This window comes from Cloacibacillus evryensis DSM 19522, assembly GCF_000585335.1.
In the GTDB taxonomy this organism is placed as follows: domain Bacteria; phylum Synergistota; class Synergistia; order Synergistales; family Synergistaceae; genus Cloacibacillus; species Cloacibacillus evryensis.
The window spans coordinates 1,184,009-1,240,241 of sequence record NZ_KK073872.1; the positions used below are offsets into that span (position 1 = coordinate 1,184,009).

Here is a 56,233-nt window from a genome sequence, read left to right on the forward strand (position 1 = left end):
GCGGCGAGAACGGAAAGAGCCGGAAAGAGGTCCGGCGTCTGCGAGACGTCGATCTCAGCGCCGCGCAGCTTTGAGCGCGCGACACAGAGCTTTTCTCCGCGCCATTCCACGGCGGCTCCCATACGGCGCGCCAGCTCTACTATCATCGCATCGCCCTGCAGACTGTCTTTTTTCAGCCCAGTCAGCTCCGCGCCGCCGCCGACGGCTCCCGCCGCGAGCCAGAAGGCGGCGTGGCTGAAATCGCCCTCGACGGTGACGGCGGCGGGAGCAAAACGCTGCCTTCCGGGAACATTCAGCGCGCGGCCGCCGTCATCCCAGGCCGCCTTTATGCCGAACCCGGCGAGCGCCGACAACGTCAGCTCTATATAACCTCTGCTCTCCGGCGGCGTCGTCACCACGATCCTGGAATCCCCGTCAAGCGCCGGCAGGGCAAAGAGCAGCCCCGAGGTGAACTGGCTTGATACGTCGCCGCGCACCTCGAAAACGCCCGGCCTCAGGCGGCCGCAGACCTCGATATAATCGTCGCTCCTGATGAAGTCGATGCCCCTCTCCGTGAAGATGCGTTCATACTCCGCCTGCGGGCGGCTCATCAGACGCCCCTGTCCCGTGAAACGCCGCCTTTTGCCGTCCAGCGCCAGCGGGATGATAAAGCGCAAGGTGCTCCCAGACTCTCCGCAGTCGAGCGGCTCGGCCTCCCGCGGCGGTTCTTTTTTAGGACCGGTCGTGAGCGTGTCTCCCGTCAGTTCCATTTCGCAGCCCAGCCCCCGCAGGACGCGGCAGGTCGCTGTAATATCCTCGCTGAGGCCGAGGGAGCGGACCTGCGAACCGCCTGCGAGCGCTGCGCAGATCGCCATTCGGTGCGACATGCTCTTGCTGGGCATTATCTTTATCGTCCCCGCCAGGGGCTTCGGCGTTATCGTTATGCCCTTCTTCACCTGACATCATCCTTTCCCGCTGACGAACAGGGCGCGTTCAGGTACTCCGCCTTGCGGCGCGTCGCGGCCGCGAGCGCCGCTTTGAGGCGTTCCCCGTCCCCCGACTCGATGATCTTCCTCAGCGCGGCGATATTCGCCTCAAGCTCTGTGAGAACGCCGCCGAGGGGCGCTCCGTTCATGATGAAAAGCTCGCTCCACATTTCGGGATTCAGAGTACCGACGCGCGTAAGATCGCGGAACGAGCCGCCCTCGAATCCTTTGCTTTCAAAGAGCAGTCCGCTGTTTAAGATGGCGGCCGCAAGCACATGCGCCATCTGGCTCGTATAGGCTATCATCCGGTCGTGCCTCTCCGGCGCAGTCTCGACGACGCGCGCCGCCCCCGCATAGGCGGCCATCTCTTTGATAAGCGATACCGCCGCCCGCGTATTTTCCTCGCCGGGAGTGATGATGAAATTGCATCCCGCGAAGAGCCCGCCGTCCGAAGAGGCGTAACCGGAGCTCTCGCGCCCCGCCATCGGGTGCGCTCCGAGGAACTCGGCGCCCGCCGGCATAGACCGCCGCGCTTCGGCGGCGACGGCGCCCTTGATGCCTGTAAGGTCGCTCCATACGGCGCCCTCTTTGGCGCAGCGGGCGAAATCTTGCAGAAATTTCAGCGCGGCGCGCGGATAGAGGGCAATCACGACAAGGTCGGCGTCGAGCGCATCACGCGCGTTGTCCTCATTCAGAATATAACCCTTGTCTATCACGCCGCTGTCCAGCGCCTTCGCAAGCACTTCGGCGTCAGTCTCGACGCCGCCGATCTCGGCCTCCCGCCAGCCGCGGAGGGCTTTCGCGAGTGAGGCTCCCATGAGCCCCAGTCCGGCGATGGTGATTTTGAACCCCATAAATACCGCCTCTTTTCGATTCTCGTCTTCCGTACAAAATAAAATCACCCGGGGCTTTCGCTCCGGGTGAGATATCGTCTAAGACGAATTTTATATATCACACAAAAGAGCTCAAACCATAGCAAACTGACTGAGGCTAAAATAATAGTCCCAGTTCCAGCATGTAAAGTAAAAAGACGAGCTCTTAAAGTTTATTGCCACAGACATTCTCCGTTCCCGCAAAAATCATTTCCCGTATATTTAACACCCGAAAATATATCTCTGTCAATCCCGTTGAGGGCTTTCCGCTGTGCGGCAGACAAAGTAAGGGCGGACACCCGAAAGCGCCCGCCCTTTGAAAACGCCGGAGCGTTCCAGGCGAAGTTTAGCCCCCGCTGATGTTGTGTATCACCTGCACATTGGCCCCGTCGCGGATCTTCGCCTCCGAATAGCGGCTCTTGTCGACAACGCTGTCGTCGACCCATACGGCGAGCATCTTGAAGGTAAAATTCTTCTCATCGAGAAGCTGCTGTACCGTGAGACCTTCTCTCCACGGCGACTGTTCTCCGTTGACGGTTATCATGCGCATTACTCTCCTTTAATATTAATCTTCAAATTCGTCCTCTGGCTTCAGGTGCTTTTCAAGCAGCGCCACTACGTCGGGATAGTCTATGCCAAGACGCCTTACCGTCGCAAGTGTCGGGATGCCGTTCTTATTCCAGCCGCGGCGCTTGTAGACGGCCATCTTGAGCATCTGCCACTGCTCGCGGCGGTGCTTCTGGAGCAGGTCGATCTTCTCTCTGACGGATAGCCCCTCGATATCGACGCTGAACTCCTTGAGCCTACCGTCGAAATATTCGGGGCGCGCGTTCCACTCGTCTTCCCACACGGGGCCGAGGCCGCGGTCGGGCGCTTCATGGTATTTCGACGTTCCCTTGCCCATGCGCAGGTTGAAGATGCGCTCGAAGTTATATACCTTCTCGGACTGCTCGATGAGGCCGTCGCGGGTCAGGTGCTTGCCGGTGATGGCCTCGAAAATGTCGAGATAGTTCTGCAGATGTTCGGGGACGCGCGCCGCCTCGATCCCCTTATACTTCATGCCGTTGTCGGCCGGTTCGATGTCGTTCCACGGTAGCTTGCAGAGCCCCTGCAGCGAGAACCAGAGACGGAAATTCGGGAAGAAGAAGAGGGCTTCGGCCTTATCTTCGTATGTCGGCAGCTGCTTGTTGACCATGTCCATGAAGATGAGCCACGCCTCGTCATGCTGCGGCCCCTTGAGCGTAAGGAAGTAGCCGCCCCACTGCGCGATCGATTCCTGGCAGCGGTATTCGGAAGCCTCCAGCCCCTGACAGACCATGCCGATCTTCATCATCTTTTTCATATCCGCGCCGTAATGCTCGGCAAAGTATTCGCGCGCGACCTCGATGCCCTTGCCGCAGGCGACGGCGAACTCGTCGCTGCCGTGCGCGATGCGGTGCAGCAGCTCCATGATGTCATGCTTGCTGCCGAAGTTGAGGTCGAGCCCGTGAGTGTTCTCCTTGTTGATCAGCCCCAGTTCGAAGCACTCGCAGACGAAGGCCATGCCGGTGCCGAGCGAGATAGTGTCAAGTCCGTAGTGGTCGGCGTAAAAGTTGGCCTCGATCGTCCACAGCGGATCGAAGATGCCGAGGTTTGAGCCGAGTCCCGCCGCCGTTTCGTATTCCGGCCCGTCGACGATGACCTCCTTGCCCTTCCACGGTCCGGTCTGCAGCGGGAAGTGGTCGACAGCCTTCGCGCAGGCGAGCGAACAGCCGTACCAGCAGCCGTCGGCCATGCCCTGAGTGAAGAGCTTGATGTAAGAGTTCGAGCTGATGTTGTCGATATCCTTGTGGCGGCCGAACTTATAATTGTTGACCGGCAGCAGCGTGTAGTCGTCCATTACCTCGGTAAGGTGCGCGGTGCCGGCCGAACGCATCTTGCACTGCTTGTCGTCGAGGTCGTGGATACGCTTGTGCAGGCTCGCGCCCGCGCGCTGGATCGTCTTGATGTCGACGGGATCGTTCTCAAGCCCCGTGAAATGAGTGCGCTTCACGACCAGCGCCACCACATTCTTGTCGCAGAGCACCGTGCCGCCGCCGCCGCGTCCGGCCTGCTTGAGGCGCACGGCCTTGCGGCGCACGTCGTAGAAGCTGAAATTCATGCCGGCCCAGTAGCTCGTGCGCGCGCCGATGCCGCTTGAAACTACCGAGATCGTATTCTTGTCCTTCTCGTCCTTCGCGAAATATTCGTGGAGATCCTCGGATACCGCGTAGGCGTTGATATCCTCGAGCGTAGATTCAAAAATCTGCACCTTATTATTGTCGCCGTCGATGAATACGACTACCGGACGGTCGGCCTTGCCCTGGAGCTCCATCGCGTCGAATCCCGAGAATTTGAGGAATGGCGCGAAATAGCCGCCGGCGTTGCTGTTATAGGTCTGCCTGGTGGCGGGGGAGAGGAACACCGAATAACATTTTCCCGCGCCGGGATACTGCGTGATGCCGCAGAAGGGGCCGCCGGCGATGACGATCTCGTTCTCGGGATCGTCCCACTTCGTCTTTTCATTTACCGCGTCCCACAGCAGCTTAAGCCCAAAGCCGCGGCCGCCGGTGAATTTTTCGATCATATCCTCGGAGACGGGGCGCTGTTCAAATTTATAATTGCCGTCCTTGTTGCCGAGGCCGATGTAAAGAGTCTCTTTTGAATAGCCGTGGTGTATCTTCGCCGGTTCAAAAGACCATTCCGCCAGAAGCTTCATTGGTGCGTTTGCCATGTCAATATCCTCCTCCTATTAAGCCTTTGCCGGTACGTTTACGAGCTCAAGCGCTCCCGTCGGGCACTTTCTCGCGCAGATGCCGCAGGCGATGCACTTGAAGGGCTCCGTCTGCTTGTCGCCGTCGAAGAACATCGAAGCCGACGGGCAGAACCCGACGCACATCAGGCAGGAAGTGCACTTGTCCTTGCGCACCTGCACCACGCCGTTGGCGTCGCGCTCAAGCGCCTGCGTCGGGCAGACGCCGATGCACGCGCCGCACTGCGTGCAGATATTGATATTGGCAAAGCCGGCCATATTGGCGACCTTGACCCTTGACAATTCCGGTGAATTTTCCTTGAAATATGCTTTCGAGCACGCCTCAATACATGCGCCGCACTGGACACATTTCTCAGCGTTGACTTGCATGATTTTCACACAAAATCCCTCCACTATATTCAATTTTTTTAAGACCGCCAAAAACCGAAGAGGCCTTTGACAATCTTCCCCAATATGAAAATTTTATCACAAACATCTCTTCTTTTGGGTGTTATTGCTCACTTTTGTTCACGAAGCGCCCCGCGGCTTTGCGGCGGAAAACCCTCTCCTCGGCGCCGCAAAATGATAAAATCGCCGTATCCTCGCGCTTTGAGTCGTTTTCACCCGGCCGCGGCAGCCAAATTTTATGAATCTTTGCCGGAAAACGCGATAAAGCCTTGCCAAATTCGTGGATTGTTGATAGAATTTCCTACGTTGTACCGAACGTGTCAGGGTGGCGGAACTGGTAGACGCGCTAGATTCAGGATCTAGTGGGCATTAGCTCATAGGGGTTCAATTCCCCTCCTTGACACCAACCTTATACAAACTAACGGCGTCTTATGACGCCGTTTTTTTTTTGTAATTAATTACGCGTCGATTGTAAAACTAAGCCCAAGTTTGCAAATGTAAACGCGATGAGCAGAGTCTTGCAAGATTAAGCGCGATTACGTTATCTTACAAGAAGTAATATATGAGCTGAGAACAAGTGCTGGGAGTAAGGATATGAGAAGCATCGCTTGCTTCTCATGCTCCTGAAGTAAAAAACGCGCCTAATTTGACACAAACCTATCTTACAAGGCGTATTTGAACAAAATTTGCATTGGTAAACGCGACCTGTTTTTACGGTTATAGGTATTGTTTTTCCGTCCGACCTGTACTATAGTTTACTTAGGTTGCTTACGGCTTATGAGACTTGGCGTAAGCAGCACGCTCTTTGCTTTAACAGCTTTGAGGCCGAGCTCTCGCAACAGCCCGGCGCTCTCAGCGCCATGGAGAAAGCTGAACATGTCGTAAGGCGTATGGCCGTTCAGCTTTTTCCTTGCATAAGAATTGATGTTGTTCATCATATCCGTGATGTCTTTTTGGGCAAGTCCTTCGAAGCTTATGCCCTTCGGCAGTATCCTGCGAATAAGTTCATGATTGTTTTCTATAGCGCCTTTCTGATATGAGGAGTACGGCTCGCAAAAGAAAATTTTCGTGCGTGATTCGCCTGAAGAGGTTTTTTCAAGCATCTCCGGATTTGAGAATTCGCTTCCATTATCGGTGAGGATGACGGGAAACAATTCGCGAAATTTCTCAAGGCCCAAAGACTCCGTCAGCGTGTCGAATATATTGACAACGCTCTGCGAGTCCTTGCCGTTCCTTAAATATGCCAGCATCATGCTTATTTCCACAAAGTGCATTGTAAGTATCGCGTGCTTTCCTCCTGCATCGACAACCGAGTCTATTTCGACAAGAGGAGTGTCCGGGTTTTCTTCCATGTACTTAAGAAACTCTTCGTGACCCCGCCCCTTGCGGTAAGCGGTATTGGTTTTAGTCCGCTTAACATACCTCTTCTTGTACTTTACCTGGCGGGGCAGATCCAGGCTGCATACACCGGATAGAACCCCCCTTTTCGACGTATGAATACAAAGTCCTCTGCGACGGTAAATTCGCAGTGTCAGAGGTCGTATGCAGGATATGATACAGTGACTGACCGCGCTTTATTAAAGGCACGATTGTCTTCGTCCAGCATTCCATATCTTCCTCATCTGCATTGATGCCCATGCGTGATTCGGAGAGTACGTTCAAAGAGGTCTGGTTTGCAATCCCTGCGTCATAAAAAGCTTTTTCAAGAGTGCAATGCTGTTTCTGCCGACATCCATAACAGACATACGGCGGCTTGGCAAGCTTGGCACACCTTTCCAGCTCATACTCGCCGCAGTGATCACGGCATCTGGCGCAGAACCGGCAATTCTTTCGTCTGCACTGTGGTGAGTCGCAAAGATTTGTTTTCCTGCAGTCGAACCTGTGGGCACAGTCGTTAAAGACGTTTCCCTGTGCGCCGCACTTCTTAAACTCACGATATTTTCTGACTTCATTTGCCACAGATGAAGGATGTTTGCCGATTGCTTCAGCTATTGTTTTAAAAGAGTCGCCTCTTTCCAGTCCCAATTGAATAGCTACCCTGTCGTTTCCGTTAATGTGTTTATACTGTTTCATCATAGTCGTCTCCATTCAGAGCCAGGTCGAACGAAACGGCTGTATAATACCGCCTATTGCGGAACTAAGCGTAAGATTGCTCCATTACGGACTGAAGAGATTTATTGCTGAACTAAGCCCGAGGTTGATTTTTCTCGACTCGCTCTTAGGTATGCAATTAACAGTAATTAATTACGTCGGCGGAAATTTTGCCGAAGTATTGACGGAAGGAAAAAAGATGGTATAATACCTTCTGTTGGCCGGGGTGGCGGAAAGGTAGACGCACGGGACTTAAAATCCTGCGAACGCAAGTTCGTGCGGGTTCAAATCCCGCTCTCGGCACCAACGACTTTAGCGTCGCGGGGTGGAGCAGTACGGAAGCTCGTCGGGCTCATAACCCGAAGGTCACAGGTTCAAATCCTGTCCCCGCAACCATTTTTTTGGCGCTGTAGCTCAGTTGGCTAGAGCATTCGGTTCATACCCGACAGGTCACTGGTTCAAGTCCAGTTAGCGCCACCAGAAATTATCGGCCTCTCAGCGATGAGAGGCTTTTATATCAAAAGTTTTCGGGGCGTAGCGCAGTCTGGTTAGCGTGCTTGGTTCGGGACCAAGAGGTCGGAAGTTCAAATCTTCTCGCCCCGACCAGTAATTTCAACGGTTCAGCTCATTTGAGTTGAGCCGTTTTTTGTGCCGTTACTCCATATTTACTCCGTAAGCGTCAAATGTCCCGTGCCTATACCGCCCCCACCCAGAGCATTAAACTCTTCCCTGTAATCCATTAACCAGGGAGGAGTTTTGTCATGTTGGAGTGTTCCGGCAAGGAGATATATCTGGTCTGCGGCGCCACTGATATGCGTAAGGGGTTGGACGGCCTCGCTGCTATCGCAAATCTGAGATTTGCCTGTGTTTCTTTTGGATCCGCCATGTTTATTTTCTGCAATAAGAACCGCAATCGCGTGAAGATAATCGAATGGGATGGGGACGGTTTTTGGCTTTATCAAAAGCGTCTTGAGCGTGGTACGTTCCCGTGGCCCCCGGATGGGCATGGAAAGAGGATAAGTGTCACCGGCGAGGAGTTTTCCTGTCTGTTTGCCGGAACGAAGCTGAGGCGTAAGCTCAGCATGAGTGAAGTGTTTCCCGCAGCGTCGGTCCAGGATAATAGTCGGAATTGCAAGTCCTTGATATGACTGGATTTATGCTGTGTCATCATTTATAATTGCAGGTATGGAAAATCTTGTTCGGTCCCTTGAAGCGTTACGCAATAAGTATCACGATTTGGAGGAAGAACACCGCGATCTTCAGAAGAAGAACGAGGAGCTTGCGTCATTGGTCAAGTGGTATGAGGAGCGTTTTCGTCTGAGCCAGCACCGGCAGTATGGTCAGTCCAGCGAGAAGTCAGAGGGTCAAGGGCTCCAGCTTCTTTTGTTTGACGAAGCGGAGAATACGTCTGAGCCCAAGCGTGCGGAGCCGGAAGTTGAAGAGATAACGTACAGGAGACGCAAAAGGGAGAGTTCGTCAGTATCCCGTGATAATTTTGACGAGCTTCCGGTTGAGCGTGTTGAATGTACTCTTCCGGAAGAGGAACGTATCTGCCCCGAATGCGGCGGTCCGATGCATGTGATGAACTGCAATACAAGGAGGGAGCTTGTAGTAGTCCCCGCCAAAGTATTTATCCGCGAGTACGCCCGCGACATCTATTCCTGCCGTCGCTGCGAGAGGGAAAACACCAAAGTCGGGATCGTCAAGGCCCCGATCCCGGAGCCCGTGATAAAAGGAAGCGCGGCCTCCGCCTCAGCCATTGCAAACATTATGATACAGAAATACGCGATGGGAGTCCCCCTCTACCGACAGGAATCCTCATGGCTCAACGAAGGGCTCTGTCTGAGCCGTCAGACCATGTCAAACTGGCTCATAAAAAGCGCCTCCGACTGGCTGCTTCCGTTATACGAAGAAATGCGAACAAAGATGCTGAAAGAGGACATCCTCCACGCGGACGAAACGACAGTGCAAGTCCTGAAAGAACCCGGCAGAGCCTCAAGGACAAACTCCTACATGTGGCTCTACCGTACAGGTAAAGAGGCGAGCGTCCAGATCGTACTCTTTGAATATCAGGAGACCAGGTCAAGCGTCCATCCTAAAAAATTCCTCAGCGGCTTTAAAGGCTGCCTCCACACGGACGGCTACTCCGGCTATGGCAAACTCGACAGCGCCATACGCCGATGCGGCTGCTGGGCACACGCCAGAAGAAAGTTCCACGAAGGAACTATCTCCATACCTGCCGTAGAAAGAAAAAACTCTCTCTCGCAGACCGGACTTGAATACTGCGACAAACTCTTTGCACTTGAAAGAGAATACGAAAAACTCACCCCCGAAGAACGACATGCGAAACGCCTTACAAAAAAGCAAACCGATAACGGACGCCTTCTTCGCGTGGGCCGCATCCGCCCGCGCACTGCCGCAATCCACCCTGGGAAAAGCGCTGCACTACGCACTTGAACAGAGGATATTCCTTGAGACCTTCTACATGGACGGCAGAATAGAAATCTCCAACAACCGTGCTGAACGCAGCATAAAACCATTCGTCATAGGAAGAAAAAACTGGCTCTTCTGCTGTTCCTCTAAAGGGGCAAAAAGCAGCTCGGTGATCTACTCGATAATAGAGACCGCCAAAGAAAACAACTTAAAACTCTTTGAATACCTGAACCATATACTTGAGACCATGCCCAACATAAAGCCGGAATAATACCATACGCTGCTGCCATGGAGCGACACACTGCCGGAAGCCTGCCGTCTGAAAAAGAGTACTGACAGATCGTAAAACAACAAACAGGTACGGCAGAATTTACATGAGCTCCCCCCTATCTGACACATACCCTGTCGCAGGTTACATATCGCAGCTTTCCCATACCTCCATACCTCCACTACAAAAGATGATAACAGGCTTCCTGCTTTGAGGGGAGGTACTGACTGTTTGACGCTTACATAATTTTGACGTTTACCTTATTCTGAACCATTGCCCTAAATTTATTTTGGCTATCGACGAAAGACGTTATCTTTCACGCTTTTTGGGTCTGACAGTAGCACGCAATATGCTTGCGATACCGGCATAAACCCCGCTGTCTTAGGGGAGACGAGGCGATTACGAACGAAGCTCTTTTGGCAAAAACTCATAAGGAATTATGGGGCGTGGTTTGTTTGGAGTGGGTTGTCAGGACAGTGGGGACGGTTCGCTTTTAAATTGGGTTGATGGTTACTATATATGCAATTGTCAGGAAAACAACTAGGACGATAATTATGCTACACGAAAAAGGTACCTCCTATTTCCATTATTTTCTATTTTTGACACGTAGCTATATTTAAATGAATATCCATAGTGTGGGCAGAAATTACGATTTTGCCTCGTTCTTCTCCTACAAGCCTTACATTGGCGCATTGGTAAACCTTGTCCGCAAAGCTCACATTTCGATTTCTCCGCGCAAGTTTTTATATCGGCGGTCACGGCATTTTGCCATTTTAGACATTTCTATCATCCCTCACAATTCATGAAGGCAATTCTCCTCTTTCTTTTTTGTCAATTTTGTCCATCAAATCTATTTCAGTATGGGACGAAATATTTAATATGACGGCCTCATCAGTCTTGCTAAGTAACAACAAAGATTTATCATTTAACCATTTTAATTCTTCCAAATTAGAATTTCCCGCTTCGGCCTCTCCTAATCCATGCGTTAGCAACTGAGAAATGTTTTCGTAATTCACTAGGCCACTTTGTATTTCAACGGCCATTAGCCTGTCGAGGCAAAAAATGTAAAATATTTTTAGTAACGCGATATCTCCTAATTGTAAATTTTCTTTTGTTTTCTCGTAAATTTTGATGTAAGGACGTTCGTTATCATATTCTTTGCGTTCTTCCAAGTCTGAAGATGGGCACCCCCATCTATAGTTCCGAAATCCATATCGAGCATTGATGCAATTTACAGTGCCGTTAATGTCGTCTCCGGCGAAAGGTTTTATTGGCTTAAATATATATGAGGAACTCATATTCCGTCTAATATCAAAATATTCCAGCCTGTCAATGGGGTCGTCATACATCCATGATCGAGAAGAGTCAAATAATGATGTCCATTGATCGCGTGTGATAATCGCGCTATATAAATATTCATCTATGGTCATAGCCGTTTGTTTTGATTTACGCTGAGAAAATGCGGATAAAACGATCGTATTGACGTGAAGCAATGTACTAAAAACCGTAGCTGCAACAACCACGCCAATTCCATGGATGTGACGTGCATATTCTTCATATAGTTTTACCTTAGTTTTTGCCTTTGTGTCTATCTCTTTATCTCGCCCTTGCCCCCTAACAACATACACACTGTCTGGTAGTTCTTCGATCTCTGGAAGATCAATATCGACAAGAGCAACATCATTGTCAACTTGATATGATATGTGTGTATCGTAAGGCCACCGGATATTTTCAAAAGCCACGGATAAAGCTTCTTCGGGCTCCTCTTTTCCGCAATCGATAATAGCAACAAAATCTTCTTCAAGATTCTTTTGCTCAGCATCCCACTTATCGTATTCACTTTGCCATTTAGTAGAATTTTGATAATCAATCTGTGCTTTTTGTTTAAACGAGAAAAACATGCCAACACAAGCTGGAATAGCAGAAGCGACGACGGCCCATTCTGTGCTGTTAGTGTATAAATTGGCGAGTACAAAGATAATAATGGTAATGACAACTCCGACAAAAATTGGAAGCATCGGAACAGGTATTGGGCGTGGTTTTTCAAGATAAAAAGGTGCTATCTGGAAGACAGGATATTGCATTGGGTGAGGGAGGTGTTCCCAAATAACAAGGTCTTTTGCTACTTTTTCGTTTAGCCTATCTGCTTCTTCGTGCATGGTTTCTGTTATGTCTGCAACAGAAGGTATGGTTCGTGTTTTGCCGGTACGAGTCTCGGATATCCGTTCGCGCATAAATATTCCCGTGCCAGGGATTCCAGCGTTGACAAAAGTGCCGTTTTTACTTATGTTGACGCTCGCACCTTTATGGCCAATAGTAGCGCTTACTCCGCTCTTGCTGAGGTTGATCTTGACACCTGGGATTATCGTAATGTATTTCCTGAAGCGAATGCCCATACTGCACCTCCAATGTAATCATACGCACATCTTGGCTTTGATACTTGAATTATTCTTGGCACGTCCCCATATGCAATAAATTAAAGGATCTTCGTTTATCTGAATATAGGCGTAGCCCCTGTTGGAGGAGCGTAATATTGGCAGTTTTCACTATCCTATGCTGATCACCTCCTTGTCCATATGATACGTGATCTTTTCGAATCATATCTTGCATTTCTAATATGTGAATATAAAAGCAACGCGAGACCACCCCTTTTTTCTCTCAAAGGAAGTAATTATACGGTTTCATCTGTACAAGAGCGTGTAACTTCATGGAGTATAATAGCAAAAAAAAGCAGTCCTGCCAATGATGCCGTGCAAGACTGATTAATAGTGTTTCATATAAATGGCGGAGAAGGTGGGATTTGAACCCACGTAGCGGCTCAGCACCGCTAAGACGATTTCGAGTCGCCCGCCTTCGACCACTCGGCCACCCCTCCCCGCGTCTGAAGGACACAGAGCATTATACCCGATTTTTGTAACTTTTCAAGCACTATCTCGATATAATATATTTTTTGCCGTATAATACCTGACATATGTTGTTGATATTCCGTAATTGTACTATACTTATGCGCCATAAACTTATGAGGTTATTTAAATGGAGGGCAGAGACGTGGCGTCAAAAAAATTTTTGCAGGCAACGAGGCGGGAGACCTTTATAATCCTCGGTCTTTATCTGCTTTTTTTCGTTTGGTGGTATGTGACCGCCTATGGCTTTGGCGACGACCCATCGCGGTATCGTTACATATTGGGTTTTCCCGAATGGTTTTTCTATAGCTGCATCGCGGGCTATGCCGGGATATCCTTTCTCCTGTGGGCCGTGATCAAGATTTTTTTCAAGGAATTGCCGCTCAGTGATGAAAAAGAAGAGGTAGAAAAAGATGGTTGACCATACAGGCATGATAATTCCGCTGGTCCTTTATTTTATCCTGATAATGGGGATCGCGCTCTGGGGCAGCCGTACCGCCGGCAAGCGGAGCGATACGAAGGGCTTTATGGAGGAGTATTTTATCGGCAGCCGGTCGATGGGCGGTTTTGTGCTCGCGATGGCGATCATTACGACGTATACGAGCGCCAGCAGCTTTGTCGGCGGCCCCGGCGTCGCCTACAACGTCGGCCTCGGCTGGATACTTCTCTCGATGATACAGGTGCCTACGGCATTTCTGACGCTCGGCGTGCTGGGCAAGCGTTTCGCGCTCATAGCGCGGCGCACCGACGCCGTCACCATCACGGACTTTATCCGCGCCCGCTATGGCAGCGACGCCGTGGTCATACTGGCCTCTTTGGCGCTGCTGGTATTTTTCATGGCCTCGATGCTCGCGCAGTTCATAGGAGGCGCGCGCCTCTTTGAGTCTATCACCGGATATTCGTACCAGACGGGGCTGCTGATATTCGGCTTCACCGTGGTCGTATACACTACGGTGGGCGGTTTTCGCGCGGTCGTATTGACCGACACGATCCAGGGCGTGATGATGCTCTTCGCTTCGCTCGCGATACTCTACGCCGTCATCACGGCGGGCGGCGGCGTGGAAAATATAATGCAGACGCTTTATTCGATAGATCCGCGGCTGCTGACGCCCACCGGCGGCGGCAACGCGATACCGAAGCCGTTTATCCTCTCTTTCTGGGTGCTCGTCGGCATCGGCATCCTCGGACTGCCGCAGACGACTCAGAAGTGCCTCGGCTACAAGGATTCGCGCTCGATGCATAACGCGATGATCATCGGGACGTTCGTCGTCGGCTTCACGATGCTCGCGATGCATCTTGTCGGCGCGATGGGCCGCGCCGTCATTCCCGATATCACGGTCGGCGATCTCGCGGTGCCGACGCTTACGGTGCGCCTGATGTCCCCCTTCTGGGCGGGGATATTCATCGCGGGACCACTCGCGGCGATCATGTCTACGGTCGATTCGATGCTGATAATGTGTTCGGCGGCGATCGTAAAAGATCTTTATTTCCATTATGTCGTGAAAAACGACGAGGCGCGTCTCTCTCCGAAGAAGGTGCGGGGCATGAGCGTAATAGTGACGGCGGTCGTCGGCGTGCTGGTGTTTTTCGCGGCGATGAAGCCCCCGTCGCTGCTCGTCTGGATAAACCTTTTCGCCTTCGGCGGCCTCGAGGCGGTATTTTTCTGCCCCACGCTCTTCGGCCTCTACTGGAAGCGGGCCAACTCGACGGGGGCGGTCCTCTCGATGATCTGCGGGGCGTCGGCCTTCTTCTGGTTCAATATCACGAAGACGAGCGTCGGCGGTACCACCGCCATCGTGCCGACTCTGGCGATCGCCGTCGCGGCTTTTGTGGCCGGAAGCCTTTTGGGCCGTCCCGAGAGCGCCGAAAAGCTCAAAATGTTTGAAATTTAACGCCGCGGACTCTGACGGAGCGGTTTTTGGGGACCTCGCGCGGCCTGGGGGAGCCGGGCTGCGCGAGGTCTTTAAAAATATAAGCCGCTATCTGCCATTTTCATGACCTTTGCCGATACGTCCTCCCTGTGGATTCAATAAAAAAATTTGCTTTTTTAAAGAGCACTATGGTATACTAAGGAGCGGTGTATAGCACACACAGGCGTTGACGCAAAAGATGTTCCCGGAGACCGGGTCCTGGCGCGGGTGATACGTCTGGAGGAAAAAAACAGGAGGGATTCACATGGGAGTAGTAAGCATGAAACAGCTTCTTGAATGCGGCGTCCATTTCGGACACCAGACGAGACGCTGGAACCCGAAGATGAAGCCGTTCATCTTCACGGAGCGCAATGGGATCTATATCATCGACCTTCAGAAGACTGTCAAGGGGCTTGAAAAGGCCTATGATTTTGTCCGCGAAGTCTCGAAGTCGGGCGGGAGCATTCTCTTTGTGGGAACCAAACGCCAGGCGCAGGACCCGATCCGCGACGAGGCGCTCAAGGCCGGTCAGTTCTATATCAACCAGCGCTGGCTCGGAGGCCTCCTCACCAATTTTGCGACGATCCGCCGCCGAGTCATGCGTATGACGGAGCTCCAGCAGATGGAAGAGGACGGCAGCATCAACAAGTACCCGAAAAAAGAGATCATTCAGCTCCGCAAAGAGCGCGATAAGCTTGAGAAGTACCTCTCCGGCATCAAAGACATGAAGGACGTTCCCGACGCCATCTTCATCATCGACCCGCGCCGTGAGACGATAGCCGTGCTCGAGGCTCATAAGCTCGACATTCCCGTCATCGCGATCGTAGATACGAACTGCGATCCCGACGTCGTCGACTATCCCATTCCCGGAAACGACGACGCCATCCGCGCGATAGAGCTCGTTGTCGGACTGATGGCCAACGCCTTCATCGAGGGACGTCAGGGACAGGACTCGCGCGTCGCGGAAAAGGAAGAGGCCGCCGCTGCGGAGGAAACGCCCGCCGAGCCTCCGGTCGAGGATATTTCGGAAGATGAGATGAAGCTCCGCGCGAAAGAGCTTGCGGATCAGAAGGGCTGGAAGGAGACTAACTAAGATGGCAGAAATCACAGCAGCAATGGTGTCAGAGCTTCGCGCCCGCACGTCAGTCGGCATGATGGACTGCAAAAAGGCGCTCGTAGAGTGCGCCGGGGATATGGAGAAAGCCTGCGACTATCTTCGCGAGAAGGGGCTTGCCAAGGCCGCCAAGAAGGCCGAGCGTACCGCGGCCCAGGGCAGGATGTTCACCTATGTCCATAATAACGCGAAACTCGCGGTCCTCCTCGAACTTGACTGCGAGACAGACTTCGTAGCCCGCACGGAAGAGTTCAACACGCTCGGACATGAGATCGCGATGCATATAGCGGCAGCCAACCCCACATATATCAAGCCGGAGGATGTTCCCGCCGACGTTATCGAACACGAGAAGACGGTCATCATGGCCCAGGCCCGCGAAGAGGGCAAGCCGGAAAAGATGCTTGAAAAGATCGCCGAGGGGCGCATCAATAAATTCTACGAGGAAAACTGCCTCCTGGAGCAGAAATACATACGTAATCCCGACGTCAAGATAAAGGACCTCGTCGTCGAGAACATAGCGAAGATCGGTGAAAACATCGTCGTTCGCCGTTACGCCCGCTTCATGATAGAGGGCTAACTCCTAAACGAACCTTTAAGGCGGGGGATTTAACGATCCCTCGCCTTTTTTATAAGGAAAAATAAAGCTGTTCGGAAGGTGGTCAATATATGGAACGCAAATACAACAGGGTGCTTCTTAAACTCTCTGGCGAGATACTGGCCGGCGACGCTCATTTCGGCCTCGACTATGAGGCCATACGCGGGATATGCGAACAGATAGTCGAGGTTGCCGGCGAGGGTATCGGCATTTCGATGGTCGTCGGCGGCGGGAACATCATCCGCGGCGCGCAGACGACGAGCATCGAGCGCGCCCAGGCCGACTACATGGGGATGCTCGGCACGGTGATCAACGCTCTCGCTCTGCAGGACGCGCTCGAGCGTCTCGGGCAGCCGACGCGCGTACAGTCTGCGATCGAGATGCGCCAGATCGCCGAAACGGTCATTCGCCGCCGCGCGATACGCCATCTCGAAAAGGGACGCATCGTCATCTTCGCCGCCGGCACAGGTTCCCCCTATTTTTCCACCGACACGACCGCCGCGCTGCGCGCCTCCGAGATCGGCGCGGATTGTCTGCTGAAGGCGACGAAGGTGGACGGGATATATGATAAAGACCCCGCGAAATTCACCGGCGCCGTAAAGATGCCGCATGTTTCATACATGGACGCGCTCCAGATGCAGCTCAAAGTGATGGACGCCGCTGCTTTCTCGCTCTGCCAGGAAAATAAGATCCCGATAGTGGTGTTTGACGTGCTGAAAAAGGGCAACCTGCGCAGGCTGCTGATCGACGGAGAAAATATCGGCTCGATGGTCTCTTAGGAAACCGGCCGGGAGGGCGTGCCGTTGATCGGCTTTTCTCACCGATTTACCGGTGAGGAGGCGTTTTCCCCCTTCCTTTAACAGGGACTAGAGAGTATTATAATCATAAAAAACAGATAAGGAGTGACCTGCATGCCTCAGAACGTACTCAAAGAACTGACTTCACGCTGCGAAAAGAGCATCGAACACCTGAAGGGCTCCATGCTCGGCGTCCGCACAGGAAGAGCGCATCCCGCACTTGTTGAAGAGATAAAGGTGGATTATTTCGGGACGCCTACTCCCATCAAGAACATGGGGAGCGTCAATGTGCCGGAGGCACGTCAGATCGTCATCACCCCGTGGGACAAGACCGCGATGAAGGCCATTGAAAAGGCGATCCAGTCCTCAAGCCTCGGCATCACGCCGCAGAACGACGGCGAATCGATCCGCCTGAACCTGCCGGAGCTTACGCAGCAGCGCCGCGTGGAGCTTAAAAAGATGGTCAACAAGATGGCGGAGGAGGGCCGCGTGGCGGTGCGCAACATCCGCCGCGACGCGATCGAAATTCTTAAAAAAATGGAAAAAGAGAGCAAGATAACCGAGGACGACCTCAAAAAATTCCAAAAAGAGGCTCAGGACAAGACGGACGCCTTCATCAAGAAGATCGATTCGGTCCTCGCGGATAAAGAAAACGAGATAATGGACAAATAACAAAAACGCCAGGCCGCCGGGGACGGCGGCCTTTTTTGTCGCCGCCATGACCGAGAGAGAATTTTTCAAAAAGGTACAAGAGGCCGGGGGGGCCGCCTACCTTGTGGGCGGCGCCGTCCGTGACAGGCTGATGGGGCGCGCGGTCCATGACCGCGACTACGTCGTCTGCGGCCTTTTGCCGGAGACATTCCGCTCTCTCTTCCCGGAGGCGCGCCGGGTCGGACGTTCCTTTCCCGTCTTTCTCCTGGAGATAGACGGGCTTCTCTGCGAGACCGCCTTCGCGCGCCGGGAGAGAAAAAGCGGCTTCGGCTACAAGGGCTTCGACGTCTTTTGCGCGCCGGGGATAACGATAGAGGAAGATCTTTACCGGCGCGATACGACGGTGAACAGCATGGCGGTCGGCGCGGACGGCCGCCTGGTAGACCCATACGGCGGAGCGCGCGACATCGGCCTCCGGCTGATACGCGCCACGTCCTGGCACTTTTGCGAGGACCCCGTGCGCGCCCTTCGCGCGGCGCGGCAGGCGGCGCAGTTCGGCTTTTCGATAGCTCCGCCCACCCTTGCGATGATGGAACGTTGCGCGGAGGAGCTGCGTTCGGAGCCCAAAGAGCGTAAATTCGCCGAATTTGAAAAGGCGCTAGGCGCCGAACGTCCGTCGATTTACTTTCGCGCCCTGCGTGCCGCGGGGCTCCTTGAGGGAGAGTTTCCCTGGATATACAGATTGATAGGCAAAGGTCAGCCGCCGGAATATCACCCCGAAGGAGACGCCTTTGAACATACGATGACAGCGCTGGATCGCGCCGCCTCGATGACGGACCGGGCCGAGGTGCGCTTCGCCGCGCTGATGCATGATATCGGAAAGGGCGAAACCCCCGAAGAGATGCTGCCGCACCATTACGGCCATGAGGAGCGAGGGGCGGCCGTCATGCGGGAGATAACGGCTGTCCTTGGGTTGCCGCGCCTCTGGAGCCGCTGCGCGGAATTTGCGGCGAGGGAGCACATGCGCCCCTCGCGGATGAAAGATCCCGCGAAGATAAGAGACCTGATCCGCGCGCTTGAAAGGGAGCCTCTCGGTCCCGACGGTTTCGGGACCGTCGTCGCCGCCGACGGCGGCGAGCTGCCGGGATTTCTCCGTAATTATGAATATTTATTGGCGATAATCAGGACCGCCGCGAAGTGTAAAGTGCCGGAGAGGCTGACGGGGCCGCAGATAGGCGAATACATCCGGTCGAAAGAGATAGAGGCATTGCGGACGGCGCTGAAGGACTTCCCGTAGAGGCGGATATCGTTCGCGGCTACATGGACGATAACTTTTCGATCTTCACAAAACACTCCGCATAGGGCGCGCCCCTGCCGGGAGCCTCCTGCGCGGCGGTCAGGGCGTTTAGGCACGGAAGCCCCTGCATCGCCCACGCCGTATCCGCGGCGAGAGAGCGGTCGAGCGCCGCGCGCATGATGATCTCCGCGCCGTTCACGGAGGCGACGTTCAGCCGGTCGCCCTCCGCGATCCCTCTTGCCAGGCAAAAATTTTCCGGCAGATTTATGACCGCCTCCAGGCATTTGGCGGGAGCGTCGACATTCTGCCCGTTGATATAGAGGTCGGAGTGGACGGTGACGAGGCGCAGACAGCCGGCGGGGATCTTGAGGGGCCGCGGCGCAGCCTCCGGCAGCAGCGCGCGGGAGGCGGGCAGCCGCCAATAACAGGGTTCGTCCCAGAGATAAAGGTTTTTTGAGACCTCCCGCAGACGCTTATCGGCCGCGACCGCCATATTCATCCGCGAAAAAAGGGCCTCCATATCCAAGTCAAGACCGAGCCGCCGGGCCAGAGCGCCATATGCCTCCCAGTCGCTGCGGCACTCCCCGCGCGGCGCGGCGACGCGCTCGTTGTGGCTTACGTAGCTATGTCCGTAGCCCCCGATCCAGTCCTCCTCTTCGAGAAAGATCGACGCCGGCAGCACCAGATCGCAAAGCTCGGCGGTACGCGTCATAAAGACCTCGCTGCAAACCTTGAAATCCACCGACCCGATCGCCGCTTCGACCAGCCGCGTATCGGGCGACTGCTGCGCCGGGTTGGCGCAATAGATGTTCAGCACCCGCACGGGCGGCTCCGCCCTCATCAGCTCGGCGGGCCAGGTGGTGACGCCGAAGCGGCGCACATTAGAGCTTGCTTCAAAGAGCCCCTCGGGAAAGACCGCCCCCTCGTCCTTGCTGAACGAAAGGCCGGCGCGCGCGTTTGAGAATCCGCCGCAGAGCACCGCGAGCGCGAAGATCCAGCGGAACTGCATGTCTCCGTGCAGATAGCGCTGCGCGCCGTAAGCGGGAATATGAGTCGCCGGGGAGTGCGCAAGGAGCCAGCGGTATATCTCCTCCGCCGCATCCTCTGAAAGCCCGGCCTGTATCAGCAGCCTCTCCTTATCCATGCCGGCGAGAGTGTTTAAAAAAGCCCCGGGGTTTACCGCCCGCGCGCGCCAGCCGGAAGAATCTTTTTCCTCTTCGACAAGCCTGCGGCAGAGCCAGGCGGCGAGAGCCCAGTCTCCGCCGGGCGCTATCCGCCAAAACCTGTCGCAGCGCGCCGCCGTCGCCGAGAGGCGCACCTCGACGCACGCCGTTTCGCCGCCGCCGCGGCGCAGCGCTTCCAGGCACGGCGTGAGCTGCGGCTGCGTGTGGCTGCTGTTGCGCCCCCACAGCAGCGCGCCGCCGGCCGTGGAAATATCCTCCGGCGGCACATAAGGGACGCCAAAGCCGCAGGCCGATTCTTTCAGCCCCGCCGAACCGATGGAGGAGCAAAGGCTGCCCTTTGTGGCGGTAAAGCCGCCGAGGGCGCCGTAGAAGGCGGGGATAAGCTGTTTGGAAAACGTCATGGAGCCGGCGCTGGCGAATGACATTACGGAGAGCGGCCCATATCGCTTCACCGCCCCGGATATCTTTTCAGCCCATAGATACAGCGCCTCGTCCCAGGAAATATCCACCCAGTCCGAACCGCGCCGCCGCCGCGGGTGAAGAAGCCGCCGCGGGTCTTCGATCCGCTTGGCGAAACGCAGCCCCTTGGCGCAGAGAAACCGGCTCCGCCTGTTGGCGGGATTGGCGCGCAGCTCGACCTTCCCGTCCCTTACCCTTGCGAGCATGGAACAGGTGCCGGGACAGTCATAGGGGCAGGCGGTCGTCTTCCATCCGTCGGTTATCGAGTCTCTCTCCATGGCCACTATTATATGCCATAATTAAATTTTGCAACCGCTTGCATAATTTAAAAATATACTGTATAATACCGTCAGTTCAAATCAAAGGGGAGGCATGACGGATGAAAGAGCTGATTTCACGAGATATACGGCGTGATATTCACGGATTTGCCGTGATGCCGGTTATTTTTTAGAAGAGGCTGTTCCGTGAGGGGCGGTCTTATTTTTTGCAAAAAGTTAAATTTAAAAACAAAAGCTTAGGAGGGATTTTGATGGCGGAACTTAGAGAAAAGGCGAAGCTGATGAACGCGCAGGACCTTAACCGCGTCATTCGCCGTATCGCCCACGAGATGGTGGAGCACAACAAGGGCACCGACAACATGATACTGGTAGGTATCCACAGGCGCGGCGTCTATATCGCGCGCCGGCTTCAGAAGCTCATCGAAGAGGCCGAGGGAGCGAAGGTGCCCTGCGGAGAGCTGGATATCACGCTCTACCGCGACGACCTGACGACGCTCTCCGAGCAGCCGATAGTCCACAGCACGAGGATGCCCGGAGACATCGCGGGAAAGCATATCTTTCTTGTGGACGACGTGCTCTTCACCGGGCGTACGGTCCGCGCGGCGCTTGAGGCCCTTGTCGACCTCGGACGCCCGCAGATAGTTCAGTTGGCCGTCATCATCGACCGCGGCCACCGCGAGCTGCCGATACACGCGGATATCTGCGGCAAGAACGTGCCGACATCGAAGAACGAAGTCATCGAAGTAAAAGTGGAAGAACTCGACGGAAAGGACGAGGTGGTGATCTGTGAGCGCGATGCTTAATGAGATCGGACAGATGACCTGGCGTCATCGCAGCGTGATAGACCTTGACTGCTGGACGAGAGAGGAACTCTATTTCTTCCTCGACCAGTCCCGCCATATGGAGAACGTGATGGACCGTCCGGTCAAAAAGGTCCCCGCGCTTCGCGGCAAGATGTGCGTCAACCTCTTCTTTGAGAATTCGACGCGCACGCGGGTCTCCTTTGAACTTGCGGAAAAGATGCTCTCCGCCGACGTCGTCAACTGGTCGGTCTCCGGCTCGAGCGCCGCGAAGGGCGAGACGATGCGCGATACCGCCTGGACCCTTGAGGCGATGGGCGCGGATATCGTCGTAATGCGCCACGGCGCGGTCGGCGCGGCCCAGTACCTTGCCTCAAAGCTCAAGCGCGGCATCGTCCTCAACGCGGGCGACGGTACCCACGCGCACCCGACGCAGGCCCTGCTCGATGTCTACACCGCCTGGAAGCACTTCGGAGACCTCGAGGGGCGGAAGATCGCCCTCGTCGGCGACGTCCTTCACAGCCGCGTCGCGCGCAGCGACGTCATAGCCTTCAAAACGATGGGCTGCGATGTGGTGCTCTCCGGGCCGCCGACGCTGATGCCCCGGGAGATCGAACAGCTCGGCGTCAAATACGACCGCGACCCGCGCAAGGCGGTCGAGAAGGCCGATATGGTATATCTTCTGAGGATACAGCGCGAGAGGCAGCAGGACGGCCTCTTCCCCTCGGTCGACGAGTACCACCGCTGGTGGGGCGCCGACGAAGAGCTTATGAAGTACGCCAACCCCGGCGCGCTCGCGATGCATCCGGGCCCGATCAACAGAGGCGTCGAGATCGCCTCCGAAGTTGCGGACGGTCATCAGAGCGTGATACTCGAACAGGTGCGTTCAGGAGTCGCTACCAGGATGGCGCTTCTCTATCTCTGCGGCGGAGGTGCAAGATAATGGAAAAATTTCTCTTCAAAGATTTTAAAATATTCAACGGCAAAGAATTCATAAAAGAGGACTGCCTCCTTGTGGAGGACGGCAAAGTCGCCGGGCTGGGCCGCGATCTCGCCTGCGAGGGCGCGGAGGTGGTCGAGGGCGGCGGACGCCTGCTGACCCCCGGGTTCATCGACCTGCACGCCCACTTCCGCGATCCCGGCGGCGAGTGGAACGAGGACCTCAACAGCGGGGCGCACGCCGGAGCGGCCGGCGGATTCACGACGCTCGTCGCGATGCCGAACACCAAACCTGCGGTCTCCGAGCCGGCGCTAATCGAATATGTCGTCAGCCACGGAGCGGCGGCGAAGGCCTCGCGCATACTGCCGGCGGGCTGCGTCAGCAAGAACCGCGAGGGCAAAGAGATCTGCGAGATGGAAAAGATGACCGAGGCGGGCGCGGTGTTCTTCACGGACGACGGCGCGCCGGTCGCGACGAGCCAACTGCTGCGGCTCGCGCTGCTTTACACGGGCAAAAAACTTCCCCGCGTCATGGAGCACCCCGAAGAGATCAGCCTCTTTAAGGGCGGACAGGTCCATGAGGGCCGCGTCAGCGCGATGTCCGGACTCAAGGGCATCCCCGGCGCTTCGGAAGAGATCGACGTGGCGCGCGGCATCGCGCTCGTGCGCGACACGGGCGGACGCATCCACTTTACCCACCTTTCAAGCGCGGGCGCGGTGGAGCTTATCCGCAACGCGAAGCGCGCCGGACTCGACGTCACCTGCGACACGACATTCCACCACCTCACTCTCAATGAGAACGCGGTCATCAACAGCGGATATAACTCGCGCTTCAAGGTGAACCCGCCGCTGCGCTCGGCCGACGACCAGAGGGCTCTCTGGGAGGGCATAAAGGACGGCACGATCGACGCGATAGTTACGGACCACGCTCCGTGGCACATGGACGAGAAGGACGAACCCTTCCAGGAGGCCCCCTTCGGGATCGCCTCTCTCGAGTGCGCCGTCGCCGTGCTCCTCGACTATCGCAGCCGCAACTATCCCGACGTTCCCCTCGAGCTGCTCTTCGCCAAGATGACGTCCGCCCCCGCGTCGCTGCTCCCCGAAAAGTGGCAGGGACTCGGACGTATCGAGGCGGGCGCTCCGGCCGACCTCACCGTCATCGACGAGGACCGGACGCGCATCGTCGACTGCCGGACCTGGAAGAGCAAAGCCCGCTGCTGTCCCTGGGAGGGCGTCGCGCTGACGGGCTGGCCGGTAATGACCTTCGTCGAGGGACGCAGGATCTGGCAGGACGAGGAAGAACTCTAGCAGCCGATACCACAACGGAAGCTATTGAAGTTATAATATAGAAACTCGAACGATAGCACAACTGTGACGAGGTTGTGCTATCGTCGTACGGAGGGACTAATATATGGAGAACAACAACTGCGGCCTTATAGTGGCGCTGGACCTGCCGGCGCTTGACGATGCGAGAAGATTCCTTGACAGGCTGGATAAAGCGACAAAATATGTAAAGGTCGGGCCGCGCCTTTACGCGCTCGGCGGCGCCTCCTTCGCGAAGGAGATAATCGGCCGCGGTTATGAGCTTTTTCTCGACCTTAAACTGCATGACATCCCCAACACCGTAGCCTCGGCGGTCGAGCCGCTTTCCGAGCTTGGTCTCTGGGCGCTCACTATACACACCTCCGGCGGCTATGAGATGATGGCCCGCAGCGCCGCGATGCGCGACAAGACCGGCAGCCGCATGAAGCTGCTTGGCATCACCGTGCTCACCAGCCTGGGCGGAGAGCTATGGAGCGACGTCCATCCCGGCTGCGACATGCGGCAGGCGCTGATCGGGCGCGCGGAGACGGCGCAGCGCGCGGGACTCGACGGCATCGTCTGTTCGCCGCTTGACCTTGAACTTCTCAGGGGCCGCGCGGAAAATTTGCTGCGCGTCGTCCCGGGGATCCGCGCGAAAAAGGTGAGCACCGAGGACCAGACGCGCGTCGCCACCGCAAAGGACGCGGCGGAGGCCGGAGCCTCGTACATAGTCGTCGGACGCCCGATACTCGAGGCGGCCGATCCCATCGCCGCGGCGAAAGATATACTTAAAACATTAGGGGAGGCTTCACACAGATGAGCTGTTCTTGCGAAAAAAACGAAATTTCAAAGAAGATACTTGAAATGATGAAGGAGAGCGGCGCGCACCTTCAGGGCCATTTCAAACTTACCTCCGGGCTGCACAGCGACAACTATATGCAGTGCGCCTTGATGCTGCGCTATCCGAAGTTTGCCGCCTGCGCCGGCGAGGAGCTCGCGAAACTGCTCGCGCCCGCGAAGCCCGATTTTATCCTTTCACCCGCGCTCGGCGGCCTGATAATCGGCCATGAAGTCGCGCGCGCGCTGGGCGTGCCCTTTATCTTCACCGAGAGGGTGGACGGCGAGATGCGCCTTAAAAGATTCCCTCATCCTGGCAAACTTCGCTTCGCTCTCGTGGAGGACGTCTGCACGACCGGCAAATCATCGCGCGAAGCGGCGCGGATACTTGCGGCGGAAGGCGCGGAATGGGTCGCCTCTGGCTGTATCATAGACCGGCGCTCTCCGGACTGCCTGCCGGACTGGGACCTCAAATCGCTCGTAAAGGTCTGCTTCGCCACCTACAGCGCGGAGGAATGCCCGCTCTGCAAAGAGGGACTGCCCCTTGTAAAGCCGGGAAGCCGTCCCGACGAAAAATAAATGAAGAAAATAGAGCCGCGGCGCGGCGCGTTCTTGGCGCTGCGCGTCCTGGCCGTTGTTTTTATATTTCTCCTTGGCTGCCGCGGCGCGGAGGCCTCGGCAGCCGCCGTTATGAAGATCGCGGTCACCTCGCCGTGGCTCTATGAAGTGGCCTCCTTCGTCGGCGGCAGGCAGGTGCAGGTGCGCGCCCTTTCGTCATGGAACGAGGCCGGGAATACCGTCGTCACGGGGCGGCCCCGCGGCGGCGAGCTGGTGATCGCCTTTGATCCCGCCGACGCCACCCGCTTCAGGATCGGCCCGCAAAATAAAAACCTCAAGCTGCTGTATCAGAAGACGCCGATGGACGAGGACAAACTGCGCGCGGCTTTCTTCGATCCCGCGATGCTGCCGTTCATCGCGCAGGAGATAATGAAGATAATCGCCGCCGCCGACCAGAAAAACTATTCCTACTACCAGCGGAGGCTTGCGGAATTTCAATCGCGCATCGACAGCACGATGGGAGTCGGGCGTCATCTGCTCTCGGGGGCAAACATTCTTGACCTCACCGGCGCGGAGGGGACCTGGGTGCGTTCCTCGATATCGGGCGTCGTGCGCCCGCCGGAATCCGTCTGGACCGGCTGGCTTGCCGGGGACGCCGCCGCGCTCCGCGCCGCGCTGGACGAGGCTTCGCGCCGCGGCTGGCTGCTGCTGCTCGACCCCTGGACGCCGGATGTCATCCGCGCCGCCGCCTCCGCCTATCCCTACCGCCTCACGCTGCCGGTGCCGCCGAAGGATACGGAGTTCTTCGTCTTTCTGCACGAAATATTCACGATCATCGCCGGGCGGGTAAAATCCGCCGCGCCAAAAGTTAAAAATTAGTATATCGTCGCTTCTATAAAGTTGATGAAAATAATCAATACATATCATAATAAATAATGTAAAATAAACGCGTGCGGCAAACATCTCCGGGCGCTTGTCCTCTGTTGTTTCGTTGTGTTTTGAGCCGGGAGGGGCTGCGCGCGGGATTCATCTGGACGCGCGTTCTTTCGCGGCCGCCCGCTGAGAAGAGCTTTGCCGCCGGACGCTGATGCCGTGCGGTATTACTTTAAGGGAAAAGAGGAATACTCTGTGATAATAGAAAAAAGACTGAGAAGATTCTGCGCCGTGACGGCGTTCTGCCTGATATGCGCCGCTTTGCCGGCCGCGGCGGCTCCAGCGGAGACCGTCAAGCGGCAGAACACGCTTTCGGCCGATGATATCCAGTATAACGTAAACACCGGAGACGCCCGCGCGAAGGGACGCGTCGTGATAACGAGGGACGGCTCCGTCCTCAAAGGCGACGAAGCCGAAGGCAATACCGAAAAAGAGGTCATGACGATCCGCGGGAATGTGGACGGCAGCTTCCCCGGGCAGCAGGCGACGCTGAAATCGGAGAGCGCGACCTGGACGGGGGACAAAACGAAAAAAACGGACGGCGTCGTTGAGGCCTTTGGAAAGGTACTGCTGACGCGCGCGCCCAAAGACAGGCTCAACGCAGACTATGTCCTCTGGGAGATCGGCACCGAAAACTACAAGGCCCGGGGGAATGTCGACGGGATATTGGATAACAGGATACTGAAAGCCGCCGAGGCGACGAGGACCGGAGACAAATTCTGGGCGCGCGACGTGCGCCGCTACGAGGACCTTGTGCAGAAGTTCGTCCTTTCCTCTAAGACGATGGAGGGACGCCTCGCAAAAGACGCGAAAAGCGGGCAGGATACCCTTCAGGAGATGGTGGCGGATCAAAACGTGGTTTTTGACTATGTGGACAAGGATGGGCTCAAAACGAGAGTCACCGGCGATAAAGCCGTCTATTCCAAGGCGCGCGGTACGATCGTCGTCTCCGGCAATACGAAAGCGGTGCGCAGCGACGGGAAGACGGTGACCGCGGACACCATGGTCGTACACGAGGATACGCGCAACATCGAAGCCAAAGGGAACTCTAAGATAGTCTTTGTCGTTGAGGAAAAGGCCAAGAAGGAAGAGGACGCAAAAAACACTGGCACGGCGAAGGCCGGCGCGCCCGCAAAGAAGGGATCGCCGTCCGCGGCTGAAACCAAGCCTGCCTCGGAAGATAAAAAGCCGGCGGCTGAAACGAAAAATTCGCAGTTGACCGACGAAGAGAAAAATTGGGTGGAAAAATAATGTCACAGCCGATAGAAGAAAAAGCGGCGACGCTGCTGCGCGCCGAAAAACTGGTCAAAGCCTTCGGGGGACGCCGTGTCGTCAACGAGGTCAGCGTGGAGATAAAAAAGGGCGAGATCATCGGGCTGCTCGGCCCCAACGGAGCGGGGAAGAGCACGACATTCTATATGATAGTCGGCCGCATCCTTCCCGACTCCGGCTGCGTATGGCTGGGGGACACCCAGCTCTCCGACCAGCCGATGTACCAGCGCGCGCGCGCCGGGATAGGCTACCTGCCGCAGGAGGCCTCTGTATTCAGAAGCCTCACCGTGCGCCAGAACCTGGACCTCGTCCTTGAGGAATCAGGCGTCCCGCGCGACGTGCGGGGAGATAAGATCTCCCGTCTGCTCAAAGAATATGGCCTCAGCCATCTTGAAGATACCAAAGCGGTCTCCCTTTCGGGCGGCGAGCGCCGCCGGGTCGAGATAGCGCGCTGCCTCGCGCTGGAGCCGCTCTTTATACTTCTCGACGAACCGTTCAGCGGAATAGACCCGATAGCGGTCGCCGACCTGCAGTCGATAATCCGCGAACTCAAAGAGCGCGGCTACGGGATATTGCTCACAGACCACAACGTCCGCGAGACCCTTTCGATAACGGACAGGGCCTATCTCATTTACGAGGGCAAGGTCTTCCTGGAGGGCAAGCCCGATTACATAACCGAAAATAAAGACGCCCGCAAGTTCTACCTCGGAGAAGACTTCAGCTGGTGATGCCGGAAGCCGCGAAAAACGGCGCCGTTTCGCCGGAGACGGCGGAAAAGCCCGCTGAAACGCAAGATCCCGAAAACACCATAGGGAGCAAGCGTCCCGATGCGCTTACGGGCTGCGCCGCTCCCTCTTCGTGCGAAGCACGAAGTTCCGAAAATACCATAGGGAGCAAGCGTCCCGATGCGCTTACGGGCTGCGCAGACCTCCCCTTGCGCGAAGCGCAAGGATTTGAAAATACCACAGAGGTCAAGCGTCCGGATGCGTTAACCGGCTGCGCCGCTCCCTCTTCGTGCGAAGCACGAAGTTCCGAAAATACCACAGGGAGCAAGCGTCCGGATGCGTTAACCGGCATGGTCTTCCACGCGATGCGCATGATGGCGGGTACGCTCGTCAGCCGCGTGCTCGGCCTCATCCGTGAGATGCTCACCGCGGCGCTCTTCGGGGCGACGCGCCAGCTTGACGCCTTTTTCGTAGCCTACACGCTCGCGAACCTTTCGCGGCAGCTGCTCGCGGAGGGCGCGCTCTCCGCGTCGTTCGTCCCCGTATTCTCGCGGACCCTCTCCGCCGACGGGAGGGACAGCGCGAGAAAGCTTGCGAACGAGGCTTTGACGGTGCTTATCTTCGGATGCAGCTTCGTCGTCGCCGTAGGACTGATATTCGCGCCCGTATTTGTCGATATAATGGCCCCCGGCTTCGCCTCGCACGAACGCGCGCTGGCGATCTCGCTTACGCGCATAATGTTCCCCTTCCTCATGCTGGTCTCCATCGGCGCGCTGGCCATGGGCGTGCTTAACAGTATGGGAAGTTTCTTTGTCCCGGCCATCGCGCCCGCCGTCAGCAACCTTGTCTACATACTCTTCCTGCTTGCCATGAGAAGCAGGCTCTCCATATGGAACCTGGCGGTCGCCGTCCTGCTCGGCGGAGCCTTTCACATGCTGCTGCAAGTCTACTGGTGCGGCAGGCTGAAGATGACGCTGCGCCCGGCGCTGCCCAATCGCCGCGATCCGCAGCTGCGGAGCATGATGGTGCTCTTCCTGCCCTACGCGGCGGGGCTGTCTCTGAACCAGCTCAACCCGGTGATCAGCAGGATGCTCGGCTCCTACCTCGCCGCCGGTTCGATCTCGGTGCTCACCTACGCCGACCGCGTCCTTCAGCTGCCGCTGGGACTCTTCGTCATCGCCATCTCCCAGGCGGTCCTGCCGATGCTGTCGCGCCAGGACCCCAACAAGACGGGGGAATTCCGTGACTTTATCCGCGACGCTATGCGTTTCAACCTCTTCGTCGTACTGCCGGTGGCGGCCGGGCTCTGCATCGTCTCGAGCGAAGTCGTCCACATACTCTTCTATCGGGGGGCTTTTTCGGTATGGGCGTGGCACGCCACGGCGACGGCCCTTTCTCTCTATGCGCTGGGCCTGCCGGGAATGGCGAGCAGTACGGTGATAATGCGCGCCATATATGCGCGCCGCATGCCGCGCGCGGCCGTGATGATCACAGGAGTTACCGTCGCCGTGAACCTCTGCGCCAGCGTCATACTCATGCGTTTTTTCGCCTACGCCGGGCTTGCCGCCGCTTCGGCCTCCGCGTTCACCGCCGCGAGCTTCTTCGCGGCCTGGATGCTTTCGCGCAATATCGGTGAAAAACTCGGCATATTCGATATGAAGTGGCTCTGGAAAGTAATGTTCCCGCTCCTGCTGATGGGGGCCGCGCTGCTGGCCTTTAAGCATATTCTGCCCTATCCCGCGGAGGCGAAACTCCTCTTGCGGGTGCTGTGGCTTGCCGTATCGATAGCGGGCGCGGCTCTGATCTATGCCGTCGCCACGATGGCGCTGCGCTGTCCCGAATGGCGGTGGATAAAGGACGCGGCCAGGGGAAGAGCCAAAGCGTGATAAACCGGCCGGCAAGGTCGTACATCCCCGCTTGACGCCGCCCTTTTGCGGAGACATAGAGTTTATGGAGGGGGCTATATTGTGCTATGATATCCGGCTGTAGGGGGACGAAAGATATACACGCCGCCTGCGGCTGAAATCTTTTTTGAAGGAAGGATAATAAAATGAAAAAATCATTTTTTGCGATTGCCGCCCTCGTCGCGCTGACGATCTTAACGGCAGAGAGGGCTTTTGCCGCCCCCTCCGACAACGCCCCTGACGTCTCGGAGCTTCTTGACGCGCGCCAGGCCGACGTGTGGGTAGAGGGCGAGCGCCTCGGCGACCTGGTGATCGGCGCGCGCGGCGCGATACAGATGATCTACGTCGACGAACAGCTGTCGCGCGCGATCACCGCCGACAGCCGCCTTCAGGACTGGGTCTACGATATGGCGCAGTATTACGGGACGGACGCGACCAGAAAAAAGAGACTGTTTATCGCTCACATCGACGTATACAAGCCGTGGGATTTTGACTATACACAAATATTCGTCGGCGATTATCACTTACAGAAGGGCGACGTGCTCTCCCCGAGCATGACGAATCCGTTCGGCCCGCAGCCGTCGAAGAGCGACGGTTTCTTTGCCTTTGTCGTCCCCGCCTCGGCGGCCAAAGCCGGCGCGGAGATAAAGATCGGTTATGGAGATGATTCGGAGACATGGAAAGTACCGAAATAAAGGCCTCGCACACATATAAGTGCGCCGAATGCGGCCTCGTTTTTGAGACGGAAAACTTTGCCGAAAGGTGTCCCCGTTGCCGCTGCCGCGTGCTCATCCACAAAAGCGGCGAAATGCGCCGCGCGAAGAGCTGTAACTGCGGCGGAAACTGTGCCGGCTGCGGAGGCTGTTCGCACTGATGGCGGAGGAGAGAGATAGGTTCCTGACCCTCGGCATCGAAACCAGCTGCGACGACACCGCTCTCGCCGTCCTTGAGGGCGGACATAATGTCCTTGCTGAAGCCATATCGAGCCAGATAGATTCCCACAGCGCTTATGGAGGGGTGGTGCCGGAGCTCGCCTCGCGTATGCACCAGGAGGCGATACTGCCGCTGCTTGAACGCGTGCTCGCCGGGGCTGGGATCGCGGAGCCGGCGCGGGAGCTGGACCTTATCGCCGTCACCTCCGGCCCCGGGCTGATGGGTTCCCTGCTCGTCGGCGTGATGACGGCAAAGGCGCTCTCGCAGGGCTGGGGCGTGCCGCTGATCGGGGTCAACCATCTGGAGGGGCATATCTTCGCGAACGCCGCCGTATCCGAAGCGCTGAAGCCGCCCTTCATCTCGCTGATAGTTTCCGGCGGCCATACCGAAGTGGTGCTCGTCCGCGCCTTCGGAGACTACGAGCTGCTCGGCTCCACGCGTGACGACGCCGCCGGGGAGGCCTACGACAAAGTCTCCAAAGTGCTTGGGCTCGGGTATCCGGGCGGCCCGGTCATCGACCGGCTCGCCGCCGGAGGAGATCCCCGCGCCTTCGCGCTGCCGCTGCCGCTTGCCTCCACAAAAGAGATAGAATTCAGCTTCAGCGGCCTCAAAACCGCCGCGATGACGCTCATCGGTGACAAGACCGCGCTCGGCGAGGAATTTCCGCTGGCGGACATCTGCGCCTCGTTTCAAAAGGCTGTGGTCGACAGCCTGCTCGTGAAAATAAAACTGGCGGTCAACCGCACCGGGGTGAAACGTCTCACCGTATCCGGCGGGGTCGCCGCGAATTCCGGGCTGCGCGCCGCCCTGGCGGAATATTCGCGCGCAAAAGGCGTGGAGCTCTTTCTGCCGCCGCGCGGGATGTGCACCGACAACGCGGTGATGATCGCCGCCGCCGGCTATAACTCCTACATGCGCGGGAACCGCTCCGGCCTGCGTCTCTCGCCGAATCCCTCGTGGAGCATCTGGTAAAAAATATTATACCCGATAGGTTATAAAAACAGTTTAAACGAGTGTTTTATACCCTGTCGGGTAGAATTTTTAACCTTGCCGCGCGGGCGGCGATCAGCTCCCGATATTGACAGCGTTTCTCCTCCGGCAGGAAGCTCCGCTCTATGAGGTCGAGCATCGCGGGGAGCCGTTTTGCGAATCGGGCCGCCGCCCTTTTGTAATGCTTTTCGTTCAGCCCCGCCGACTCGGTAAACTTAAGGAAATCGGCCTCTTTAAAATTGCTCTTTTTGCCGTTCATCGGCATGGCAAACTCCTCGGGGTCGTCCTTTGCGGGAATGACCAGCCGTGTTGAGAGCAAATCGTAGGCGGGAGCGAGCCTCCTTTCTCCTCCGTCGTAAATAAGCGAAAAATTTTTCAGGTGCATATCGCTGTTGCCGGTGAGGAAGATAAAGACCGCCGTGTCAAGCAGAATGGAGAGGTCGTAGCCCGGTGCCGCGGAATAACGGCGCAGATTCTTCGCGACAAGCTCCATTGATCCCCGGTATTTATTTTCCGTCATATGCTCCGTGATCTGGCAGAAATCTTCCATGTGCCTCAGCCTCTTTTTGGCTTCATACCTTTTTATGCCGGCTCTGTCCATCATAAAATCATAAAATAGGGGTTGCAAAATCTCACTATCGATATATAATTATCGATAATGAAATAAAGCAGAACTTTGGAGGGCAAGCCGGTGCCAAATACAAAACCTTTAAGCATATCACGACAATCATTGCAGCGCATGCCGCTCTACCTTGAGCATCTCAAGAAGCTGCGCGCCGACGGCAGCAGCCATGTGTCGGCGGCCTTTCTCGCGGCGGAGCTGGGGCTCCACCCGGTACAGGTGAGGAAGGATCTCGCCGCGGTCTCAAAGGTCGACGGCAACCCGCGCGTTGGCTTCGCGCTCGAAGGGCTGATCGAGGATATGGCGGAGTTTCTCGGCTGCAAAAATGCCCACGAGGCGGTCGTCGCCGGCGTGGGGAACCTTGGACGCGCCCTTCTTTCATACAAAAACTTCGACCGTTACGGCCTTTCGATCATCGCCGGCTTTGACAGCGACCCCGCAATTATCGGGACGACGGTCCACGACAAAGAGATCTTCAACGTGTCGCGGCTTTCCGAACTCTGCGGCCGCTTCGCGGTCCATATCGGCATCATCACGGCCCCCGCGCAGTTCGCCCAGGATATCTGCGACGCGATGGTGCTCGGCGGCATCAAGGCGATCTGGAACTTCGCCCCCGTACACCTCAATATTCCCGACGATGTGATAATAACGAACGAAAACCTCGCAGCCTCGTTCGCGGCGCTGTCAAGCAGGCTGCGCCAGCGCGGGGAAGGTCTTGGCGTATGAGTCTGTATTCATAGCCGCTTAGTCAGTGTTTTCTGGTAAGCTCCATTGCCCGGCGCCGGTAAAAGTTTTCCCGGCGCCGGGCTTTTCTCTATCCCGAGATGTCCGGCCCTGATCGATACGTCTTTCTCACGATGCCGCGGAATGTTTCCTGATAAACCGCGGTCCTTGTGGGCCTTTTGACCTTTGAACAGGGAAGTCCGTGCTTTTTACGGACCTATCAATTTATATAACACTGTATGCAATAATCCCCACTACGCAAAAAAGAATTACTTGTTACAATTTTAACAAAGAGGATTTGTGGCGTAATTATACCGAACATGTTAGTCTGCGCTCCGCTTTTTAGCACGGCCGCAGACATGAAAAAACGGAGGGGCAGCCATGAAAATTGTGTGCTTGGGATGCAGTCTTACCGCCGGCTACGGCGTCAGCCGGGAGGATAGCTGGGTAGGTATTCTCTCCAGGACGACGTGTGATACGTGGATCAACGCCGGCATCTGCGGCGACACTACCGGCGGCATGTTGGCACGGCTTGGGGAAAGCGTTTTTTCCCATTCGCCCGACAGCGCGCTGCTGATGGGCGGGATCAACGATATTCTCGCCTCCGGCTCCTGGGATTGCGCCAGAGCGAACATGATGGCTATGGTACATCAGTGCGTCGCCCGGGGTATCCGTCCCATCGTCGGCATCCACATCCCCCTTTACCCTCAGACGCCGCACCCGTACGGATCATTTTTGAATTTTACGCTCGTGGCGGAGCAGGCGCAGGCTTATGCCGGCTGGCTTCGCCTTTTCGCCGGAGGACTCCGGCTGCGGACGATAGATTTCGGCAGAGCTTATGAAGCCTACATCGGTGAATCAGGCTGGAGCAGGGCGTATCTGCCGGACGGGCTTCACCCGTCCGTGGAAGGGAATCGCGTCATGGCCGATACGGCGGCGCGGCAGCGGTTTTTGCATCAAAATCCCGGAAATACATAAGGTGAATATATCCGTTAAACGGATGATATTTAATATCTCTATTGAGTTGCAACAGATAAAAATATTTAAGGAGGAAAAAAGTTATGGAACACAAGACCGCTTTGTACGATCGTCATGTAGAGCTGGGGGGAAAGATGGTTCCTTTCGCCGGATATATGCTGCCGGTCCAGTTCAAAAAAGGTATTCTTGAGGAACATATGATCGTCCGCGAGCACGTCGGCATGTTTGACTGCAGCCACATGGGCGAGGCGCGCCTGGACGGGCCCGACGCCCTTAAGAACGTCAACAATCTCTTCAGCAACAGCTTTGACAGCATGAAGGACGGCAGCTGCCGGTATTCTATCATGCTTTACGAGGACGGCGGCTGCATCGACGACCTGATCGTCTACCGCCGCAGTCAGGACAGCTACTACGTGATCATCAACGCCTCCAACGCGGCGAAGGACGTAGGCTGGATACGCGATCATCTCATCGGCGACGTCAAACTGACCGACATGTGCGACGGCTACTCGCAGATCGCGGTGCAGGGCCCCGAGGCGCTGAAGATGAACAGCATTATCAGCGGCTCCCCGCTTCCGGAAAAGTATTACACGTTTACGGAGCATGTGATCATCGCCGGAGTGGACTGCTTTATCTCCCGCACGGGTTACACCGGATCGTTCGGCTACGAGCTCTTCATGCCCAACGAGGGCGCCGTCGCGGTATGGAACGCACTGCTTGAGATCGGCGTCGAACCCTGCGGATTGGGTTCGCGCGACACGCTGCGCACAGAGGCGGCGCTCCCGCTCTACGGACACGAGATCACCGAAGTTATCGACCCGCTGACGGCCGGCCTCAATTTCGCCGTCAAGATGGACAAGCCGGACTTCATCGGCAAGTCGGGGCTCGTCAAGCGCGGAACGCCTACGAAGAAACGCGTCGGCATTAAGGTGGTCGGCCGCGGCGTCATACGCGACCATCAGGACGTGTACGATGGCGACAAGCTGGTCGGCTTCGTCTCTTCCGGCACGTTCATGGCATGGATAAACGCAAGCGCCGGCATGGCCTTTGTGGAGCCGGACGTAGCGGTCGAAGGCAAGCGCCTCGAAGTCGACGTCCGCGGCAGGAGAGTCCCCGTCGAGGTCGTCCCGCTGCCCTTCTACAACACGGCGCGCGAAGTTCCCGTTCTTAAGTAAGAATTATCGAATAAAAATCCAAGGAGGATATTACAATGAATATTCAGAGCGATCTTAAGTACACGAAATCACACGAGTGGGTCAAAGACCTCGGCGGCAACTGCGCGCTTCTCGGCCTTGACGATTATGCCCAGGATCAGCTTGGCGAGCTCGTATTCATCAACCTGCCCGAAGTCGGCGACGAAGTGACGGCGGGAGAGGCTTTCGGCGACGTTGAAAGCGTAAAGGCCGTATCGGACGTATTCTCCGGCGTTACCGGCAAAGTTGCCGAGGCCAACGCGGAGCTGGCCGACAAACCCCAGAAGGTCAATGAGGACCCGTTCGGCGCCTGGCTTATCAAGGTCGAGGATATCACGGCCTACGGAGATCTGATGGACGCGAAAGAGTACGAAGCATACTGCGCATCGCTGTAAATATATTTCCGATAATTTGAGACAGAAAGGATGATATTTATGGGCAGTTACGTCCCATCCACAATGGAACAGCGGCTTGAGATGCTCAAAGCCGTAGGCGTGGCCTCTTTCGACGAGCTGTACGCCGACGTTCCGGAGAGCATGCGCCTTAAAGAAGGCGCGCTGGACCTCCCCGATGGAATGTCCGAGATGGAAGTTCTGGCCCGCATGAAAGAAATGGCGGGCAAAAACAAGGTCTTCCCGTCCATTTTCCGCGGAGCCGGCGCCTACTGTCATTACATACCGTCGATAGTCAAACGCATAACCTCCAAAGAGGAGTTCGTTACGGCATACACTCCGTACCAGTCTGAGATCAGCCAGGGGATACTGCAGTCCATCTTCGAATATCAGACGATGATCTGCGAGCTTACCGGCATGGACGCGTCAAACGCTTCCGTCTACGACGGCGCGACCGCGGCCGCCGAGGCTGCCGCCATGTGCCACGACCGCAAGCGCAGCAAAGTCGTCGTCTCCGGCGCGGCTCACCCCGACGTCATTAAGGTAATGCGGACATACTGCTTCGGCTCCAACTCGGAGTGCGTGGTCGTCCCCCCGAAAGACGGCGGAACTGACCTTGAGGCGCTGAAGGCGGCCATGGACGACGCGACGTCATGCGTCTATGTCCAGCAGCCGAGCTTCAGCGGGATACTTGAGGACTGCACTGCCGCGGCCGAAGCCGCGCACGCCGCCGGAGCCAAGTTCATCATGGGCATAAACCCCATCGCCGCGGCGATCGTAAAGACGCCGGCCGAATGCGGAGCCGATATCGCCGTAGGCGAGGGACAGCCGCTCGGCATCCCGATGGGCTTCGGAGGACCGTACCTCGGTTTCATGGCCTGCACGGAAAAGATGCAGCGCAAGCTGCCGGGCCGCATCGTCGGACAGACCTCCGACGCCAAGGGGAACAGATGCTTCGTCCTGACGCTTCAGGCCCGCGAGCAGCATATCCGCCGCGAAAAAGCGTCCTCCAACATCTGCTCCAACGAGGCGCTCTGCGCCCTCACCGCGGCCGTATACATGGCCGTCATGGGCCCGGAGGGCATGCGGAAGACGGCCGAACAGTGCTTCGCGAAGGCGCACTATCTGGCCGCGAGGATCACATCGCTCCCCGGTTTCAAAATGGTCAATCCCGGCGAGTTCTTCCATGAATTTGTGACGACCTCTCCCGTCTGCGCGAAAAAGCTGCTCGACGCTCTCGAAGAGAAGGGCATCCTGGGCGGCCTCCCCGTAGAGGGCGGCATCCTGTGGTGCGCCACCGAGATGAACGGCACGGAGCAGATAGAAGAGCTTGTTTCCGTACTTAAGGAGGTGTCGGGCAAATGAAGCTGATCTACGAAAGAAGCGTCCCCGGACGCGAAAGCGCGATCCTGCCTGCGAGCGCTCTGCCGTTCGGCGGTATCTCCGCCGGCATGAAGCGCGAGAAGCCCCTTCGCCTGCCGGAACTTTCCGAGGTGGACGTATGCCGTCACTATACCGCTTTGAACAAGCAGGTTTACGGCGTCAACTGCGGATTCTATCCCCTCGGATCCTGCACGATGAAGTATAACCCGGCCGTCAACGAAGAGGTCGCGGCGCTCCCCGGTTTCCAGAACATACACCCGCTGCAGCCGGAAGAGACTGTCCAGGGATGCCTTGAAGTCCTTGAGGCGCTCGGCAGCCGCCTCTGCGAGCTCGTGGGCATGGACGCCATGACGTTCCAGCCCGCCGCGGGCGCGCACGGCGAGTTCACCGGCCTGCTGCTTATAAAAGCCTATCTGCGCGATAACGGCGGAGCGGCGAGGAACAAGATCATCGTTCCCGACTCCGCTCACGGAACGAATCCCGCCTCCACCTCCATGACGGGCTTCCAGATCGTGAACATCCCATCCGCCCAGGACGGCAGCGTCGACCTCGACGCGCTGCGCGCGGCGGTCGGCCCCGATACGGCCGGCCTGATGCTCACGAACCCGAACACGCTCGGCATGTTTGACAAAAATATTCTTGAGATCACGCGCATCGTCCACGAAGCCGGCGGCCTCTGCTACTACGACGGTGCCAATATGAACGCCATCATGGGCACGGCGCGCCCCGGAGATATGGGCTTTGACGTCATCCACCTTAACCTGCACAAGACCTTCTCCACGCCTCACGGCGGAGGCGGTCCCGGAGCGGCGGCGGTCGGAGCCAAGGAGATACTTGCGAAGTATCTGCCGGGCCGTTCCGCCGTAAAGACGGAAACAGGCTACGCCTTTAAGGACGATCCCGCCTCCATCGGCGCGGTCCGTTCCTTCTACGGCAACTTCCTGGTCTGCGTCCGCGCGCTCTGCTACGTTCTTTCGCTCGGAGGCAAGGGCCTGCACGAAGCCTCGCAGAACGCGGTGCTGAACGCAAATTACCTGCGCGTCCTGCTGAAGAAGCACTGCCCGACCTCCAACGAGGGCCTCTGTATGCACGAGTTCGTCCTGACGCTGGAAGAGCTGCATAAGGAAACGGGCGTTTCGGCGAGCGATCTGGCCAAGGGAATGCTGGACTGCGGCATGCACCCGCCGACGATGTACTTCCCGCTGATCGTCCACGAGGCGCTGATGTTCGAGCCAACCGAGACGGAGACGAAGGATACGCTGGATGAGGCCGCGGAAGCCGTAATATCGCTTCTGAAAGAGGCGCGGAGCAACCCCGAAGCGCTTCACAGCGCGCCCGTCACCACCCCGATCGGGCGTCCCGACGAAGTCGCCGCGGCGCGTACTCCTATCATCCGCTGCGCGTTAGACTGATGATAAACAGAGCCGTTTTTGTCATTGCAGACGGAGCAGTCCCTTATCGCAACCAGGCCGTTGAAGAATATCTTATGCGGACTGTCGAGGCGGGGAGCTGCGTCCTCTATCTCTGGCAAAACCAGAGAACGGTCGTTATCGGCCGCAATCAAAACGGCCGCGCCGAATGCCGCGTAGAATTGCTTGAAAAGGACGGCGGGTATCTTGCCCGCCGTCTTTCAGGAGGAGGCGCGGTCTTCCACGATCTGGGGAACCTGAACTTTTCCTTTATCGCGGCGGACCCCGATTACAGCGTCGCGCGGCAGCAGGGGGTCATCCTCGCGGCCGTGCGCTCACTGGGACTCTCCGCGGAGCTCTCGGGCCGCAACGACATCACCGTCGGAGGCCGGAAATTTTCCGGCAACGCCTTCATGTCAAGCGGCAGACGCCATTGCCACCACGGCACGCTGCTCATCAGCGCCGACACGTCTGATATGGCTAAATATCTGAACGTGGACAAGGATAAGCTGGAGAGCAAGGGCGTCCGCTCCGTCCGTTCGAGGGTCGTGAATCTCTCCGAGCTCGACGGCGGCATCACTGTGGAGACGATGACCTCGGCCCTGCGCGAGGCATTCGGCGGCGAATACGACGTCGAGCCGGAAAATTTGGCGGTCTCGGATCTTGACGAAGCGCTCCTTGATTCCATGACGCAAAAGTTCGCCTCTCCGGAATGGCGGCTCGAGGCGGAGCCGGATTTCGTTTTCCGCAGAAAACGGCGTTTTGACTGGGGCGGGGCCGAACTGTGCCTCACCGTCTCGGAGGGCAATGTAACCGCCGCGCGCCTTTTTACGGACGCGCTCGATCCGGATTTCTCGGAAACGGTAGAAAAAACTTTAACGGGAGCCGCTTTTACGACGGACTCTCTCCGCGGCGCGCTCATAGGCACAAATTGCCGGGAGGAGCGGGAACGTATGCTCCTCGACATCTCTTCTCTCTTGATGGAGGCGGAATAATGGACAGTTACGATCTGATTATCATAGGAGCCGGCCCCGGAGGTTACGTGGGCGCCGTCCGCGCGGCGCAGCTCGGCCTTAAGGTCTGCGTCATAGAGCGCCGCGACGTCGGCGGCACCTGCCTGAACCGCGGCTGCATCCCGACGAAATCGCTGCTCTACACATCGGAGCTCTTTGCCAAGGCGAACCATGACTTTGAGCTGCTCGGCCTTCACGCGGACAACGTCTCGTGCGACCCGGTAAAGATGTATGACCGTAAAGATCAGGTCGTAGGCAGGCTTCGGAGCGGCGTGGAACAGCTTCTCAAGGCGAACGGCGTCGTCCGCCTCTTCGGCTGCGGCTCCGTCGCCGGCCCCGGCAGCGTGAAATTTACCTCGCCGGACGGCGAAGAGACGATGCTCACGGCGAAGAACATCCTGATCGCCAGCGGCTCGAAGCCGTCGCGCACGCAGTTCCCGGGCTGCGATCTGCCGGGCGTCATCACCAGCGACGAACTGCTCGCCGACAGCGGCGTAGTGAAGAAAAAGCTGCTGGTCTTCGGCGCGGGCGTCATCGCCGTGGAATTCGCCACCGTCTTCGCCAACCTCGGCTGCGAAGTTGCAATGGTAGTGCGCAGCCGCCTGATGCGCGTATGGGACGACGATATATCGAAGAACTTCGGCACGGTCCTTAAAAAACGCGGCATAAAAGTCTACGGGAAATCCGTCGTCAAAGAGGTGGTAAGGGCCGGGGACGGCCTGCTCTGCCGCTTTGCCTCCGACGGAAAGGATTTCGAGCTGGAGGCCGACAGCATCCTCGTCGCCAACGGCCGCGAGCCGGATACGGAGGGGCTCTACTGCGGCGGCTTCACGCTGCCGATGAAGAACGGCTGCATCGAGGTAAACGACAGCTTCGAGACCTCCGTGCCGGGGATATACGCCATCGGAGACGTGATCGGCGGCATGCAGCTGGCGCATCTGGCCTCCGCGCAGGCGATCAGCGTCTGCGAACGGCTCGCCGGCGAAGAGCCGAGCGTCTGCCTTGAGTTCATTCCAAACTGCATCTACACCGCCCCTGAGATCGCAAGCGTCGGGCTGACCGAGGCCGAAGCCGCGGAGCGCGGGCGGAAGGTTATAATCGGTAAATATATGATGATGGGCAACGGAAAAACCATCATCGAAAACGGGGAGCGCGGCTTTATCAAGCTGGTCTTTGACGCCGATACCGACGTGCTCCTGGGCGCGCAGCTCATGTGCGAACGCGCCACTGACATGATCGCGGAGCTTGCCACCGCCTGTGTCAGCCGGCTGACGGCGGAACAGCTTACGCGCGTCGTCCGTCCTCACCCCACTTTCTGCGAGGCTGTCACAGAGGCTGTTGAGGCCGCCCACGGCAGGTCCATCCACAGCGCTCCTGCTAAAAAGTAACAAGTAATCACGCCCCGGCTTAGCCGGGAGCCTAACCTTCTAATATGTATTGCCGGTCGGGAAGGTTTCACCGGAAAATTTTTCGCTGACCTCCCCGGCTGGGATATTTGTGCCGCCGTTAAACCGGAATAGCTGTTTGTACCCGCGCCTTCCCGTGTTTATTCATAACGGATGACGGCGGCGGCGTGCGGACACACGCGTCAAATGTAAATACGATAAGGAGGAATTTTTAATGAAGACAGACATTGAGATCGCCCAGGAAGCACCTTTGCTGAAGATCAACGAGATCGCCGCCCGATGCGGGGTCGACGAGAAATATATCGAGCAATACGGAAGCTATAAGGCCAAGATCGACTATAAACTGCTGAAAGAGACCGCAAAGCCGGACGGCAAGCTGATACTCGTCACCGCCATCACGCCCACTCCGGCGGGCGAGGGCAAGACCACGACGACCGTCGGGCTTGCCGACGGGATGCGCCGCATCGGCAAAAACGCCGTCGTCGCGCTGCGCGAACCTTCGCTGGGGCCCGTATTCGGCATCAAGGGCGGCGCTGCCGGCGGCGGATACGCCCAGGTCGCGCCGATGGAAGATATAAACTTGCACTTCACGGGAGACTTCCACGCCATCGGCGCCGCGAACAACCTGCTTGCCGCGATGCTGGACAACCACATCCAGCAGGGCAACGCGCTCGGGATAGACGCTAAAAAAATTACATGGAGGCGCGCCGTCGATATGAACGACCGCCAGCTCCGCAATATAGTTGACGGGCTCGGCGGCAAGGCGCAGGGAGTGCCGCGCGAAGACGGCTTCGACATCACGGTCGCGTCGGAGGTCATGGCAGTCCTCTGCCTGGCCGCGGACATCACAGACCTTAAAGAGCGCCTCGCGCGCATGATCGTGGGCTATACGTTTAAAGACGAGCCCGTGACGGCCGGCGACCTGCACGCGGCCGGCGCGATGGCCGCCCTGCTCAAAGATGCGCTGAAGCCGAACCTCGTCCAGACGCTGGAGCATACGCCCGCATTTATCCACGGAGGCCCCTTCGCCAACATAGCGCACGGCTGCAACTCCATCACCGCCACCCGCATGGCGATGAAGATGGGGGATTACGCCATCACGGAGGCGGGATTCGCCGCCGACCTCGGCGCGGAAAAGTTCCTTGACATCAAGTGCCGCATGGCCGGCCTCAGCCCCACCGCGGTCGTCGTCGTAGCCACCGTCCGCGCGCTCAAGCATCACGGCGGCCTCGCCAAGAGCGAACTGAACAGCGAAAATCTCGAAGCCCTTGAAAAGGGCCTGCCGAACCTGCTGCGCCACGTCGACAACATCAAGAACGTCTTCGGCCTGCCGTGCGTGGTAGCGATCAACGCCTTCCCGACAGATACGAAGGCCGAGCTGGACCTCGTCGAGAAGAGATGCGGCGAACTCGGCGTCAACGTCGCGCTCTCCGAAGTGTGGGCGAAGGGCGGCGAAGGCGGCATGGCCCTCGCGGAAGAGGTCGTGCGCCTCTGCGATGGCCCCAACGATTTTAAATTCAGCTATGAGCTGGAAAAGCCGATAGAAGAAAAACTCGACGCCATCTGCCGGCGCGTTTATCACGCGGACGGCGTGCAGCTGACCTCCGGCGCGAAAAAACAGGCGCAGCGCCTGACAGAGCTGGGCTTCGGCGATCTTCCGATCTGCATGGCGAAGACGCAGTATTCGTTCTCAGACGACGCGGCGAGCCTCGGCGCGCCCGACGGATTCACGATCACCGTGCGCAACCTTAAGGTCTCCGCCGGAGCCGGCTTCATCGTGGCGCTGACGGGCGACATAATGACGATGCCCGGCCTGCCGAAAGTTCCCGCGGCCGAGAAGATCGACATCGACGAAAACGGCGTGATCAGCGGACTGTTCTAGCCGTCAAACCGCGGGGCGCCTCTTCCGGCGCTTCGCGGTAATTTTAAGGAGGAATGCTTCGTGAGCGGCAAACTAGTTGAAAAAAGCTGCGTCGAATTTGCGGAGGCGCTGGCCTCCAAAATGCCGACGCCGGGAGGCGGCGGAGCCGCCGCGCTCTGCGGCGCGCTGGGAACGGCGCTCTGCTCTATGGTCGGCAATTTCACGACGGGCCGTAAAAAATACGCCGCCGTGGAGGAAGATATAAAAGTCATACTCTCAAAGGCGGAAAAGATCAGGCAGAGGTTTTTGGAGCTGGCGGACGAGGACGCCGCCGCCTTCGAGCCGCTTGCGAAAGCCTATTCCATTCCAAAAGAAGACCCCAAACGCGAGGAAATATTAGAGAGGGCGACCCTTGACGCCTGCCGTGCGCCGCTCGAAATGATGCATTACAGCTGCATGGCGGTCGGCCTGCTGGATGAGATGAAGGAAAAGGGCAGCGTCATGCTCATGTCCGATGTGGCGTGCGGGGCGCTATTCTGCAAAGCGGCGCTGGAAAGCGCCGCCGTCAACGTATTCGTAAATACAAAAACGCTGCGGAACAGGGAGAGGGCGGCGGAGCTTGAGTCGGATGCCGACGATATGCTGCGCCTGTATTCGCCGAAAGCTCAAAAAATAGCCGACGAAATAGCCGGCGGACTGAGGTAGGCGGGGAAGGAGATAGCTATGTCGATCGTTTTAAAAGGGGCGCCTGTTGCAAACGCGCTGACGGAAGTTCTGAAAGAACGCGCGAAAAAGCTGAAAGAAAAAGGCGTGACGCCGACGCTTGCCATTCTGCGCGTCGGCGAACGCGAGGATGACCTGGCCTATGAACGCGGCGCGAAAAGCCGCTGCGGAAAAGTCGGCGTGGATGTGCGCTGTTTCGTGCTGCCCGGCGGCTGTTCACGCAACGAACTGTTGGACGCGGTGAGAACGATCAACGAGGACGATTCCATACACGGCTGCCTCATGTTCAGGCCGCTGCCCGTCAAGGGCGACGAGCTGGCGGCCTGTGCCCTGCTCTCGCCGGAAAAAGATGTGGACTGCATCACCGGCGGATCTTTAGAGTCGGTATTCATCGGCGCCGGCACGGGCTTTCCCCCCTGCACCGCTCAGGCCTGCATAGAAATGCTGGACTACTACGGTTACTCCCTGCAAGGGAAGCGGGTAACGGTCATCGGGCGCAGCCTGGTCATAGGCAAACCGGTTTCCATGATGCTGCAGGCGAGGCACGCCACCGTCACCATGTGCCATACAAAGACCGCCGACATAGCCGCGGCCTGCCGAAACGCGGAGATCCTGATCGCCGCCGCGGGAAAGGCCGGCGTTGTCGGCGCAGACTACACGAACCGTGAACAGGTGATCATCGACGTGGGGATCAACGTGGACGCGGAGGGCAAACTCTGCGGCGACGTACTTTTTGATGCGGTGGAGCCGCTGGTCGCCGCCATCACCCCGGTACCCGGCGGCGTCGGGACCGTCACCTCGGCGGTGCTTGCCAAGCACGTTGTTGAGGCGGCGGAGAAAACGCTGGCGCTTGTACCGGACTTGGCGGCTGCGTGCTGCTCCCTCTGAAAGACAGGCCGCACGGGGCGTTCTTTTTACCGTAGGGCCGTTTGCCGTCCGTACCTTCGGCCCTGGCCTCTGTCACGGCAAGGTATGCTTATCCCTTGGAACAAAGCCGCCGGACAGCCTGCTCAGTATTTTCATTCTCTCGGCTCTGTGCAATATCCTTATTTATATTGCCGCGGAGGGTTATAATAATATTGACAACGAAGTAGGGAAATACCTTTCTTTGTTTCTGGGCGTGATGGTTTTTATTCTGTGCGGCTTTGAACATTGTGTGGCTAATATGTTTTTCTTTGTCATGGCGGGCGCGTGGAGCGGCGAGACAATTATTTATCTGCTGTCCATGACCGTCGGCAATGCCGTGGGAGGAGTCATCTTTCCCTTGGTGCGGGGCTGGATTCATGATTAAACCGGCAAAAAAATGGCGTAAAGGAGACGACACTTTAAAGAGTGATATATAAAACGATGACCTCTTGTGAGATGCGTTGTACAAGGACGATGCCTCTTTTTTCTTTGTGGTGATTTTCTCGTCCCGCCGACGCAAGCGAAAGGAGATTCTATGAATATACTCCAGTGGGAATACGCGATTGAAGTAGCCCGGCTAAGCTCGATCAACAAAGCCGCTGAAAAGCTGCTGGTCGCGCCGCCCAATTTGAGCCGCGCGATCAGAGAGCTGGAAGAAGACCTTGGCATCGTCATATTCAATCGTTCCTATAAAGGTATGACTTTAACGCCGGAAGGTGAAAACTTCATCGGTTACGCGAAAAGGATTATCGGGCAGATAAATGAAGTTGAGTATATGTATAAAAGCGGCGCGTCGGTAAAACAAAAATTTTCCGTATCCGTACCGAGGGCAAGCTACATATCCGACGCGTTCGCCCGTTTTTCAACATGCGTCAGCGCGGAACAGGCGGAAATATATTATAACGAAACCAGTTCGCTGCATACCATGGACAGCGTGATTTCCTCCGAGTACGATCTGGGGATAGTAAGGTATGCCAAAAAATTCGACAAATATTTTGAGAAATCATTTGAGGAAAAAGGGCTGCTCTACGAACTGATTACGGATTTTCATTATGTCCTGATCATGAACCGCGACAGCCCGCTTGCCGCTCAAGACGCGATACGCCTGTCTGACTTGACGCCCTTCATTGAGATCGCGCATGCCGATCCGTTCGTGCCCTCGCTGGCGCTGTCCGCCGTCAGAAAAGAGGAGCTGCCGGAAGAGATCAAGCGCAGGATATTTGTCTTTGAGCGTGCAAGTCAATTCAGCCTGCTGCTTCACAACAAAGAAACCTTCATGTGGGTATCTCCCGTCCCGAATCAACTGCTGGAACAGTTCCAGCTTGTACAAAAGGAATGTGCGGATAACCGAAAAACCTATCGTGATGTTCTGGTCCACAGAAAGGACTATCCGCTTTCCGAACTGGACAGGCGGTTTATCACAGAGCTCATCCGGGCAAAAAGGCGCTGCCTGCCTTAACGTCAGTTTTTATACTCGCGGGATAGTTTTCCGGCCTTCTGACAAGCGCTTGTATATCGTAAATAAAATGAGTTATAATCAAAAAATAATGAATGACGGAGAGGAATGTTATCGTGACAGAAAAATTTGATTACGCGCTCATCGATAAGATACTTGAAGAGCATGAGTCTTCAGGTACGGCTATTATCGCGATATTACAGGATATCCAGGAACATTACCGTTATCTGCCCCGCGAGATTTTCCCCTATCTCTCCAGAAAGCTGAGGGTGCCCCAGGCGCGTATCTACAGCGTCGCCACCTTTTACGAAAATTTTTCCCTCAACCCGAAGGGGAAATTTGTGATAAAAGTCTGCGACGGCACCGCCTGCCACGTGCGCAAGTCGATCCCTATCCTTGAACAGCTGCGCTCGGAGCTCGGCCTCTCCGATAAGAAGGTGACGACCGACGACCTCGGCTTCACCGTGGAGACCGTCTCCTGCCTCGGCGCCTGCGGCCTCGCGCCGGTGCTCACCGTCAACGACAAAGTATACCCTGCGATGACGCCCGACAAGGCCTCGGCGCTCCTCTCCGCGCTGAAGGAGGGGCTTATAAGATGATAAAGACCCGTGAAGAACTGCGGAAACTGCGCGAAATATATGCCGCGAGCCTTGGTGAAGAGGACAAAAAAATACTCATCTGCGCCGGCACCGGCTGCATATCGAGCGGTTCGCTGGAAATATACGACGAATTGAAAAAGATAATGGAGGAGCGCGGCATCAACGTCGCCGTCGAGCTCAGGGAAGAACCGCACGAACACTCGGTCGGCCTTAAAAAATCGGGCTGCCACGGCTTCTGCGAGATGGGGCCGCTGGTGCGGATCGAGCCGCAGGGCTGGCTCTATGTCAAGGTCAAGCCCGAGGATTGCTCTGAGATCATCGAAAAGACGATCGTCGGCGGAGAGCACATCGCGCGCCTCGCCTACGCCAAAAACGGCGAGATATACAAGAAGCAGGGCGAGATCCCCTTCTACAAGAAACAGACGCGCCACGTGCTCGAGCACTGCGGCCACATCGACGCCACCTCGATCAAAGAATACCTTGCGATCGGCGGCTACTCGGCCTTCGAACGCGCCCTCTTTGACATGAACGGGGACGAGATCGTCGGTATGATCGAAGAGTCGAACCTCCGCGGGCGCGGCGGCGGCGGTTTCCCCACCGGGCGCAAGTGGAGCCAGGTAAAACGCCAGAACGCCGAACATAAGTACATCGTCTGCAACGGCGACGAGGGCGACCCCGGGGCCTTTATGGACCGCAGCATCATGGAGGGCGACCCGCACCGGATGCTCGAAGGCATGATGATCGCGGGGCTCGCCTGCGGAGCGCAGAACGGTTACATCTACGTGCGCGCCGAATATCCGATGGCCGTCTCGCGGCTGCGCACGGCGATCGCGCAGGCGGAGGAGCTGGGGCTGCTCGGCGGCGACATCCTCGGCAGCGGCTTCTCCTTCCGTATGCACATCAACCGCGGCGCGGGAGCCTTCGTCTGCGGCGAGGGCAGCGCGCTGACCGCCTCCATCGAGGGCAAACGCGGCATGCCGCGCGTCAAGCCGCCGCGCACCGTCGAACACGGCCTCTTTGACAGCCCGACGGTGCTCAACAACGTCGAGACATTCGCGAACGTCCCGCTCATCATCAACAAGGGCGTGGCATGGTACAAGACGCTCGGCCCCGAGAAGAGCCCGGGAACGAAGGCCTTCGCGCTGACGGGAAACATAGAGAACACGGGACTCATCGAAGTGCCGATGGGGACGACGCTGCGCGAGATCGTCTTTGAGGTCGGCGGCGGGATGCGCGGCGGCGCGGATTTCAAAGCCGTCCAGATCGGCGGCCCCTCCGGCGGCTGCCTTACGGTCAAGGATCTTGACCTGCCCCTTGACTTCGATTCGCTGAAGGCGGCGGGGGCGATGATCGGTTCCGGCGGCCTCGTCGTCATGGACTCCAGGACCTGCATGGTCGAGGTGGCGCGCTTCTTCATGAACTTCACGCAGAACGAGTCCTGCGGCAAATGTGTCCCCTGCCGCGGCGGCACCAAGCAGATGCTCGCGATACTTGAACGCATCGTCGCGGGGGAGGGGCGCGAGGGCGACATCGACCTGCTGCTCGAACTCGCCGATATGATATCCCACACCGCCCTCTGCGGCCTCGGCAAGACCGCCGCGCTGCCGGTCGTCAGCACCATCAAAAACTTCCGCGAGGAATACGAGGCCCATATCAGCAAAAAATACTGCCCCGTGGGGGCCTGCGCGAAGCTCAAAAGCTTCGAGATCGATCCCGCGCTCTGCAAAGGCTGCTCGAAATGCGCGCGCGGCTGTCCCGTGGAGGCGATCTGCGGTAAAATAAAAGAACCCTTTACGATAGACAAAGAAAAATGCATCAAATGCGGCGCGTGCGTCACGGCGTGCCCCTTCCACGCGGTCAAGGAGGTCTAGGCGAGATGGAGACGAAAAAATACATGACGATAGACGGGCTCCCCGTCGAAATAAGCGGCGAGAAAAACATCCTTGAAGTCATCCGCAAGGCCGGCATCAAACTCCCGACCTTCTGCTACTATTCCGAGCTCTCCATCTACGGCGCCTGCCGCATGTGCATGGTCGAAAACAAATGGGGCGGCCTCGACGCGGCCTGCTCGACCCCGCCCAAAGAGGGCATGGAGATCTGGACGAACACCGAGCGCCTACGCAAATACCGCAAAATGATCCTCGAACTGCTGCTCGCCGACCACTGCCGCGACTGCACCACCTGCGGCAACAACGGCAAATGCAAGCTGCAGGAGCTCGCGATGCGCTTCAACATCGACGGCGTGCGCTTCCCGAACGGGGCCGAGACCCCGCGCCGCGACGAATCCTCTCTCTGCATCACGCGCGACCAAAACAAATGCATCCTCTGCGGCGACTGCGTGAGGATGTGCAACGAGATACAGCGGGTCGGCGCGATCGACTTCGCGGGGCGCGGCTCAAAAATGACCATCAGCACCGTATTCGACATCCCCATCAGCGAAAGCGTCTGCGTCGGCTGCGGCCAGTGCGCCGCCGTCTGCCCGACCGGCGCGATCGTTATCAGGAACGACAGCGCGAAAGTCTGGAAGGCGCTCGACGAAAAAGAGACGCGCGTCTCCGTGCAGATAGCGCCCGCCGTGCGCGTCGCGCTCGGAAAAGAGCTCGGCATCGGCGACGGCGAAAACGCGATGGGCAAAATCGTCGCCGCCCTGCGCCGTATAGGCTTCAACGAGGTATTCGACACCTCGACGGGAGCGGACCTCACGGTACTCGAAGAGTCCGCGGAATTCCTCGCGCGGCTCGGCGAAGGCGAACATGAGATGCCGCTCTTCACCTCCTGCTGTCCCGCCTGGGTGAACTACGCGGAGAAGAACGAGCCCGAAGTGGCGGAAAACCTCTCCACCTGCCGTTCGCCGATGCAGATGTTCGCGGCGGTGATCAAAGAACACCACAAACACTCGCCGAGAAAACACGTGCACGTGGCGGTCATGCCCTGCACGGCGAAAAAGGCCGAGGCGGCGCGCGAAGAATTCCGCGGCGAACTGGGGCCTGATGTGGACTGCGTGATCACGACGCAGGAGCTCATCCAGATGATCAAAGAATCCGGGCTGGTATTCTCCGAACTGGAGCCGGAGGCGGTAGACATGCCCTTTGGCACCATGAGCGGCGCCGGCGTCATCTTCGGCGTTACCGGCGGCGTCACCGAGGCGGTGCTGCGCCGGATCGTCTCCGACAAATCGGCGGCGGCGCTGCAGGCGATCGCCTTCAAGGGCGTGCGCGGCAATGAGGGCCTCAAAGAGGCTACCGTGAAATACGGCGGCCGCGAACTTAAGATCGCGGTGGTGAGCGGCCTCGGCAACGCCCATGAACTGATAGGCCGCATCAAAAACGGCGAACGCTACGACTTCGTGGAAGTCATGGCCTGCCCAGGCGGCTGCGTCTGCGGCGCGGGACAGCCCTTCGTCCTCCACGAGGGCAAAGAGAGCCGCGGCAAAGGGCTCTACTCGGCGGACAAAATGTCGAGCATAAAACGCTCCGAAGAGAACCCGCTGATGATGGCGCTCTACAGCGGGCTGCTCAAGGGTCGCGTCCACGACCTGCTCCACGTACACTACCGCGCGAACGGGGAGGCGTAAGTCATGGCCGTCGTAAGAATATGCATCGGCACGTCATGCTACCTCAAAGGGGCCTACAACGTGCTACAGCTATTCCAGCACGAAATAGAGAAGAGAAAGCTCCACGACAAAATAGAGATAAGCGGCTCCTTCTGCATGGGGCAGTGCCAGAACGACGTATCGGTCGACGTGGACGGAAAAATATACAGCGTGTCGCCGGAAACGGCCCACGAATTCTTTGAAGAGACGATCGCGACTCGCCTGTAATAAAAGCAGCGCGCAAAAACATCCGGTGAGAGGGACCCCAGCATGGCCCCTCTCACCGTTTTTTTTTGAGGGAAGCTGCGCGCCGCGTAAATGAGCGCGCGTCTCACCGCTGGCCGGATAGACGAGAAGAGTGGCATAGAGGCGGACTACGATAAAAACATCAGTTTGATAAAAAATCATCGGAAAATAAGTATTTACCCGTAAGATTTAATAAAGTCAAAAATTTTTATGGATAATAAAGCAAATCGAAGATAAAGCAATATTACAGAGTAAAACGAAAAATATTTGCCTATAATCATATTTGAGAAAAGCGCCGTCAGTCAGTAAAATTTCAGGCGTAAAGAAAATTAGCACTCAATGAATGTGAGTGCTAACACAAAAAACAAATTGCTTTAAAAATAACAGGAGGGATCTCTTAATGAAACTTAAGCCACTTGGAGACAGGATCGTAGTAAAGGCAGCGCCGAACGAAGAGAAGACTAAGGGCGGCCTCGTTCTTCCGGACACAGTGAAAGAAAAGCCCGTCGAGGGCATCGTCGTAGCGGTCGGAGCCGGCAAAGTCCTGGACAACGGACAGCGCCAGCCGATGGAAGTCAAAGTTGACGACAAAGTCATCTACAGCAAATATTCGGGAACCGAAGTCAAAGTCGACGACGAAAACTACCTCATCATCGGTGAAAGAGACGTTCTCGCGATAATCGAGAAGTAATTATTTAGATAGATAAACGGGAGGAATAATATCATGGCAAAGACATTGCTTTTCAGAGAAGACGCGCGCCGCTCGATGGAGCGCGGGATCAATAAAGTCGCGGATACGGTAGGCATCACACTCGGCCCCAAGGGACGCAACGTAGTCCTTGAGAAGAAATTCGGCTCGCCGACTATCACCAACGACGGCGTGACCATCGCTAAAGAGATCGAACTCGAAGATCCGTTCGAGAATATGGGCGCGCAGCTCATCAAAGAAGTAGCCTCCAAGACCAACGACGTCGCCGGCGACGGGACCACGACCGCCACCGTCCTCGCCCGCGCGATGATCCGCGAGGGCATCAAAAACGTCGCCGCCGGCGCGAACGGCATGCAGCTCCGCAAGGGCATGGAAGACGCGACCGCGGTCGTCGTCGAAGAGCTCAAGAAGCAGGCCTCGCCCGTCAAGGGACACAAAAAGACCGCTCAGGTAGCGGCCATCTCCGCCAACGACAAGAAAGTCGGCGAGCTCATCGCCGAGGCGATGGAGAAGGTCGGCGAAGAGGGCGTCATCACCGTTGAAGACAGCAAGAGCCTCGGCACCACGCTTGAGACCGTCGAAGGGCTCCAGTTCGACAAAGGCTACCTCAGCCCCTACATGATCACCAACCCCGACCGCATGGAAGCGGTACTCGACGACGCCAACATCCTCATCGTAGACGGCAAGATCTCAAACGTCAAAGACATGCTTCCCGTCCTTGAGAAGAGCGTCCAGCTCGCGAAGCCGCTCCTCATCATCGCCGAAGACGTTGAGGGCGAAGCCCTCGCGACACTCGTCGTCAACAAGCTCCGCGGCATCCTTCAGGTTGTAGCCGTCAAGGCCCCCGGATTCGGCGACCGCAGAAAGGCGATGCTCCAGGATATCGCCACCGTCACCGGCGCGACCGTCATCAGCGAAGAAGTAGGCCGCAAGCTCGACAGCGCCGACGTTGCTGACCTCGGTCACGCGAAGAAGGTAAAAGTCACCAAGGAAGACACGACGATAGTCGAAGGCGCCGGCGACTCCGCGGCGATCAAAGACCGCGCCGCGCAGATCAAGAAAGAACTCGCCGACTCGACTTCAGAGTACGACAAAGAGAAGCTCCAGGAGCGCCTCGCGAAGCTCGTCGGCGGCGTGGCCGTCATTCAGGTCGGAGCCGCTACCGAGACCGAGCAGAAGGAACTCAAGCTTCGCATAGAAGACGCTCTCAACTCGACGCGCGCCGCGGTCGAAGAGGGCATCGTCCCCGGCGGCGGAGTAGCGCTCGTCGGCTGCACCAACGCCCTTGATAAAGAGATCGCCAAACTCGAAGGCGACGAGAGGACCGGCGCGCAGATAGTCCGCAAGTCGCTCACCGAACCCCTCTACCTCATCGCCCACAACAGCGGCATGCAGGGCGACGTCATCATCGAAAAGGTCAAGACCCTCAAAGAGGGACAGGGCCTCGACGCGACCACCGGCGAATATGTCGACATGATCGAAGCTGGCATCATCGACCCGGTGAAGGTAACGCGCTCGGCGCTCCAGAACGCCTCCTCGATCGCGGCGATGATCCTCACCACGGACGCCGTCGTCGCCGACAAGCCCGAGAAGAAAGAGTCCCTCGGCGACATGGCCGGAGGAATGGGCGGCATGGGTGGAATGGGCGGCATGGACTACTAAGTCCGGGCGCATAATCCACAGACCGCAAAAAAAACGAAACAATAAAGAGGCCGGGGACGTCAGTCTCCGGCCTCTTTCGTGGGATAACGGCGGCCGCTGCGCGGAGATTGGCGGAGGCAGCTCTGGGGGGATGCGCTCACTAATTGGACTTGTAAAAACAACCTTGATCGGTAACGTAATTTACGTTACAATGTCTATGGAAGGAGTTGATCTTATGGAAAAGTCTACGACGCTAAACCTGCGGGTAAATCCCACAGTAAAGATGCAGGCAGAGGATGTTTTGAAGCAGTTGGGCGTTCCGATGGCGACCGCTGTGGATATGTTTCTGCGCCAGATCACTTTGACCGGAGGCATTCCCTTTGAAGTATCCCTGCCCAAAGTGCCGGCCGCCGTCAATGCCGACGCCATGTCGGCGGAGCGGCTTCGCGCGGAGCTAATGGCCGGCTATGAGGAGATGAGACAAGGCAGCACACAGGATGCTTCCACCGCCTTTGCCAGATTTCGTGAATCGCACAGATGAAACAATATCAAATAAAAATCACCAACAAAGCGTTGGAGGACATGGCTGAGATTTACGAGTATATCGCGGACAATCTCAAAGTTTCGGATACGGCGATGAAACAATACGACCGCATTGCGGATGGGATTGAATCACTAAATGAATTCCCGGAGCGGTATAAATTATTTGCGTTCCAGCCGGAGTGCGACTTATGTTTGAGACAACTGCCTGTCGGGAATTACTCCGCAATCTATGTGGTGGAGGGAGATTGTGTCACGGTACTGCGCGTATTGTATAGCTCTTCTGACATCATCACTCGTTTGCGAAACGGATAAAATCCCGCGGCAAACGCGTCAAGAAAGGCCGGACAAATCGCGGTTTACTCAATTACAAGGAAAAGATAAACTGCGATTTATGCCTTTTAAGCCTCCCTCGCCGAGGCGGCCAGGGAGCCAAATCAGAGTTTTGCTGATTTGTGCGACTCGGCTGGTAGTTACACCAGAGGTGGGCCGGCGCGCGATTTTTGCGCCGGGTCGGAAGGAGTGTTGTACTGTTTGGCGCGGTTTTTCGCGCTAAACAGTGCCCGCGGCAGAAGCCGCGGAAGAGGATAAGGTCAGAACCAAGGTCAACCCTCCTCCACCGGCTTCGCCGGAGCCCCCTCGCCTGAACAGAGTCCCGCAAACCGGACAACGCTATAAAAGCTCCCAAGGGTATCAAAAATTTATTCAATAAAGAGACTTCGATATTGCATCGGAGCCTTTTTCAATTTTATCTGTATCCTGTCGTTATTATAATACCTTATATATTCGTCTATAGCATCTTTGGCCTCCTCGTAGTTCTCCCATTTTACTCGGTTGACGAGTTCTGATTTAATGTGACTAAAGAAGTTTTCTGCACAGGCATTATCCAAACAATTTCCTTTCCTTGACATCGAGACCTTGAGTCCGTATCTTTGTGTCAGGTTGAAATATGCATGGCTTGTATATTGAAACCCCTGGTCGCTGTGGAGGATTGGTCCATCAGCGACCACCTTATTATTATTTTCAAATGCTTTCTTCAATGTATCGGTTACTAACTTAATATTATTATTACGACTGATTTGATATCCCTGTATGGAATTATCAAAGAGATCTTTTATCATGGAGAGGAATATATTACCCTTTTTGTTCGTATATATGTGATATCAGTAACCAGTTTCTGGTTTGGTCTGTCGGAACGAAATTCTCTGTTCAGGATATTCTCATAGCTGTGGATATTTCCTGACATCACTTTAAACTTTTTCTTTTTCTTATTTCCGCTTGAAGTCCCGCTTTTTTCATAACACGCCTTACCCTCTTATTGTTTACATGAATGCCAATGAAGTTGTTGAGCCACAGAGTCATTCGCCTGTACCCATAAGTGTTTTTGTTGATATTCTGTCCCGTTCTTATTGCTTCTATGAGAGGACCGTCTTTATCTTCCATTCCACGCCGCTTTAGCCAACTGTAGTATGTCGAACGAGATACGGACAAAAATCTACACATTACACAGACAGAATGTTTTGTTGAAAATTCAAAAATGATTCTGTATTTAATATTTCTTTCTATCACCACCTTTGCAGCTCTAAGGCTTTTTTAATACATCGACCTGCATTTCCAGCTCTTTAATCTTTTCTATGCTATTTGTAACTTCCAATTTCTTATCTGGACAGTCTTGTTTTGAACTAGAAATATCCCCTTGTTCGATAAATTCCTTACACCATCGTCTTAAAAGAGAGGGACTTGAAATGTTAAAAGATGAGGTAACATCTACCATAGTACGTCCCTCTTCTAAATGAGCCGAAACAGCTTCAAGTTTTACAGCCTTGCTGTAGGTTCTTTTTTCCTTGTATCATCCAGTAAGTCCTTCTGTCCGCTCTTATATAAAGATATCCATGTTTTAACAGAATCATGACTAACACCAAGTTCTTCAGCAATCCGCCTTCGTGGAATTCCCTGTTTGTGCATCTCAATTGCTTTTATTCTTTCTTCTGTTTTACGTTTACGCATAGAAGAGCCCCCTTTATATGTATTTAGTTTTATTATAATCCAGGGGCTTTATTTGGCTGTCCGATTTTCGGGACTCTGTTCAAAAGAGGGAGCCAAAGGTCTTTGGTAACCCGCCGTTTACCGCTTTGCGTTGACTTTTTTCGCTAATAACTATATTCTCTCAGACGTAAGCGTTTAAGCGGGAGTTGGTTTTGATGGAATTTTACTATGAGGCTAAGGACAAGAGCGGGAAGACGGTCAGCGGCACACGCAACGAGCCGGGCGAGCCGGAGGTCCTCTCGTGGATACGCGGCAACGGCTGGGTCCCGCTCAATGTCTCGCAGCAGCTGGAAATATCGCTCTCCGCCCCGGGCGACAAGCTTGCCGCCGATCCGAAGGGCAAAAGCGAATTCTGGGACCTTTCCCCGCGCATCAAGCTGCGCGACAAGCTCATCTTCTTCCGCCAGCTCTCGACGATGATCGCCGCCGGCATCCCAGTCACCTCCTCGCTCGCTATCCTCGTCGACCAGACGCAGAACCGGCGCTTCCGCCGCGTGCTCACGCGCGTCTACAAACGCGTCAGCGCCGGCACGACGCTCGGTAGCGCCCTCGCCGAGAACCCCAAATGCTTCGACGCGATCACGATACCGCTCGTGCGCTCCGGCGA

56 protein-coding genes, 6 tRNA genes and 1 pseudogene (2 of these 63 cut by a window edge) are annotated in these 56,233 nt (G+C 56.6%); 48 read left to right on the forward strand and 15 right to left on the reverse strand.

What is annotated here, in order from left to right; genetic code table 11:
• The 5 genes from aroA to CLOEV_RS05200 form a co-directional block, all read right to left on the reverse strand.
• Window positions 1-935, reverse strand: partial view of a 3-phosphoshikimate 1-carboxyvinyltransferase gene (aroA, locus tag CLOEV_RS05180; RefSeq protein ID WP_008711084.1) — the 5' portion only. It extends 343 nt beyond the left edge of the window; 935 of the gene's 1,278 nt are visible here — the first part of the coding sequence; it begins with the start codon at window positions 933-935; the stop codon falls past the left edge of the window.
• Complete coding sequence (locus CLOEV_RS05185; RefSeq protein ID WP_008711085.1) at window positions 932-1,819, reverse strand: prephenate dehydrogenase; 888 nt, start codon at window positions 1,817-1,819, stop codon at window positions 932-934. The genes aroA and CLOEV_RS05185 overlap by 4 nt, the downstream gene beginning before the upstream one ends.
• A 364-nt stretch (window positions 1,820-2,183) precedes the next feature.
• Entirely contained in the window at window positions 2,184-2,381 is a 198-nt protein-coding gene (gene thiS / locus CLOEV_RS05190; RefSeq protein WP_008711087.1) for a sulfur carrier protein ThiS, read from the reverse strand.
• Window positions 2,382-2,402: 21 nt separating this feature from the next.
• Complete coding sequence (locus CLOEV_RS05195; RefSeq protein ID WP_084482185.1) at window positions 2,403-4,589, reverse strand: aldehyde ferredoxin oxidoreductase family protein; 2,187 nt, start codon at window positions 4,587-4,589, stop codon at window positions 2,403-2,405.
• Between the two features lie 18 nt (window positions 4,590-4,607).
• Window positions 4,608-4,997, reverse strand: coding sequence for a 4Fe-4S binding protein (locus CLOEV_RS05200; RefSeq protein WP_232196887.1), 390 nt, complete (start codon window positions 4,995-4,997; stop codon window positions 4,608-4,610).
• 337 nt (window positions 4,998-5,334) lie between these two features.
• Between CLOEV_RS05200 and CLOEV_RS05205 the strand changes: the two genes are divergently transcribed.
• Window positions 5,335-5,421 (forward strand) — tRNA-Leu (locus tag CLOEV_RS05205).
• A gap of 349 nt (window positions 5,422-5,770) precedes the next feature.
• On the opposite strand, the gene CLOEV_RS15850 is transcribed toward CLOEV_RS05205, so the two are convergent.
• Entirely contained in the window at window positions 5,771-6,544 is a 774-nt protein-coding gene (locus CLOEV_RS15850; RefSeq protein ID WP_342667589.1) for an IS30 family transposase, read from the reverse strand.
• Window positions 6,429-7,088: a helix-turn-helix domain-containing protein gene (locus CLOEV_RS15855; protein ID WP_169732197.1), complete on the reverse strand. Its 660-nt coding sequence runs from the start codon at window positions 7,086-7,088 to the stop codon at window positions 6,429-6,431. Before CLOEV_RS15855 ends, CLOEV_RS15850 begins: the two co-directional genes overlap by 116 nt.
• Window positions 7,089-7,326: 238 nt before the next feature.
• On the opposite strand from CLOEV_RS15855, the gene CLOEV_RS05215 reads away from it, so the two are divergent.
• The 6 genes and pseudogenes from CLOEV_RS05215 (at window position 7,327) to tnpC (ending at window position 9,810) form a co-directional block, all read left to right on the forward strand.
• Window positions 7,327-7,412: transfer RNA gene (locus CLOEV_RS05215), tRNA-Leu, on the forward strand.
• A 13-nt stretch (window positions 7,413-7,425) separates the two neighbouring features.
• Window positions 7,426-7,502, forward strand: a tRNA-Met gene (locus tag CLOEV_RS05220).
• Window positions 7,503-7,509: 7 nt separating this feature from the next.
• Window positions 7,510-7,586, forward strand: a tRNA-Met gene (locus CLOEV_RS05225).
• Between the two features lie 48 nt (window positions 7,587-7,634).
• Window positions 7,635-7,712 (forward strand) — tRNA-Pro (locus CLOEV_RS05230).
• 155 nt (window positions 7,713-7,867) lie between these two features.
• On the forward strand, window positions 7,868-8,254 hold the full coding sequence (tnpB, locus tag CLOEV_RS05235) for an IS66 family insertion sequence element accessory protein TnpB (protein ID WP_034442351.1): 387 nt from the start codon (window positions 7,868-7,870) through the stop codon (window positions 8,252-8,254).
• Between the two features lie 37 nt (window positions 8,255-8,291).
• A pseudogene (tnpC, locus tag CLOEV_RS05240) lies at window positions 8,292-9,810 on the forward strand (IS66 family transposase).
• Between the two features lie 797 nt (window positions 9,811-10,607).
• Here tnpC and CLOEV_RS17305 read toward each other — a convergent pair.
• Together CLOEV_RS17305 and CLOEV_RS05255 are read right to left on the reverse strand one after the other, a co-directional pair.
• Complete coding sequence (locus tag CLOEV_RS17305; protein ID WP_245591111.1) at window positions 10,608-12,203, reverse strand: DUF4236 domain-containing protein; 1,596 nt, start codon at window positions 12,201-12,203, stop codon at window positions 10,608-10,610.
• A gap of 386 nt (window positions 12,204-12,589) precedes the next feature.
• Window positions 12,590-12,682, reverse strand: a tRNA-Ser gene (locus CLOEV_RS05255).
• Between the two features lie 158 nt (window positions 12,683-12,840).
• Between CLOEV_RS05255 and CLOEV_RS05260 the strand changes: the two genes are divergently transcribed.
• The 7 genes from CLOEV_RS05260 to CLOEV_RS05290 all read left to right on the forward strand — a co-directional run bounded on the left by CLOEV_RS05260 (window position 12,841) and on the right by CLOEV_RS05290 (window position 19,074).
• Window positions 12,841-13,131, forward strand: coding sequence for a YhdT family protein (locus tag CLOEV_RS05260; RefSeq protein WP_008711141.1), 291 nt, complete (start codon window positions 12,841-12,843; stop codon window positions 13,129-13,131).
• The gene (gene panF, locus CLOEV_RS05265; RefSeq protein ID WP_008711142.1) at window positions 13,124-14,602 is read left to right on the forward strand and encodes a sodium/pantothenate symporter; all 1,479 of its coding nucleotides are present in this window, start codon (window positions 13,124-13,126) and stop codon (window positions 14,600-14,602) included. The genes CLOEV_RS05260 and panF overlap by 8 nt, the downstream gene beginning before the upstream one ends.
• Before the next feature lie 283 nt (window positions 14,603-14,885).
• Complete coding sequence (gene rpsB / locus CLOEV_RS05270) at window positions 14,886-15,713, forward strand: 30S ribosomal protein S2 (protein WP_008711149.1); 828 nt, start codon at window positions 14,886-14,888, stop codon at window positions 15,711-15,713.
• 1 nt (window position 15,714) lies between these two features.
• Window positions 15,715-16,311 carry a translation elongation factor Ts gene (gene tsf / locus CLOEV_RS05275; RefSeq protein WP_008711151.1) on the forward strand — a complete coding sequence of 199 codons (597 nt, stop codon included), beginning with the start codon at window positions 15,715-15,717 and terminating at the stop codon, window positions 16,309-16,311.
• Between the two features lie 89 nt (window positions 16,312-16,400).
• Window positions 16,401-17,108: a UMP kinase gene (gene pyrH, locus CLOEV_RS05280; protein WP_008711152.1), complete on the forward strand. Its 708-nt coding sequence runs from the start codon at window positions 16,401-16,403 to the stop codon at window positions 17,106-17,108.
• Between the two features lie 132 nt (window positions 17,109-17,240).
• Complete coding sequence (gene frr, locus CLOEV_RS05285; protein WP_008711154.1) at window positions 17,241-17,798, forward strand: ribosome recycling factor; 558 nt, start codon at window positions 17,241-17,243, stop codon at window positions 17,796-17,798.
• Window positions 17,799-17,901: 103 nt separating this feature from the next.
• Window positions 17,902-19,074: a tRNA nucleotidyltransferase/poly(A) polymerase-related protein gene (locus CLOEV_RS05290; protein WP_218915506.1), complete on the forward strand. Its 1,173-nt coding sequence runs from the start codon at window positions 17,902-17,904 to the stop codon at window positions 19,072-19,074.
• A gap of 19 nt (window positions 19,075-19,093) precedes the next feature.
• On the opposite strand, the gene CLOEV_RS05295 is transcribed toward CLOEV_RS05290, so the two are convergent.
• A complete protein-coding gene (locus tag CLOEV_RS05295; protein WP_034442359.1) occupies window positions 19,094-20,995 on the reverse strand; it encodes a molybdopterin-dependent oxidoreductase in 1,902 nt (633 codons plus the stop codon).
• A 206-nt stretch (window positions 20,996-21,201) separates the two neighbouring features.
• On the opposite strand from CLOEV_RS05295, the gene pyrR reads away from it, so the two are divergent.
• From pyrR to tsaD, 12 genes are all read left to right on the forward strand, one after another.
• Window positions 21,202-21,798, forward strand: coding sequence for a bifunctional pyr operon transcriptional regulator/uracil phosphoribosyltransferase PyrR (gene pyrR / locus CLOEV_RS05300; protein ID WP_471696552.1), 597 nt, complete (start codon window positions 21,202-21,204; stop codon window positions 21,796-21,798).
• A gap of 13 nt (window positions 21,799-21,811) precedes the next feature.
• Window positions 21,812-22,738 carry an aspartate carbamoyltransferase catalytic subunit gene (locus tag CLOEV_RS05305; protein ID WP_034445383.1) on the forward strand — a complete coding sequence of 309 codons (927 nt, stop codon included), beginning with the start codon at window positions 21,812-21,814 and terminating at the stop codon, window positions 22,736-22,738.
• Window positions 22,738-24,042: a dihydroorotase gene (locus tag CLOEV_RS05310; RefSeq protein ID WP_008711164.1), complete on the forward strand. Its 1,305-nt coding sequence runs from the start codon at window positions 22,738-22,740 to the stop codon at window positions 24,040-24,042. Before CLOEV_RS05305 ends, CLOEV_RS05310 begins: the two co-directional genes overlap by 1 nt.
• Before the next feature lie 103 nt (window positions 24,043-24,145).
• Complete coding sequence (gene pyrF / locus CLOEV_RS05315; RefSeq protein WP_008711165.1) at window positions 24,146-24,856, forward strand: orotidine-5'-phosphate decarboxylase; 711 nt, start codon at window positions 24,146-24,148, stop codon at window positions 24,854-24,856.
• Window positions 24,853-25,452 (forward strand): orotate phosphoribosyltransferase, encoded by a 600-nt coding sequence (gene pyrE, locus CLOEV_RS05320; protein WP_008711167.1) that lies wholly within the window; start codon window positions 24,853-24,855, stop codon window positions 25,450-25,452. The genes pyrF and pyrE overlap by 4 nt, the downstream gene beginning before the upstream one ends.
• On the forward strand, window positions 25,453-26,310 hold the full coding sequence (locus tag CLOEV_RS05325) for a metal ABC transporter substrate-binding protein (RefSeq protein ID WP_051484905.1): 858 nt from the start codon (window positions 25,453-25,455) through the stop codon (window positions 26,308-26,310).
• 249 nt (window positions 26,311-26,559) lie between these two features.
• Window positions 26,560-27,615, forward strand: a complete 1,056-nt coding sequence (gene lptC / locus CLOEV_RS05330) for an LPS export ABC transporter periplasmic protein LptC (RefSeq protein ID WP_008711170.1) — start codon at window positions 26,560-26,562, stop codon at window positions 27,613-27,615.
• The gene (gene lptB, locus CLOEV_RS05335; protein ID WP_008711172.1) at window positions 27,615-28,364 is read left to right on the forward strand and encodes an LPS export ABC transporter ATP-binding protein; all 750 of its coding nucleotides are present in this window, start codon (window positions 27,615-27,617) and stop codon (window positions 28,362-28,364) included. The genes lptC and lptB overlap by 1 nt, the downstream gene beginning before the upstream one ends.
• Complete coding sequence (murJ, locus tag CLOEV_RS05340) at window positions 28,364-30,247, forward strand: murein biosynthesis integral membrane protein MurJ (RefSeq protein WP_084482186.1); 1,884 nt, start codon at window positions 28,364-28,366, stop codon at window positions 30,245-30,247. Before lptB ends, murJ begins: the two co-directional genes overlap by 1 nt.
• A gap of 164 nt (window positions 30,248-30,411) precedes the next feature.
• Window positions 30,412-30,960, forward strand: coding sequence for a hypothetical protein (locus CLOEV_RS05345; protein ID WP_034442363.1), 549 nt, complete (start codon window positions 30,412-30,414; stop codon window positions 30,958-30,960).
• Window positions 30,942-31,139, forward strand: a complete 198-nt coding sequence (locus CLOEV_RS05350; RefSeq protein ID WP_008711177.1) for a hypothetical protein — start codon at window positions 30,942-30,944, stop codon at window positions 31,137-31,139. The genes CLOEV_RS05345 and CLOEV_RS05350 overlap by 19 nt, the downstream gene beginning before the upstream one ends.
• Window positions 31,139-32,170: a tRNA (adenosine(37)-N6)-threonylcarbamoyltransferase complex transferase subunit TsaD gene (gene tsaD / locus CLOEV_RS05355; RefSeq protein ID WP_034442365.1), complete on the forward strand. Its 1,032-nt coding sequence runs from the start codon at window positions 31,139-31,141 to the stop codon at window positions 32,168-32,170. The genes CLOEV_RS05350 and tsaD overlap by 1 nt, the downstream gene beginning before the upstream one ends.
• Window positions 32,171-32,216: 46 nt before the next feature.
• On the opposite strand, the gene CLOEV_RS05360 is transcribed toward tsaD, so the two are convergent.
• Window positions 32,217-32,792, reverse strand: coding sequence for a HipA domain-containing protein (locus CLOEV_RS05360; protein ID WP_084482187.1), 576 nt, complete (start codon window positions 32,790-32,792; stop codon window positions 32,217-32,219).
• An 87-nt stretch (window positions 32,793-32,879) separates the two neighbouring features.
• Between CLOEV_RS05360 and CLOEV_RS05365 the strand changes: the two genes are divergently transcribed.
• From CLOEV_RS05365 to CLOEV_RS05465, 21 genes are all read left to right on the forward strand, one after another.
• Window positions 32,880-33,536, forward strand: coding sequence for a redox-sensing transcriptional repressor Rex (locus CLOEV_RS05365; protein WP_034442368.1), 657 nt, complete (start codon window positions 32,880-32,882; stop codon window positions 33,534-33,536).
• A 378-nt stretch (window positions 33,537-33,914) separates the two neighbouring features.
• Window positions 33,915-34,511 (forward strand): GDSL-type esterase/lipase family protein, encoded by a 597-nt coding sequence (locus tag CLOEV_RS15860; RefSeq protein ID WP_051484907.1) that lies wholly within the window; start codon window positions 33,915-33,917, stop codon window positions 34,509-34,511.
• Between the two features lie 83 nt (window positions 34,512-34,594).
• The gene (gene gcvT, locus CLOEV_RS05375) at window positions 34,595-35,686 is read left to right on the forward strand and encodes a glycine cleavage system aminomethyltransferase GcvT (RefSeq protein ID WP_034442371.1); all 1,092 of its coding nucleotides are present in this window, start codon (window positions 34,595-34,597) and stop codon (window positions 35,684-35,686) included.
• Window positions 35,687-35,721: 35 nt separating this feature from the next.
• Window positions 35,722-36,099 carry a glycine cleavage system protein GcvH gene (gene gcvH / locus CLOEV_RS05380; RefSeq protein WP_034442373.1) on the forward strand — a complete coding sequence of 126 codons (378 nt, stop codon included), beginning with the start codon at window positions 35,722-35,724 and terminating at the stop codon, window positions 36,097-36,099.
• Window positions 36,100-36,138: 39 nt separating this feature from the next.
• Complete coding sequence (gene gcvPA, locus CLOEV_RS05385) at window positions 36,139-37,461, forward strand: aminomethyl-transferring glycine dehydrogenase subunit GcvPA (RefSeq protein WP_034445393.1); 1,323 nt, start codon at window positions 36,139-36,141, stop codon at window positions 37,459-37,461.
• Entirely contained in the window at window positions 37,458-38,891 is a 1,434-nt protein-coding gene (gene gcvPB / locus CLOEV_RS05390) for an aminomethyl-transferring glycine dehydrogenase subunit GcvPB (RefSeq protein WP_034442385.1), read from the forward strand. Before gcvPA ends, gcvPB begins: the two co-directional genes overlap by 4 nt.
• Window positions 38,891-39,883, forward strand: coding sequence for a lipoate--protein ligase (gene lplA, locus CLOEV_RS05395; RefSeq protein WP_034442388.1), 993 nt, complete (start codon window positions 38,891-38,893; stop codon window positions 39,881-39,883). The genes gcvPB and lplA overlap by 1 nt, the downstream gene beginning before the upstream one ends.
• A complete protein-coding gene (lpdA, locus tag CLOEV_RS05400) occupies window positions 39,883-41,289 on the forward strand; it encodes a dihydrolipoyl dehydrogenase (RefSeq protein ID WP_051484908.1) in 1,407 nt (468 codons plus the stop codon). The genes lplA and lpdA overlap by 1 nt, the downstream gene beginning before the upstream one ends.
• A gap of 232 nt (window positions 41,290-41,521) precedes the next feature.
• Window positions 41,522-43,189, forward strand: a complete 1,668-nt coding sequence (locus CLOEV_RS05405) for a formate--tetrahydrofolate ligase (protein ID WP_034442392.1) — start codon at window positions 41,522-41,524, stop codon at window positions 43,187-43,189.
• Window positions 43,190-43,249: 60 nt separating this feature from the next.
• Complete coding sequence (locus CLOEV_RS05410; RefSeq protein WP_034442395.1) at window positions 43,250-43,873, forward strand: cyclodeaminase/cyclohydrolase family protein; 624 nt, start codon at window positions 43,250-43,252, stop codon at window positions 43,871-43,873.
• Between the two features lie 18 nt (window positions 43,874-43,891).
• Window positions 43,892-44,779, forward strand: a complete 888-nt coding sequence (locus tag CLOEV_RS05415; protein ID WP_051484909.1) for a bifunctional 5,10-methylenetetrahydrofolate dehydrogenase/5,10-methenyltetrahydrofolate cyclohydrolase — start codon at window positions 43,892-43,894, stop codon at window positions 44,777-44,779.
• Window positions 44,742-45,182 carry a formate/nitrite transporter family protein gene (locus CLOEV_RS05420; protein ID WP_051484910.1) on the forward strand — a complete coding sequence of 147 codons (441 nt, stop codon included), beginning with the start codon at window positions 44,742-44,744 and terminating at the stop codon, window positions 45,180-45,182. Before CLOEV_RS05415 ends, CLOEV_RS05420 begins: the two co-directional genes overlap by 38 nt.
• A gap of 150 nt (window positions 45,183-45,332) precedes the next feature.
• A complete protein-coding gene (locus CLOEV_RS05425) occupies window positions 45,333-46,256 on the forward strand; it encodes a LysR family transcriptional regulator (RefSeq protein ID WP_034442398.1) in 924 nt (307 codons plus the stop codon).
• Window positions 46,257-46,369: 113 nt separating this feature from the next.
• On the forward strand, window positions 46,370-46,852 hold the full coding sequence (locus CLOEV_RS05430) for a complex I 24 kDa subunit family protein (RefSeq protein WP_034442402.1): 483 nt from the start codon (window positions 46,370-46,372) through the stop codon (window positions 46,850-46,852).
• A complete protein-coding gene (locus CLOEV_RS05435) occupies window positions 46,849-48,723 on the forward strand; it encodes an NADH-ubiquinone oxidoreductase-F iron-sulfur binding region domain-containing protein (RefSeq protein WP_034442405.1) in 1,875 nt (624 codons plus the stop codon). The genes CLOEV_RS05430 and CLOEV_RS05435 overlap by 4 nt, the downstream gene beginning before the upstream one ends.
• A 5-nt stretch (window positions 48,724-48,728) precedes the next feature.
• Window positions 48,729-50,426, forward strand: coding sequence for a [FeFe] hydrogenase, group A (locus tag CLOEV_RS05440; protein WP_034442408.1), 1,698 nt, complete (start codon window positions 48,729-48,731; stop codon window positions 50,424-50,426).
• A 3-nt stretch (window positions 50,427-50,429) separates the two neighbouring features.
• Window positions 50,430-50,672 carry a (2Fe-2S) ferredoxin domain-containing protein gene (locus CLOEV_RS05445; protein WP_034442411.1) on the forward strand — a complete coding sequence of 81 codons (243 nt, stop codon included), beginning with the start codon at window positions 50,430-50,432 and terminating at the stop codon, window positions 50,670-50,672.
• 418 nt (window positions 50,673-51,090) lie between these two features.
• Window positions 51,091-51,381 (forward strand): co-chaperone GroES, encoded by a 291-nt coding sequence (gene groES / locus CLOEV_RS05450; RefSeq protein WP_008711194.1) that lies wholly within the window; start codon window positions 51,091-51,093, stop codon window positions 51,379-51,381.
• 33 nt (window positions 51,382-51,414) lie between these two features.
• A complete protein-coding gene (gene groL, locus CLOEV_RS05455; RefSeq protein ID WP_008711196.1) occupies window positions 51,415-53,061 on the forward strand; it encodes a chaperonin GroEL in 1,647 nt (548 codons plus the stop codon).
• 214 nt (window positions 53,062-53,275) lie between these two features.
• Window positions 53,276-53,581 (forward strand): type II toxin-antitoxin system RelB/DinJ family antitoxin, encoded by a 306-nt coding sequence (locus CLOEV_RS05460; RefSeq protein ID WP_008711197.1) that lies wholly within the window; start codon window positions 53,276-53,278, stop codon window positions 53,579-53,581.
• A complete protein-coding gene (locus tag CLOEV_RS05465; RefSeq protein ID WP_008711199.1) occupies window positions 53,578-53,895 on the forward strand; it encodes a type II toxin-antitoxin system RelE/ParE family toxin in 318 nt (105 codons plus the stop codon). The genes CLOEV_RS05460 and CLOEV_RS05465 overlap by 4 nt, the downstream gene beginning before the upstream one ends.
• 386 nt (window positions 53,896-54,281) lie before the next feature.
• Here CLOEV_RS05465 and CLOEV_RS17515 read toward each other — a convergent pair whose 3' ends face one another.
• From CLOEV_RS17515 to CLOEV_RS16405, 4 genes are all read right to left on the reverse strand, one after another.
• A complete protein-coding gene (locus tag CLOEV_RS17515; RefSeq protein WP_425393614.1) occupies window positions 54,282-54,737 on the reverse strand; it encodes a DDE-type integrase/transposase/recombinase in 456 nt (151 codons plus the stop codon).
• Between the two features lie 88 nt (window positions 54,738-54,825).
• Entirely contained in the window at window positions 54,826-55,023 is a 198-nt protein-coding gene (locus CLOEV_RS17050) for an IS3 family transposase (protein ID WP_051484912.1), read from the reverse strand.
• Window positions 55,024-55,162: 139 nt separating this feature from the next.
• Window positions 55,163-55,354: a hypothetical protein gene (locus CLOEV_RS16400; RefSeq protein WP_039916653.1), complete on the reverse strand. Its 192-nt coding sequence runs from the start codon at window positions 55,352-55,354 to the stop codon at window positions 55,163-55,165.
• A 41-nt stretch (window positions 55,355-55,395) separates the two neighbouring features.
• Complete coding sequence (locus tag CLOEV_RS16405; protein ID WP_083829526.1) at window positions 55,396-55,587, reverse strand: helix-turn-helix domain-containing protein; 192 nt, start codon at window positions 55,585-55,587, stop codon at window positions 55,396-55,398.
• A gap of 194 nt (window positions 55,588-55,781) precedes the next feature.
• Here CLOEV_RS16405 and CLOEV_RS05475 point away from each other — a divergent pair, with 194 nt between their 5' ends.
• Window positions 55,782-56,233: the beginning of a type II secretion system F family protein gene (locus CLOEV_RS05475; RefSeq protein ID WP_008711203.1), read on the forward strand. Its footprint extends 796 nt past the window's final position; the window shows 452 of its 1,248 coding nt (coding positions 1-452); the start codon lies at window positions 55,782-55,784; its stop codon lies off the right edge, out of view.

What these genes read in the sequence shown, in the direction of transcription:
- CLOEV_RS05185 (WP_008711085.1), bottom strand. Translation starts at nt 1,819, where the DNA reads ATGGGGTTCAAAATCACCATCGCCGGACTGGGGCTCATGGGAGCCTCA.
- thiS (WP_008711087.1), bottom strand. Translation starts at nt 2,381, where the DNA reads ATGATAACCGTCAACGGAGAACAGTCGCCGTGGAGAGAAGGTCTCACG.
- CLOEV_RS05195 (WP_084482185.1), bottom strand. Translation starts at nt 4,589, where the DNA reads ATGGCAAACGCACCAATGAAGCTTCTGGCGGAATGGTCTTTTGAACCG.
- CLOEV_RS05200 (WP_232196887.1), bottom strand. Translation starts at nt 4,997, where the DNA reads ATGCAAGTCAACGCTGAGAAATGTGTCCAGTGCGGCGCATGTATTGAG.
- CLOEV_RS15855 (WP_169732197.1), bottom strand. Translation starts at nt 7,088, where the DNA reads ATGAAACAGTATAAACACATTAACGGAAACGACAGGGTAGCTATTCAA.
- tnpB (WP_034442351.1), top strand. Translation starts at nt 7,868, where the DNA reads ATGTTGGAGTGTTCCGGCAAGGAGATATATCTGGTCTGCGGCGCCACT.
- CLOEV_RS17305 (WP_245591111.1), bottom strand. Translation starts at nt 12,203, where the DNA reads ATGGGCATTCGCTTCAGGAAATACATTACGATAATCCCAGGTGTCAAG.
- CLOEV_RS05260 (WP_008711141.1), top strand. Translation starts at nt 12,841, where the DNA reads ATGGAGGGCAGAGACGTGGCGTCAAAAAAATTTTTGCAGGCAACGAGG.
- panF (WP_008711142.1), top strand. Translation starts at nt 13,124, where the DNA reads ATGGTTGACCATACAGGCATGATAATTCCGCTGGTCCTTTATTTTATC.
- rpsB (WP_008711149.1), top strand. Translation starts at nt 14,886, where the DNA reads ATGGGAGTAGTAAGCATGAAACAGCTTCTTGAATGCGGCGTCCATTTC.
- tsf (WP_008711151.1), top strand. Translation starts at nt 15,715, where the DNA reads ATGGCAGAAATCACAGCAGCAATGGTGTCAGAGCTTCGCGCCCGCACG.
- pyrH (WP_008711152.1), top strand. Translation starts at nt 16,401, where the DNA reads ATGGAACGCAAATACAACAGGGTGCTTCTTAAACTCTCTGGCGAGATA.
- frr (WP_008711154.1), top strand. Translation starts at nt 17,241, where the DNA reads ATGCCTCAGAACGTACTCAAAGAACTGACTTCACGCTGCGAAAAGAGC.
- CLOEV_RS05295 (WP_034442359.1), bottom strand. Translation starts at nt 20,995, where the DNA reads ATGGAGAGAGACTCGATAACCGACGGATGGAAGACGACCGCCTGCCCC.
- CLOEV_RS05305 (WP_034445383.1), top strand. Translation starts at nt 21,812, where the DNA reads ATGACCTGGCGTCATCGCAGCGTGATAGACCTTGACTGCTGGACGAGA.
- CLOEV_RS05310 (WP_008711164.1), top strand. Translation starts at nt 22,738, where the DNA reads ATGGAAAAATTTCTCTTCAAAGATTTTAAAATATTCAACGGCAAAGAA.
- pyrF (WP_008711165.1), top strand. Translation starts at nt 24,146, where the DNA reads ATGGAGAACAACAACTGCGGCCTTATAGTGGCGCTGGACCTGCCGGCG.
- pyrE (WP_008711167.1), top strand. Translation starts at nt 24,853, where the DNA reads ATGAGCTGTTCTTGCGAAAAAAACGAAATTTCAAAGAAGATACTTGAA.
- CLOEV_RS05325 (WP_051484905.1), top strand. Translation starts at nt 25,453, where the DNA reads ATGAAGAAAATAGAGCCGCGGCGCGGCGCGTTCTTGGCGCTGCGCGTC.
- lptB (WP_008711172.1), top strand. Translation starts at nt 27,615, where the DNA reads ATGTCACAGCCGATAGAAGAAAAAGCGGCGACGCTGCTGCGCGCCGAA.
- murJ (WP_084482186.1), top strand. Translation starts at nt 28,364, where the DNA reads ATGCCGGAAGCCGCGAAAAACGGCGCCGTTTCGCCGGAGACGGCGGAA.
- CLOEV_RS05345 (WP_034442363.1), top strand. Translation starts at nt 30,412, where the DNA reads ATGAAAAAATCATTTTTTGCGATTGCCGCCCTCGTCGCGCTGACGATC.
- CLOEV_RS05350 (WP_008711177.1), top strand. Translation starts at nt 30,942, where the DNA reads ATGGAAAGTACCGAAATAAAGGCCTCGCACACATATAAGTGCGCCGAA.
- tsaD (WP_034442365.1), top strand. Translation starts at nt 31,139, where the DNA reads ATGGCGGAGGAGAGAGATAGGTTCCTGACCCTCGGCATCGAAACCAGC.
- CLOEV_RS05360 (WP_084482187.1), bottom strand. Translation starts at nt 32,792, where the DNA reads ATGATGGACAGAGCCGGCATAAAAAGGTATGAAGCCAAAAAGAGGCTG.
- CLOEV_RS15860 (WP_051484907.1), top strand. Translation starts at nt 33,915, where the DNA reads ATGAAAATTGTGTGCTTGGGATGCAGTCTTACCGCCGGCTACGGCGTC.
- gcvT (WP_034442371.1), top strand. Translation starts at nt 34,595, where the DNA reads ATGGAACACAAGACCGCTTTGTACGATCGTCATGTAGAGCTGGGGGGA.
- gcvH (WP_034442373.1), top strand. Translation starts at nt 35,722, where the DNA reads ATGAATATTCAGAGCGATCTTAAGTACACGAAATCACACGAGTGGGTC.
- gcvPA (WP_034445393.1), top strand. Translation starts at nt 36,139, where the DNA reads ATGGGCAGTTACGTCCCATCCACAATGGAACAGCGGCTTGAGATGCTC.
- gcvPB (WP_034442385.1), top strand. Translation starts at nt 37,458, where the DNA reads ATGAAGCTGATCTACGAAAGAAGCGTCCCCGGACGCGAAAGCGCGATC.
- lplA (WP_034442388.1), top strand. Translation starts at nt 38,891, where the DNA reads ATGATAAACAGAGCCGTTTTTGTCATTGCAGACGGAGCAGTCCCTTAT.
- lpdA (WP_051484908.1), top strand. Translation starts at nt 39,883, where the DNA reads ATGGACAGTTACGATCTGATTATCATAGGAGCCGGCCCCGGAGGTTAC.
- CLOEV_RS05405 (WP_034442392.1), top strand. Translation starts at nt 41,522, where the DNA reads ATGAAGACAGACATTGAGATCGCCCAGGAAGCACCTTTGCTGAAGATC.
- CLOEV_RS05415 (WP_051484909.1), top strand. Translation starts at nt 43,892, where the DNA reads ATGTCGATCGTTTTAAAAGGGGCGCCTGTTGCAAACGCGCTGACGGAA.
- CLOEV_RS05425 (WP_034442398.1), top strand. Translation starts at nt 45,333, where the DNA reads ATGAATATACTCCAGTGGGAATACGCGATTGAAGTAGCCCGGCTAAGC.
- CLOEV_RS05435 (WP_034442405.1), top strand. Translation starts at nt 46,849, where the DNA reads ATGATAAAGACCCGTGAAGAACTGCGGAAACTGCGCGAAATATATGCC.
- CLOEV_RS05440 (WP_034442408.1), top strand. Translation starts at nt 48,729, where the DNA reads ATGGAGACGAAAAAATACATGACGATAGACGGGCTCCCCGTCGAAATA.
- CLOEV_RS05445 (WP_034442411.1), top strand. Translation starts at nt 50,430, where the DNA reads ATGGCCGTCGTAAGAATATGCATCGGCACGTCATGCTACCTCAAAGGG.
- groES (WP_008711194.1), top strand. Translation starts at nt 51,091, where the DNA reads ATGAAACTTAAGCCACTTGGAGACAGGATCGTAGTAAAGGCAGCGCCG.
- groL (WP_008711196.1), top strand. Translation starts at nt 51,415, where the DNA reads ATGGCAAAGACATTGCTTTTCAGAGAAGACGCGCGCCGCTCGATGGAG.
- CLOEV_RS05460 (WP_008711197.1), top strand. Translation starts at nt 53,276, where the DNA reads ATGGAAAAGTCTACGACGCTAAACCTGCGGGTAAATCCCACAGTAAAG.
- CLOEV_RS05465 (WP_008711199.1), top strand. Translation starts at nt 53,578, where the DNA reads ATGAAACAATATCAAATAAAAATCACCAACAAAGCGTTGGAGGACATG.
- CLOEV_RS17050 (WP_051484912.1), bottom strand. Translation starts at nt 55,023, where the DNA reads ATGGAAGATAAAGACGGTCCTCTCATAGAAGCAATAAGAACGGGACAG.
- CLOEV_RS16400 (WP_039916653.1), bottom strand. Translation starts at nt 55,354, where the DNA reads ATGGTAGATGTTACCTCATCTTTTAACATTTCAAGTCCCTCTCTTTTA.
- CLOEV_RS16405 (WP_083829526.1), bottom strand. Translation starts at nt 55,587, where the DNA reads ATGCGTAAACGTAAAACAGAAGAAAGAATAAAAGCAATTGAGATGCAC.